Source organism: Klebsiella sp. 18074 (genome assembly GCF_902705905.1).
GTDB classification, from domain to species: Bacteria; Pseudomonadota; Gammaproteobacteria; order Enterobacterales; family Enterobacteriaceae; genus Klebsiella; species Klebsiella terrigena.
Map to the genome: position 1 here is coordinate 1 of NZ_CACSIS010000033.1, position 57,671 is coordinate 57,671.

At 55.4% G+C, this 57,671-nt stretch carries 53 protein-coding genes, 1 tRNA gene and 5 pseudogenes (1 of these 59 running past the window's edge); 22 read left to right on the forward strand and 37 right to left on the reverse strand.

Annotated elements, in window-relative coordinates:
- Positions 1-383 precede the first annotated feature (383 nt).
- Positions 384-631, reverse strand: a pseudogene (locus GVK32_RS24335) (transposase); the annotation flags it as partial.
- A 184-nt stretch (positions 632-815) separates the two neighbouring features.
- Between GVK32_RS24335 and GVK32_RS24340 the strand changes: the two are divergent.
- The 4 genes and pseudogenes from GVK32_RS24340 to GVK32_RS24355 all read left to right on the forward strand — a co-directional run bounded on the left by GVK32_RS24340 (position 816) and on the right by GVK32_RS24355 (position 5,996).
- Complete coding sequence (locus GVK32_RS24340) at positions 816-2,867, forward strand: alpha-galactosidase (RefSeq protein ID WP_159872898.1); 2,052 nt, start codon at positions 816-818, stop codon at positions 2,865-2,867.
- A gap of 9 nt (positions 2,868-2,876) precedes the next feature.
- A complete protein-coding gene (locus tag GVK32_RS24345; RefSeq protein ID WP_227697895.1) occupies positions 2,877-4,256 on the forward strand; it encodes an MFS transporter in 1,380 nt (459 codons plus the stop codon).
- A 251-nt stretch (positions 4,257-4,507) separates the two neighbouring features.
- Positions 4,508-4,852: a transposase gene (locus tag GVK32_RS24350; protein ID WP_227697896.1), complete on the forward strand. Its 345-nt coding sequence runs from the start codon at positions 4,508-4,510 to the stop codon at positions 4,850-4,852.
- Positions 4,853-4,880: 28 nt separating this feature from the next.
- Positions 4,881-5,996: pseudogene (locus tag GVK32_RS24355) on the forward strand (IS3 family transposase).
- A gap of 142 nt (positions 5,997-6,138) precedes the next feature.
- Here GVK32_RS24355 and GVK32_RS24365 read toward each other — a convergent pair.
- From GVK32_RS24365 to GVK32_RS24395, 7 genes are all read right to left on the reverse strand, one after another.
- Positions 6,139-7,203 (reverse strand): alpha/beta fold hydrolase, encoded by a 1,065-nt coding sequence (locus tag GVK32_RS24365; RefSeq protein ID WP_159873296.1) that lies wholly within the window; start codon positions 7,201-7,203, stop codon positions 6,139-6,141.
- Positions 7,204-7,227: 24 nt separating this feature from the next.
- Positions 7,228-7,812, reverse strand: a complete 585-nt coding sequence (locus tag GVK32_RS24370; protein ID WP_159873294.1) for a flavodoxin — start codon at positions 7,810-7,812, stop codon at positions 7,228-7,230.
- 11 nt (positions 7,813-7,823) lie between these two features.
- A complete protein-coding gene (locus GVK32_RS24375) occupies positions 7,824-8,585 on the reverse strand; it encodes a carboxymuconolactone decarboxylase family protein (protein ID WP_159873292.1) in 762 nt (253 codons plus the stop codon).
- Positions 8,563-9,042 (reverse strand): cupin domain-containing protein, encoded by a 480-nt coding sequence (locus tag GVK32_RS24380; RefSeq protein WP_159873290.1) that lies wholly within the window; start codon positions 9,040-9,042, stop codon positions 8,563-8,565. The genes GVK32_RS24375 and GVK32_RS24380 overlap by 23 nt, the downstream gene beginning before the upstream one ends.
- Before the next feature lie 62 nt (positions 9,043-9,104).
- A complete protein-coding gene (locus GVK32_RS24385; protein WP_159873288.1) occupies positions 9,105-10,571 on the reverse strand; it encodes a heavy metal sensor histidine kinase in 1,467 nt (488 codons plus the stop codon).
- A 15-nt stretch (positions 10,572-10,586) separates the two neighbouring features.
- Positions 10,587-11,267, reverse strand: coding sequence for a heavy metal response regulator transcription factor (locus tag GVK32_RS24390; RefSeq protein ID WP_076944585.1), 681 nt, complete (start codon positions 11,265-11,267; stop codon positions 10,587-10,589).
- Between the two features lie 14 nt (positions 11,268-11,281).
- Positions 11,282-12,448 carry an aldo/keto reductase gene (locus GVK32_RS24395; RefSeq protein ID WP_200842935.1) on the reverse strand — a complete coding sequence of 389 codons (1,167 nt, stop codon included), beginning with the start codon at positions 12,446-12,448 and terminating at the stop codon, positions 11,282-11,284.
- A 251-nt stretch (positions 12,449-12,699) separates the two neighbouring features.
- On the opposite strand from GVK32_RS24395, the gene GVK32_RS24400 reads away from it, so the two are divergent.
- Positions 12,700-13,749 carry an alpha/beta hydrolase gene (locus tag GVK32_RS24400; protein ID WP_159873286.1) on the forward strand — a complete coding sequence of 350 codons (1,050 nt, stop codon included), beginning with the start codon at positions 12,700-12,702 and terminating at the stop codon, positions 13,747-13,749.
- A gap of 166 nt (positions 13,750-13,915) precedes the next feature.
- On the opposite strand, the gene GVK32_RS24405 is transcribed toward GVK32_RS24400, so the two are convergent.
- Positions 13,916-15,118, reverse strand: a complete 1,203-nt coding sequence (locus GVK32_RS24405) for a multidrug effflux MFS transporter (RefSeq protein ID WP_159873284.1) — start codon at positions 15,116-15,118, stop codon at positions 13,916-13,918.
- Between the two features lie 114 nt (positions 15,119-15,232).
- Positions 15,233-15,568: a DUF1294 domain-containing protein gene (locus tag GVK32_RS24410; RefSeq protein WP_159873282.1), complete on the reverse strand. Its 336-nt coding sequence runs from the start codon at positions 15,566-15,568 to the stop codon at positions 15,233-15,235.
- A gap of 64 nt (positions 15,569-15,632) precedes the next feature.
- Between GVK32_RS24410 and GVK32_RS24415 the strand changes: the two are divergent.
- Positions 15,633-16,071, forward strand: a pseudogene (locus GVK32_RS24415) (Hcp family type VI secretion system effector); the annotation flags it as partial.
- 258 nt (positions 16,072-16,329) lie between these two features.
- Here GVK32_RS24415 and GVK32_RS24420 read toward each other — a convergent pair.
- On the reverse strand, positions 16,330-16,722 hold the full coding sequence (locus tag GVK32_RS24420) for a nuclear transport factor 2 family protein (RefSeq protein WP_159873280.1): 393 nt from the start codon (positions 16,720-16,722) through the stop codon (positions 16,330-16,332).
- Between the two features lie 109 nt (positions 16,723-16,831).
- On the opposite strand from GVK32_RS24420, the gene GVK32_RS24425 reads away from it, so the two are divergent.
- Positions 16,832-17,587 (forward strand): helix-turn-helix transcriptional regulator, encoded by a 756-nt coding sequence (locus tag GVK32_RS24425; protein ID WP_227697897.1) that lies wholly within the window; start codon positions 16,832-16,834, stop codon positions 17,585-17,587.
- A 174-nt stretch (positions 17,588-17,761) separates the two neighbouring features.
- Complete coding sequence (locus GVK32_RS24430) at positions 17,762-18,829, forward strand: LacI family DNA-binding transcriptional regulator (RefSeq protein WP_227697898.1); 1,068 nt, start codon at positions 17,762-17,764, stop codon at positions 18,827-18,829.
- 54 nt (positions 18,830-18,883) lie between these two features.
- Here GVK32_RS24430 and GVK32_RS24435 read toward each other — a convergent pair whose 3' ends face one another.
- From GVK32_RS24435 to GVK32_RS24450, 4 genes are all read right to left on the reverse strand, one after another.
- The gene (locus GVK32_RS24435; RefSeq protein WP_159873276.1) at positions 18,884-19,303 is read right to left on the reverse strand and encodes an RbsD/FucU family protein; all 420 of its coding nucleotides are present in this window, start codon (positions 19,301-19,303) and stop codon (positions 18,884-18,886) included.
- 46 nt (positions 19,304-19,349) lie between these two features.
- Positions 19,350-20,114 (reverse strand): SDR family NAD(P)-dependent oxidoreductase, encoded by a 765-nt coding sequence (locus tag GVK32_RS24440; protein ID WP_159873274.1) that lies wholly within the window; start codon positions 20,112-20,114, stop codon positions 19,350-19,352.
- Positions 20,115-20,283: 169 nt separating this feature from the next.
- A complete protein-coding gene (locus GVK32_RS24445; RefSeq protein WP_159873272.1) occupies positions 20,284-22,158 on the reverse strand; it encodes a TRAP transporter large permease subunit in 1,875 nt (624 codons plus the stop codon).
- Positions 22,159-22,232: 74 nt separating this feature from the next.
- Positions 22,233-23,192 (reverse strand): TRAP transporter substrate-binding protein, encoded by a 960-nt coding sequence (locus tag GVK32_RS24450; protein ID WP_227697899.1) that lies wholly within the window; start codon positions 23,190-23,192, stop codon positions 22,233-22,235.
- Positions 23,193-23,791: 599 nt separating this feature from the next.
- On the opposite strand from GVK32_RS24450, the gene gabD reads away from it, so the two are divergent.
- Complete coding sequence (gene gabD / locus GVK32_RS24455) at positions 23,792-25,240, forward strand: NADP-dependent succinate-semialdehyde dehydrogenase (protein ID WP_159873268.1); 1,449 nt, start codon at positions 23,792-23,794, stop codon at positions 25,238-25,240.
- 89 nt (positions 25,241-25,329) lie between these two features.
- Positions 25,330-26,012: pseudogene (gene csiR, locus GVK32_RS24460) on the forward strand (DNA-binding transcriptional regulator CsiR).
- A gap of 19 nt (positions 26,013-26,031) precedes the next feature.
- Here the strand turns inward: csiR and GVK32_RS24465 are convergent.
- From GVK32_RS24465 to gpt, 6 genes and pseudogenes are all read right to left on the reverse strand, one after another.
- A complete protein-coding gene (locus GVK32_RS24465) occupies positions 26,032-26,304 on the reverse strand; it encodes a hypothetical protein (protein WP_227697900.1) in 273 nt (90 codons plus the stop codon).
- Between the two features lie 285 nt (positions 26,305-26,589).
- Positions 26,590-26,985, reverse strand: a complete 396-nt coding sequence (gene cas6f, locus GVK32_RS24470; protein ID WP_159873266.1) for a type I-F CRISPR-associated endoribonuclease Cas6/Csy4 — start codon at positions 26,983-26,985, stop codon at positions 26,590-26,592.
- Between the two features lie 2 nt (positions 26,986-26,987).
- Positions 26,988-27,506 (reverse strand): annotated as a pseudogene (locus GVK32_RS24475) (CbbBc protein); the annotation flags it as partial.
- A gap of 615 nt (positions 27,507-28,121) precedes the next feature.
- A complete protein-coding gene (gene crl / locus GVK32_RS24480; protein WP_159873262.1) occupies positions 28,122-28,520 on the reverse strand; it encodes a sigma factor-binding protein Crl in 399 nt (132 codons plus the stop codon).
- 57 nt (positions 28,521-28,577) lie between these two features.
- On the reverse strand, positions 28,578-29,822 hold the full coding sequence (frsA, locus tag GVK32_RS24485; protein ID WP_132514642.1) for an esterase FrsA: 1,245 nt from the start codon (positions 29,820-29,822) through the stop codon (positions 28,578-28,580).
- Between the two features lie 106 nt (positions 29,823-29,928).
- Positions 29,929-30,387 (reverse strand): xanthine phosphoribosyltransferase, encoded by a 459-nt coding sequence (gene gpt / locus GVK32_RS24490; protein ID WP_159873260.1) that lies wholly within the window; start codon positions 30,385-30,387, stop codon positions 29,929-29,931.
- A 257-nt stretch (positions 30,388-30,644) separates the two neighbouring features.
- Here gpt and pepD point away from each other — a divergent pair, with 257 nt between their 5' ends.
- Complete coding sequence (gene pepD, locus GVK32_RS24495; RefSeq protein ID WP_159873258.1) at positions 30,645-32,102, forward strand: cytosol nonspecific dipeptidase; 1,458 nt, start codon at positions 30,645-30,647, stop codon at positions 32,100-32,102.
- A gap of 92 nt (positions 32,103-32,194) precedes the next feature.
- On the opposite strand, the gene GVK32_RS24500 is transcribed toward pepD, so the two are convergent.
- From GVK32_RS24500 to GVK32_RS24540, 9 genes are all read right to left on the reverse strand, one after another.
- A complete protein-coding gene (locus GVK32_RS24500; RefSeq protein ID WP_159873300.1) occupies positions 32,195-32,638 on the reverse strand; it encodes a GNAT family N-acetyltransferase in 444 nt (147 codons plus the stop codon).
- A 5-nt stretch (positions 32,639-32,643) separates the two neighbouring features.
- Entirely contained in the window at positions 32,644-33,699 is a 1,056-nt protein-coding gene (gene dinB, locus GVK32_RS24505; protein WP_159873256.1) for a DNA polymerase IV, read from the reverse strand.
- A gap of 137 nt (positions 33,700-33,836) precedes the next feature.
- On the reverse strand, positions 33,837-34,052 hold the full coding sequence (nqrM, locus tag GVK32_RS24510; protein ID WP_185022502.1) for a (Na+)-NQR maturation NqrM: 216 nt from the start codon (positions 34,050-34,052) through the stop codon (positions 33,837-33,839).
- Between the two features lie 2 nt (positions 34,053-34,054).
- Positions 34,055-35,278 carry an NADH:ubiquinone reductase (Na(+)-transporting) subunit F gene (gene nqrF / locus GVK32_RS24515; protein ID WP_159873254.1) on the reverse strand — a complete coding sequence of 408 codons (1,224 nt, stop codon included), beginning with the start codon at positions 35,276-35,278 and terminating at the stop codon, positions 34,055-34,057.
- Positions 35,279-35,289: 11 nt separating this feature from the next.
- Entirely contained in the window at positions 35,290-35,886 is a 597-nt protein-coding gene (gene nqrE, locus GVK32_RS24520) for an NADH:ubiquinone reductase (Na(+)-transporting) subunit E (protein ID WP_123755565.1), read from the reverse strand.
- A 6-nt stretch (positions 35,887-35,892) separates the two neighbouring features.
- Positions 35,893-36,531: an NADH:ubiquinone reductase (Na(+)-transporting) subunit D gene (locus GVK32_RS24525; RefSeq protein ID WP_159873252.1), complete on the reverse strand. Its 639-nt coding sequence runs from the start codon at positions 36,529-36,531 to the stop codon at positions 35,893-35,895.
- Positions 36,524-37,318: a Na(+)-translocating NADH-quinone reductase subunit C gene (locus GVK32_RS24530; RefSeq protein WP_159873250.1), complete on the reverse strand. Its 795-nt coding sequence runs from the start codon at positions 37,316-37,318 to the stop codon at positions 36,524-36,526. The genes GVK32_RS24525 and GVK32_RS24530 overlap by 8 nt, the downstream gene beginning before the upstream one ends.
- The gene (locus tag GVK32_RS24535) at positions 37,311-38,549 is read right to left on the reverse strand and encodes an NADH:ubiquinone reductase (Na(+)-transporting) subunit B (protein WP_159873248.1); all 1,239 of its coding nucleotides are present in this window, start codon (positions 38,547-38,549) and stop codon (positions 37,311-37,313) included. Before GVK32_RS24535 ends, GVK32_RS24530 begins: the two co-directional genes overlap by 8 nt.
- 3 nt (positions 38,550-38,552) lie before the next feature.
- The gene (locus GVK32_RS24540) at positions 38,553-39,896 is read right to left on the reverse strand and encodes a Na(+)-translocating NADH-quinone reductase subunit A (protein ID WP_159873246.1); all 1,344 of its coding nucleotides are present in this window, start codon (positions 39,894-39,896) and stop codon (positions 38,553-38,555) included.
- Between the two features lie 410 nt (positions 39,897-40,306).
- On the opposite strand from GVK32_RS24540, the gene dpaA reads away from it, so the two are divergent.
- On the forward strand, positions 40,307-41,047 hold the full coding sequence (gene dpaA, locus GVK32_RS24545) for a peptidoglycan meso-diaminopimelic acid protein amidase (RefSeq protein ID WP_159873244.1): 741 nt from the start codon (positions 40,307-40,309) through the stop codon (positions 41,045-41,047).
- Here dpaA and GVK32_RS24550 read toward each other — a convergent pair.
- Both GVK32_RS24550 and lpcA read right to left on the reverse strand, forming a co-directional pair.
- Positions 41,018-41,785 carry a class II glutamine amidotransferase gene (locus tag GVK32_RS24550; RefSeq protein ID WP_159873242.1) on the reverse strand — a complete coding sequence of 256 codons (768 nt, stop codon included), beginning with the start codon at positions 41,783-41,785 and terminating at the stop codon, positions 41,018-41,020. The two genes, dpaA and GVK32_RS24550, sit on opposite strands and share 30 nt — an antisense overlap.
- Positions 41,786-41,936: 151 nt before the next feature.
- Positions 41,937-42,518, reverse strand: coding sequence for a D-sedoheptulose 7-phosphate isomerase (gene lpcA / locus GVK32_RS24555; protein ID WP_159873240.1), 582 nt, complete (start codon positions 42,516-42,518; stop codon positions 41,937-41,939).
- A gap of 238 nt (positions 42,519-42,756) precedes the next feature.
- On the opposite strand from lpcA, the gene fadE reads away from it, so the two are divergent.
- From fadE to GVK32_RS24590, 7 genes are all read left to right on the forward strand, one after another.
- A complete protein-coding gene (gene fadE / locus GVK32_RS24560) occupies positions 42,757-45,201 on the forward strand; it encodes an acyl-CoA dehydrogenase FadE (protein WP_159873238.1) in 2,445 nt (814 codons plus the stop codon).
- 202 nt (positions 45,202-45,403) lie between these two features.
- Positions 45,404-46,174 (forward strand): amidohydrolase, encoded by a 771-nt coding sequence (locus GVK32_RS24565; RefSeq protein WP_159873236.1) that lies wholly within the window; start codon positions 45,404-45,406, stop codon positions 46,172-46,174.
- A 354-nt stretch (positions 46,175-46,528) separates the two neighbouring features.
- Positions 46,529-47,656, forward strand: coding sequence for an AI-2E family transporter (locus tag GVK32_RS24570; protein WP_159873234.1), 1,128 nt, complete (start codon positions 46,529-46,531; stop codon positions 47,654-47,656).
- A complete protein-coding gene (locus tag GVK32_RS24575) occupies positions 47,646-49,169 on the forward strand; it encodes an efflux transporter outer membrane subunit (RefSeq protein ID WP_159873232.1) in 1,524 nt (507 codons plus the stop codon). The genes GVK32_RS24570 and GVK32_RS24575 overlap by 11 nt, the downstream gene beginning before the upstream one ends.
- Positions 49,166-50,260 (forward strand): HlyD family secretion protein, encoded by a 1,095-nt coding sequence (locus tag GVK32_RS24580; protein WP_159873230.1) that lies wholly within the window; start codon positions 49,166-49,168, stop codon positions 50,258-50,260. Before GVK32_RS24575 ends, GVK32_RS24580 begins: the two co-directional genes overlap by 4 nt.
- An 8-nt stretch (positions 50,261-50,268) precedes the next feature.
- The gene (locus tag GVK32_RS24585; RefSeq protein WP_159873228.1) at positions 50,269-51,297 is read left to right on the forward strand and encodes a DUF2955 domain-containing protein; all 1,029 of its coding nucleotides are present in this window, start codon (positions 50,269-50,271) and stop codon (positions 51,295-51,297) included.
- Position 51,298: 1 nt separating this feature from the next.
- Positions 51,299-51,724 (forward strand): ion channel, encoded by a 426-nt coding sequence (locus GVK32_RS24590; RefSeq protein ID WP_159873226.1) that lies wholly within the window; start codon positions 51,299-51,301, stop codon positions 51,722-51,724.
- A 63-nt stretch (positions 51,725-51,787) separates the two neighbouring features.
- Here GVK32_RS24590 and GVK32_RS24595 read toward each other — a convergent pair.
- Together GVK32_RS24595 and dnaQ are read right to left on the reverse strand one after the other, a co-directional pair.
- Positions 51,788-51,864, reverse strand: a tRNA-Asp gene (locus tag GVK32_RS24595).
- 134 nt (positions 51,865-51,998) lie between these two features.
- Positions 51,999-52,730, reverse strand: coding sequence for a DNA polymerase III subunit epsilon (gene dnaQ / locus GVK32_RS24600; protein ID WP_200842937.1), 732 nt, complete (start codon positions 52,728-52,730; stop codon positions 51,999-52,001).
- On the opposite strand from dnaQ, the gene rnhA reads away from it, so the two are divergent.
- A complete protein-coding gene (gene rnhA, locus GVK32_RS24605) occupies positions 52,684-53,262 on the forward strand; it encodes a ribonuclease HI (protein WP_165973098.1) in 579 nt (192 codons plus the stop codon). The genes dnaQ and rnhA overlap by 47 nt on opposite strands.
- On the opposite strand, the gene GVK32_RS24610 is transcribed toward rnhA, so the two are convergent.
- Positions 53,259-53,981 (reverse strand): class I SAM-dependent methyltransferase, encoded by a 723-nt coding sequence (locus GVK32_RS24610; RefSeq protein ID WP_159873222.1) that lies wholly within the window; start codon positions 53,979-53,981, stop codon positions 53,259-53,261. The two genes, rnhA and GVK32_RS24610, sit on opposite strands and share 4 nt — an antisense overlap.
- A 33-nt stretch (positions 53,982-54,014) precedes the next feature.
- Between GVK32_RS24610 and gloB the strand changes: the two genes are divergently transcribed.
- Both gloB and mltD read left to right on the forward strand, forming a co-directional pair.
- Complete coding sequence (gloB, locus tag GVK32_RS24615) at positions 54,015-54,770, forward strand: hydroxyacylglutathione hydrolase (protein ID WP_159873220.1); 756 nt, start codon at positions 54,015-54,017, stop codon at positions 54,768-54,770.
- A gap of 71 nt (positions 54,771-54,841) precedes the next feature.
- A complete protein-coding gene (mltD, locus tag GVK32_RS24620) occupies positions 54,842-56,209 on the forward strand; it encodes a murein transglycosylase D (protein ID WP_159873218.1) in 1,368 nt (455 codons plus the stop codon).
- A gap of 44 nt (positions 56,210-56,253) precedes the next feature.
- On the opposite strand, the gene GVK32_RS24625 is transcribed toward mltD, so the two are convergent.
- Positions 56,254-57,024, reverse strand: coding sequence for a class I SAM-dependent methyltransferase (locus GVK32_RS24625; protein ID WP_159873216.1), 771 nt, complete (start codon positions 57,022-57,024; stop codon positions 56,254-56,256).
- Between the two features lie 84 nt (positions 57,025-57,108).
- Positions 57,109-57,671: the 3' portion of an endonuclease/exonuclease/phosphatase family protein gene (locus GVK32_RS24630; protein WP_115194019.1), read on the reverse strand. It continues 235 nt past the right edge of the window; only the last 563 of its 798 coding nucleotides appear in the window; its start codon lies beyond the right edge, outside the window; the stop codon is at positions 57,109-57,111.

Sequence of the window (57,671 nt, forward strand, 5' to 3'; positions counted from 1 at the left end):
GCTAAATCGATCCCGACAACTTTTATCGAGTTCATGATGTTGTTCCTCTGCGAATAGACATTCAGCATAAGTGTGGCAGAACTTAGGCTGGGAAGGGGCGTCCATCACATCACCTCTGGTTAAGAGTGTACTCACTTAGTCTCGTATCCACTATTCGCGGGTAGGATCATTCATGCAAAGAATCACCTTGCTTATACCTGTCCCAGATAATCGCTTTCTGTTCTGGCGTGTAGTAAATACGGGATCTTTGTTTCATGGTAACGCCCTCCTTGTTTAAGGATATCGTTTTCTGTTCTGGCGTGTAGTAAATACGGAATCTTTGTTTCATGGTAACGCCCTCCTTGTTTAAGGATAGCGTTGCATCGACCAATTGAACTCACAGCGGCTTTTTTTAGTGTGTCTCTCTCGTCAGTAACCCGCTTCAGTTCTTTCTGAAGTCGCCGGATCTCAGACTGGGCATCGGGCTGCGTTTTAGTGGCTGATGAATCAGGCCATACTTTTTTACCCAGGCATAGAGGCTGTGCGTGGTGATATCAAGACGGGTGGCAACGCTTGCGATGGAATGGCCGCGATCAACAGCCTGTTTGACCGCTTCAATTTTGAACTCTTCGGGATAACGTTTACCGCTCATGGGCACCTCAGAGTCATCTTAAATGACTCTGAGGTGTCTGTTAAACCTGTGGCGATTCAAGATGTAAAACTGTGATACCCGTCTCTAATTAGAGAATTTTACATATCTAAAGCAGAAAACCCCATGTTATTGAAATTCCCTGAGTGTTAAAACAAAACATTCAATCTAATGGAAAATGAAATAAATGATCCTTAAAAATGAAATTATTTGTTTATCTCTTGCACTGGATGATAAAGAGCGTGTTCATGCGTGTCTCTGTCTTACTCAGGAAACAGTTGAAAAAGATGATACTGTTTTTTTCCCCTACGTTAACCTTCATCTTTCAGGTGATGACACCTTAGAACATCATGGTCGAAGCCATCTGGGCAGTGCGGCAGGTTATGACCTTAAATACGTTTCACATCAAATAACAGAGGATTCTGTTTCTCAAACTCTCGCTGTCATATTACAAAGTGAAAAAGTTAACGTTACTGCTTTCGCAAAGCTTATTAATGACACCGCAGTCATACAATTCTGGAATCGGGTTGAAAACATATCTGAAAAACCCATCCGTTTAGAATACATATCCTCTTTATCTGCATGGAACATCAATAAAAAAACCACTTCCTGGGACAAGGATATAATCCTCCATATTCCCTCTAATAACTGGTATGGAGAGTCAAACTGGATATCCAGAAATCTGATAGAACATGGATTTCCAAAAGTAACGCCGTGCTCAATGGGACGATTAGCCATTGAATCGACGGGCACTTGGTCATCATGCGGAAATGTGCCATTTGGCGTTGTGGAAAATCGTGAATCCAACCAGTCGCTGTTCTGGCAGATTGAACACAATGGTAGTTGGAACTGGGAGATAGGCGAGCATCATGATCATCTGTATCTCTTGGCATCCGGTCCTTCTGAAAATGAAAATAACTGGTCGAAAAAACTCAATAAAGGCGAAGAGTTTACCAGTGTGATTGTGTCTGCAGGCTGGGTGGCGGGAGGTATCAATGATGCACTTTCAGCTGCAATTGATTACAGACGTAAAATTATTCGTACCTGCGCTGACAACGTTCAGTTACCCGTCATTTTTAATGATTATATGAACTGCCTCAATGGTGATCCTACCACTGAAAAGCTTATACCTCTTATTGATAAAGCCTTTGAAACGGGGTGTGAGATTTTCTGCATCGATTGCGGATGGTATGCAGATGGCTACTGGTGGGACAACGTAGGTGCATGGAAGCCTTCAAAAAAGAGATTTCCCGATGGGATCATAGAACCTATACGCTATATCCGCGATAAAGGAATGATACCGGGGATTTGGGTAGAAATTGAAGTCATGGGAGTGAATTGTGAACTGGTCGATGACTGGCCAGCAGAAGCATTTTTTACCCGCCATGCTGAGAAAGTAAAAGATCGTAAACGCTATCAGTTAGATTTCCGTCATCCGAAAGTTATTGAACATGCCAATGCCGTGTTTGATAAGTTTGTAAATGAGTACGGCGTGGGTTATGTCAAGATTGATTATAATATCAACGCAGGGTCAGGGACGGAAATTAATTCAACAAGTTTTGGAGATGGCCTGCTTCAACATAATCAAGCCTATCTGGCTTGGTTAGACAGTTTGCTGGAAAAGTATCCTAATTTAATAATTGAGAACTGCGGAAGCGGTGGATTGCGTTTGGACTATGCCTTACTCAAACGTTGCAGCATTCAATCTGTCTCAGACCAGACTGATTACACTCTAATGAGCAATATAGCCGCCTCATGTGCATCATGTTTATTACCTGAACAGGCAGCCATTTGGTCTTATCCTCTCCCTTCTGCAGATGAAGAGGAAGTGATCACCAATATGGTGAACTGCATGTTATTACGCATTCATCAAAGTGGTTATCTAAATATGCTGGATCCCTCTTTGGTTGATTTAGTCAGTGAAGGAATTTCGACCTATAAGGGTTTCAGGCACGAGATTCCTTCCATGCGCCCGATATGGCCTCTGGGATTGCCAACCACGAATTCTGATTGGCTTGCATTTGGACTTGAATCAGAAGATCGCATACTTCTGGCGGTATGGCGTAAAAAGGGAAGTCGTTCCAACTGTATAATCAACTTTTCGAATACAGAATTAACTGGGGCTAAGTGTATTTATCCTCTTAACAGGGAAGGATGCAAGCTATCACTGGAAGGGAATTCGCTTGAAGTCGTACTGGCAAGTGACAACATGTCTCGCCTGTTAGAAATTAAAAAATAAGGGTGACTCATGACGACATCTGACTCTACATCTCATAATCAAATGGCAGAAATTAGCACGACTAATTCTAAATTACCAGTTATGTCAAAGGTAAGTTATGGTCTTCTCGATTTTGCAGGCAACCTGATTTACAATTTTGGTACGACGTATATTTTATATTTCTATACGGATGTGGCCGGGATCTCCCTTGGCGTCGCGGGCATAATATTGTTTCTTGTCCGCATAGTCGATGCTATTGATGCCCCAATATGGGGAATTATTGTAGATAAAACGAAGTCCCGATACGGTAAATGTCGTCCGTGGTTTTTGTGGTTGCCTTTACCGTTTTGTATATTCTCAGCTTTGTCGTTTTTTACACCTGATAGCAGTATGACAGTGAAGGCAGTTTGGGCTGGCATTATCTATGTACTTACCAGCATTACATATACCGGTTTAAATACACCACTTAGCGCCATTCTTGCACTGCTGACACCGTCACCACAGGAGCGTTTAAAGTGCAACTCCTACCGTATGGTGGGGAGTGTATTGGGTGTTTTAGCGATGAATGCTACCGCACTACCGTTAGTGGCATTAATGGGAGGTGGGAATGAAATATATGGTTTTTTTGCTACAGCCACTATTTTTGCGACCATCAGCTGTCTGTTCCACTTTTTCGCATTCTTTAATATTAAAGAAATCGTTACAAATGCTTCTCAGGACACCTCCAATGTTACGGTTAAAGACGCCTTCAGAGCGCTGAAAACAAACAATCCATGGTGGATAATCCTTGTGGCAAACTTGCTGTTCTGGGTTGCTCACCAGGGGCGTGGATCAGCTTTCGTTTTCTACTTGTCCTATAGTGTACCGTTCAAAGAGCATATAGCATTTATCAATAGTATCGCCTCTGTATCGGTCTTTTTTGTGATGATAATTCCTCTTTATTGCAAGTTTGTAAGTAAAACGACCGTATGGATTGGTGGCCTCATTCTTTCATCCTTAGGCAATATAGCGTTATTTTATTCAGGCGATAACTATACATTGCTTTGCTTTTCATGGATTTTGGGAAACATCGGAGGCAGCGTAGCCTGTGCAATGGCGTTTGCCATGATCCCCCTTGCTGTTGATTTTGGTCGATGGAAATCGGGTAAACTGGTTGTAGGTTTACTGGTCTCGCTTGGAACAACGTTTTGCTATAAGTTTGGCAGCGGAGTTGGTGTAGCTGTTGGTGCATGGGTCATGAATTTCTATGGATATTTACCAGGACAGGTTCAGCCTGATTCAGCATTAAAAGGAATAGATATTGCTGTTATATGGTTTCCTTCAGTCATAAATATGCTAGCAGTAATTGTTTTAATGTTTCTGTATAAGTACGAATCTGAAGAGAAAAAGTATCAACAAGATATCGAGTAAAATAGTTCGCTGTGTAAAGGCTTTCCATATAGGTAAGCCTTTTTTTTTGTACAGACTATTATCCACTGAGCGTAATGCGCAGTATTTCGCTGGAGACTGTCATTAAAATTGTGTAATTGCCTGTTAATGAGATAGTCACCCCCACCCTGTGAGCTGTACGTAAGCGTACAGCGGGAACCGTCTGGTCATAATCTGATGCATACGACAAAGTGGTGTCCACCAAATAAGTAGTGGGAACCAAAGTGTCAGATATGCAGAAAAATGTGACTCCCGGCAGGCGTAAAGGCTGCCCTAATTATTCTCCCGAATTTAAGCAGCAGCTCGTTGCCACCTCCTGCGAGCCCGGTATATCCATCTCAAAACTGGCGCTTGAGAACGGCATTAACGCCAATCTGCTATTTAAATGGCGCCAGCAGTGGCGCGAGGGAAAGCTGCTATTATCTTCCTCAGAAAATCCTCAGCTACTCCCTGTGACTCTCGATGCCACCGCCGTACAGCCAGAGCCGCCCGCAGAGAACCCGGAGGCCCTTAGTATCAGCTGTGAGGTAACATTCTGTAGTGGATCGGTAATTCAGGACACCTCGAAATCCTGTTAATGTTAAAACAGTGAACATGAGGTGATGCATGATCAAAACTCGTCGGACTAAACGCACATTTTCCCCGGAGTTCAAACTCGAAGCTATCGAACAGGTTGTTAAATACCAGCGAGATGCACGGGAAGTTGCTCAGGCGCTCGAACTCAACCCTGACCATTTGCGCAAATGGATACGACTTTATAAGCAGGAACTTCTGGGTATTGAGCCCGCAGATAAAGCGTCTTGAGATGGAAAAAGAAATACTAAAGCAGGCTGCCGTGCTGATGAGCGAAGCCCCCGGAAAGTTATCGCGCTAATCACACGGCTGAAAGCAAAGTGGCCTGTGCAGGTTCTTTGTCATTTGTTCGGTATTCACCGTAGCGTTTATTACGCGCAGGTGAAGCATCCGGTTAATGTGCAAAGAATTGAATTGCGAAGCCGGGTGAGAGCATTCCATGCTCTCAGTCGTGGCGCTGCAGGGAGTCGGGCAATCAGCCAGATGTTACGCCAGAGTGGCGTTGATGCAGGCCGGTGGCTGGCGCGACGACTGATGCAGGAATGCGGGCTGACCAGTCACCAGCCTGTTAAACATTGCTACCGGGTAAATGCAGACAACAGCCCGGCATTACCAAACTTATTGAACCAGCAGTTTAACCCCGCCGCACCAAACCGTGTCTGGTGCGGTGATATCAGCTTTATTCGCCTGCAGGACAGGTGGTGCTATCTCGCGCTTGTTATTGATTTATATTCACGCCGAATTATTGGTTCAGCCCTCTCATTAACCACTGATGCTGATTTGGTGTGCAGGGCTTTGCGTAATGCCCTGGAGACACGACCGCGTAATGAACGTCTTCTGTTTCATTCAGATCAAGGGGTTCAATATAAAAGCAATAAATACAGAAAGTTACTATGGCGCTATGGGGTAATGCAAAGTCTGAGTCGCAGAGGGAATTGTCTGGATAATTCGCCGATGGAAAGAGTCTTTCGCAGCCTTAAAAGTGAATGGCTACCGAAAGGCGGCTATGGTGATTTTAGTCATGCAGTACGCGATATAAACCAGTGGATAAATGGTTATTACAACGTTTACCGTCCTCATACGAACAATGGTGGATTATCGCCTTGCGTGGATGAAGAAAAGTGGAAGCAGGCTATTCCGGTGTCCTGAATTTGTGATCCACTACAATGAGCCGTTTTATTATCGAGTTCGGTGACCGTCTGAGCGATCACCTTTAATACGGTGGCAGTTACACAGAATTATTTACAGGGTCACTGAGCCCTCAATAATGAAGGCTCAATATTATCCCGGCCTACTGCAGGTTTTTCGCCTGCAGGAACTGGCTCACTAAATCAGCGATCTGCACATTATTAAGATCCGAGAACGGAAAGTGGGTATTACCTTTAATGCCTATCTCCGGCAGATGCGTCACGGTCACATCCCCGCCATGCTTATTCACCACGTCGCGCCACTCGCGGGCCATTGCCAGACGCACGCGCCAGCTGTCCTGCGCCGGCATGGCAACCGGCTTATCCGGAATGTTATCGCCATAGATAATCAGAATCGGGATTTTGGTCAGCGCCATAAACTGCGCCATGGGCACCGCTTCGCCCTTCAGCGTATCGAACGCGCTCGGCATCGGTGCGGGCAGCTCTTTCTCCGGGAAGACAAAGCTGCTGCCCGGCTCGAAGGCAACAATGGCTTTGACCTTGTCGTTTTTCATCGCCGTGTACCAGCCCGGGCCGCCGCCCTGGGAGTGGGTGAAGAGGATAGCCGCGCCGGACTTATCCACCACCGCGGACATGGCATCAGAAATCACGTTGCTATCAAACGGCCCGGTATTCGGGGTCATCTGGCGGAAATACTGATTCAGGGCCTCTTTGTCGTGAGAGAACTGGACGCCTTTAAAATAGTCTGGCCACACGCCAACGCGGAACTGATTAAACCACATCTGCTCATCCGGTTTTGGCGTAACCGTCCCTTCTACCGTCGAGCGCCCGGCGCTGCCCCGACGCGGCTGATCGACAAGATAAGTTGAGAACCCGCGCCGCAGGAATAGGTTCTGGAACCCTTCGCGACCATCCGGGGTGCTTTCCCAGGTGCGGGAAAACTGCCCTGCGCCGTGCAGCATGATAATCGGGTATTTATGCGGATGTTCCGGGATCTGGTAGAACACGGACGCATGATCGCCATGATAGGTTTGACCGGCAGGATCCAGCGGCTTTTTCGCGTCAAACTTCCCCGGCGCGGTAATCACGGAACCCCCGGCGGAAAAGCTTCCTTGTTCCTGAATGACTAATGGCCCGGCATAGGCGGACTGGGCCAGCAGGCTACCGGCGATCGTGCAGATGGTCAGCGCTTTTAACAGTGTCTTCAACGTAGTTCCCTCATAATCAATAAATCAGCCGCGAATCGTCTCTAGCCAACTGGCTACCGTCTCGGTGGTTCTGCGCTCCTGATCGCATTCAATAACCAGCGCTTTTTCCCGACGCGCGGTCGGAGCAAGGGCCGCGAGGATATCGTCGCTGTCGCCTTTGCCGTAGCCGCCGTGGGTGATGAAGGGGATAAGTAATTTACCCGCAAGGTTATGGGTACTCAGAAAGGTTTGCACCGCGGGCGGCACGCTGGTCCCCCAGATGGGGAAGCCTAAATAAATCGTCTCATAGCGCCCGATATCCGCGACGCTATTTTTTAATGCCGGCTTCGTTCCCCGGGCACGCTCATTCTTTGCCTGCTCAACGGTCTGAAAATAGTCTTCCGGATAGGGGGTCGCCGGTTCGATTGCAAACAAATCTGTTTTCAGGCTGCGATGAATAACGCCCGCAATCACCCGCGTATTCCCGCTACGGGAAAAGTAAGCCACCAGAACCGGACTGCGGCCCTGAACGTTGGCGGCGGCGGATGCCGCTGACGCCAGAGTGACATTAGCCAGGGTGAGCCCGGCCAGCGCCGTAATTAACGCTCTACGGGTAGGATCGTGTTCCATACCTGCTCCTTCTACCTGCTTGCCAGCGCCTGCTGCAGCGCGCGTTCAGCCCGCGCGGCGGCATCGTTTTCACCCTTCTCGCGCAGGACCTGCGCCAGCTGGCGCAGCTGCCCTGCCGTCAGGCCAACCCGCATGCTGGCTCGCGTATGCGATAACAGCTGCGCTTCAACCCCGGGCGTAGCCGCTAATGCGCCCACCGTTGCCAGCTCGCGGCTCTGCCAGTCGAGATTATCGCGGGCAAAAATGTCACCGAACAGGTGCGTTTGCAGGAACTGATTAATGACCGGCGCAAAATCAAAAAGCGGCCCCTGGACCGGAGCCCCGGAGATTTTGGTCTGGTTTGCAGTGCCGGTGCGAAGAAGTTCCTCCCCGACGGGAACCGGTTTGAGCGGCTCTTTACCCTCAACGTCTTTAATGCCGCGCTGTTTGCGCGCTTCAACCACCTTCATCAGCTCGCTCAGCGCATTCAGGCTGCGGGGAAACCCCGTGTAGGCATAGAGCTGGACGAGGATTTCTTTGGCATCGTTTATCGTCAGGCCGGCGTCGAGCCCCTGATTAAGCGCAGCATTAAGCTTATCCATCTGACTGCTGGCCATTGATGCCGCAATCAAAGGGATAGCCTGCTGTCGGGCAGATAACGAGTCTGAAACGGTTTGTTCTTGATTCATTTCTGTGGCTCCTTTCGTCGCCGGCGCGGCATTTGCCGTGAGGCTAAAACCCCAGGTCAGCAGCGCCGCGGCCGTTAATGCCTTAATGGGCGTGGTATTGTTCATCCGTCACTTTCTCCATCCAGTTAACGCTTTTGCCATCGACTATTCCGGTTATCGCCAGGTGCGTCATTGCGCTTCCCGGCGCTGCGCCGTGCCAGTGCCTGACGCCCGGAGGGCAAGAGACAACGTCGCCAGGGCGAATGACCTGCACCGGCTGGCCTTCCTGCTGCGTAAGCCCTACGCCGGAGGTCACAATCAGCCTCTGACCGGCAGGGTGCGTATGCCAGGCGGAGCGAGCACCGGGCTCAAAGGTGACGTAAGCTCCTGAAACGTTGATATCGCTATCAGGCTTGAAGAGCGGATCGACCCGGACGCGTCCGGTAAAATTGTCCGCCGACCCATACGCCGCGATCTGGCTACCGGCGGCGGCAATCTGGACAGCGGCATTCTGCTCCGCGGCCGAGGATGAAAAAACACAGAGCGGCAGCAGTAGCCCGAGGTAACGTAAACGTTGAGTCATACAAAGCGTCCTTATCGTTGGAAGGGGATAGCCTGCGATGATTCTAACGAGGCGCGATGTCATCAGGCTGACGACCGCCTGACAATTGCGTCAGCCTGGCTCGCCGGCCTTTTTTCCGCCCCCGCTCCGCAGGGGCTATGGCCGGCTGGTTTATCAGGCGCCATTGCCAGGGTCAGCCCAAAGGTGTTGATCCCCTCTTCGCTGCGCGCAAAGACGTCTCCCCGATGCATAATGGCCACGGCGCGGACGATCGATAGCCCCAGCCCGTGGTGCGTATCGCTCCTGGCCCGGGAGGAGTCGACGCGATAAAAGCGTTCAAAAAGCCGGCGTAAATGTTCGGCCGCAATGGGCTCGCCTGGATTCGAAACCTCAACCCAGGCCTGATGATTCTTTTCGCTTAACCTGACGGTCACCGTGCTTTTAACGGGAGAATGCCTTGCGCTATTTTCCAGCAAATTGGCCAGCGAACGGTGGAACAACCGCCGGTCAATATGCGCGGTGACGTCGCCTTCAACCTCAAGGGAAAGCTGCTTTTCAGCAAAGGAGGGTTCGACATACTCCGCCGTTTTAAGCGTTTCTTCACGCAGGGAGACCGGCGCGAGTTGGGAGGCGTGTTCGCCGGCGTGCGCATGGGACAGAAACAGCATATCGTTAACGATCGACGCCATACGCTCCAGCTCTTCGAGATTTGAACCCAGCAGCTCCTCCAGCTCATCATGCGAACGTCGACGCGACAGCCCCAGCTGCGTCTGGCCAATCAGGTTGGTCAGCGGCGTGCGGAGCTCATGGGCCACGTCGGCGTTAAAACTTTCAAGCTGTCGCCAGGCAACCTCCTGACGCTCCAGCACCCCGTTAAATGATGCGGCCAGCTGCCGTAGCTCTGCGGGCAATGCGTTGGTATCCAGGCGCTGGCCGTGATCCCCCGGCGCCAGATGCTGGGCCTGTTTACTAAGCGCCCCCACCGGGCGCATGCCAATTCTTGAGACCATATAGCCCAGCAGCGCGACGATAAATACCCCCAATGCGGTGATAACCAGCAGCGTGTGGGTAAACGCATCGAGAGTGCCCATGTACGGCGTGGAGTCGATGGCAACCACGTAGCGCAGCTCGGGCCGTTCGCCGTTTGCGGGGATAGTTTTGACTAACAGAAACAGCGAGCATGCGCCTTCCGATGCGCCGGGCACTTTATTAAACCCCTCCCGCAGCGCGGACCACTGAACCCCAACCGGCGGCGTTCCCCCTACGCTGAAGCGTGGATGATTGCTCACTATCCAGTAGCGAACGCGCTCGCCTTCGGAGTTGGCCAGCACGGTGAATTTATTGGCCAGCGTTGACCAACCGTCGGCCGAGGTTCGCGCGGCGATCCACGGGCTCATCAATGACTCGCGGAATAACAACTCGTTGTGCATCTGCTTTTGCAGCGAGTCGTGCAACGAGCTTCGCAGCAGAATGCCGATAATCGAGACGATCAGCAGTGCGGATAGCGCAAACATCAGCGCCAGATGGACTGAGATGGAGCGTCTGGCCATGCCTGTCCCCTTCATCTATTCAGGCCTGACTTCAAGGACGTACCCCATACCGCGTACGGTATGAAGCAGTTTGACAGCGAACGGTGCATCAACTTTGGCCCGCAGGCGTTTAATCGCGACTTCAACCACGTTGGCATCGCTGTCAAAATTCATGTCCCATATCTGCTCAGCAATCATCATCTTTGACAGAATCTCTCCCTGATGGCGGGCGAGCAGGCTCAGCAGAGAGAACTCTTTGGCGGTCAGCTCCAGCCGCGTACCGGCGCGAAATACCCGGCGCGCCAGCAGGTCGAGATGCAGATCGTGAATTTGCAGCTGGGTGATATCAACCCCATCCGCTGACCGGCGGCGCACCAGCGCCTGAATACGGGCCACCAGCTCAATGAGCGAGAACGGTTTGGGGAGGTAGTCATCAGCGCCGAGGCGAAGCCCTTTGACGCGCTCGTCAACCGATCCCCGGGCGGAGAGCATCAGCACCGGGGTTTGTTTGACTGCCCGCACGCCCTCGAGCACCCGGTAGCCATCCATTCCCGGCAGCATCACGTCGAGGATTATCGCGTCGTAGTCGAACTCCAGCGCGTAGTGAAGGCCTTCGGCCCCGTCCGCGGAGACATCCACTGTGAATCCGGACTCTCCCAGCGCACGGCTGAGATAGGTTGACGTTTTTTCTTCATCTTCGACTAACAGCAGACGCATAGCGGGACTTCCTCTTAACTTTTCAACGGTGCTTCAACATCGGAATAAACCTGCACGGCATCCGGCAACCGCTGGCCCTGGATGGTGATAGCATCCAGTGAACGGGTGAGCTCGGTCATCTCGGCGGGCGTCAGCGAGACCCCGGCGGCGGCCGTGTTTTGCAGCATATGGTCTTTATTTGTAGTGCCGGGGATCGGGACAATCCAGGGTTTGCGAGCCAGCAGCCATGCCAGCGCTATCTGACCCGGCGCGGCATTTTTTCTTATCGCCCAGGCGTTGAGTAACTCAACCAGCCGTAGGTTGTGCACGAGGTTGTCGGGCGAGAAGCGGGTTTCCGTCGCGCGGAAATCACCGGCAGCAAAGCGGGTATTTTCATCAATCCAGCCGGTTAAAAACTGCACGCCGAGCGGGCTCCACGGCACAAAGCCAATTCCCAGCTCCTCGCATACCGGCAGGACGTGCTTTTCCGGCCCCCGCCAGAGCAGCGAATATTCACTCTGCACGGCGGTAACGGGTACGGCGGCATGGGCTCGCCTTAGGGTGTTAATGCCCATTTCTGACAGCCCCCAGTGCAGGACTTTTCCCTGATCCATCAAATCCTTAATCACGCCGGCAACGTCTTCGATCGGAACCTGAGGATCGACCCGGTGCTGATACAGCAAATCGATGCGATCGGTCCGCAGGCGCTTGAGCATATTTTCAACAACGACTCTGATATGCTCCGGCCGGCTATTGAGGCCCGGCAGACGCTTGCCGGTCTGCTGATCGATGTTCCAGCCAAACTTGGTGGCGATAACGATTTTGTCCCTGAAAGGGGCGACGCCCTCCCCGAGGATCTTCTCCACTTCGAAGGGACCGTAGGCTTCAGCCGCGTCAAAAAACGTCACGCCCTCATCAAAGGCGCGGCGAATAATATTCACCATCTCGGGACGCCACGGGGTGGATGTGTCGTACTTACGGCTCATGTTCTGAACGCCCAGCCCTACGGCGGAGACTTCCAGCTTCCCGAGCCTGCGTTTGCCCGGCGCGGCGGATCGCCGGTCGCCCCGGCTGGTTGAGTCCGCCAAAGAGGATTTCCCGGCAGCCGACGCGCGCGGGATCAGTGACGCCGCGGCGATACCGGCCCCAGCCGCTAAAAGCTTACGTCGTCCCGGCATCGCCGGGTTGTTTTGACTTTTCATGGTTCACTCCTTTGCTGCGCTAATTGAACGTGGCCTCGCGTAATCTGCGGACATTCTGCCGCCTGATTGCCAACATAAGGCTGACGCTTGCCTGACAGCGCTGTCAGGAACGATTGCCTGCCGGACCACGGCTTCCTGACAAAAATGTTATTGACCCGTCACGATGCTGACAGCCCTTACTCCCTAACCTGAGCCTGCATATTTGCTATTGCGGACCTGCATCGACAGGTCGTCACTCGTTGGGAGATACCATGAAATTCACGCTGCTAAGCGCCATGCTGTTTACGGCAATGGCCGGAATCACCTCAGCCCATGCGGCTGATTACAAAAAGAATCCGTTTACTCTCGTCTATGACGGCGCCATCACCGAGAACGTCAAAGGCAAGGTCAACATCCACCCGGTGAAATACGATCTGCACGGCATCCAGATTGCCGCGAACGTCTACACCCCGGCCAACTACGATCCCGCGAAAAAATACCCTGCGGTGGTGGTTGCCCACCCTAACGGCGGCGTAAAAGAGCAGGTTGCCGGGCTGTACGCTCAGCGTCTCGCCGAGCACGGCTACATTACGATTACCGCCGATGCAGCCTGGCAGGGAGGCAGCGGAGGTATGCCCCGCAGCGTGGATAAACCCGCTAACCGCATAGAGGACGTTCACGGTATGGCTGACTACATTAGCCAGTACCCGGGGGTGGATACTTCCCGCCTCGGCCTGCTTGGCATCTGCGGTGGCGGCGGGTATTCACTCGTGGCGGCAGAAACGGATAAACGATTCAAATCGATTGCCACCATCAGCATGTTTAACTCAGGGCTGGTACGCCGCAATGGCTTACTGAATTCACAGCTGGATACTATCCAGCAGCGGCTACAGCAGGCTTCTGACGCGCGTGCTCAGGAAGCCGCCGGAGGTGAAATTCTTTACTCCGGCGATGCAAATCTAACCGATGAGCAGATCGCTAAATTACCCTTCGCCTTATATCGTCAAGGCTATGAGTACTACTGGAAAACTCACGCCCACCCGAACTCAACGTTTAAATACACCACCAGCAGCCTGCTGGATTTGATGAGCTTTGACGTGACGGACCATATCAATCTCATCAATAAACCACTGCTAATGATTGCCGGTACAAAAGCGGATACGCTGTATATGACCGAAGATACATTCGCTAAAGCCACCGGTACGAAGGACAAAGAGCTGTTCCTGATCGACGGCGCGACCCATATCGAGACGTATTGGGTTCCCAAATACGTTGACCAGGCTGTGCAGAAGCTGGACGTCTTCTTCGATAAGAATATTTAATTCGCCGCCGTCATTATCCCGGCCGGCCTGACGGGCCGGCCGTTACTCATATTTATTCGCCTGACCAACCCCAGATTAGCGAAGTCACGGGGAAAGATAATTACGCCCCTTAAATAGGCGCTATGAATCAAATTCATAAACCCTAACGGGAGACGTAACCTGAAGGCTATTTTTTTATCTGAATGGTCAGCGCCATCAGGGCGCTGGCGACGGTAAACGCCGCAATAATCCAGCCCATGGTCCACGACGTGCCGTCGCTAAACAGCGCCAGCAGCAGCGAAGAGATGATGCCGCTGCCGTACTGCAGCGCCCCCATCAGCGCCGATGCGGAGCCGGCAACGTTCGGCACCGCATCCAGCGCGCACGCCGTTGACGTGGCTGCGATAATGCCGTTCATGGAGAAGAAGACGAATACGGCTCCGGCAATCGCGCTAATCCCTCCGACGCCCAGCCCGCTCGCGACGGCCAGAACGAGTGCGGCAAGAGTCGCGACGAATACCGCAATCTTAAGTAACGCTTCCAGCGGATAGCGGTGAACCAGGCGGCGGTTGACCATGCTCACCGCCATCAGCCCAACAATGTTCACCGCAAATAGCCACCCGTAATGCTGAGGGTCAACGCCGAAGTAGGTGATGTATACGAACGGGGAGCCGGTGATAAAGGCATAGGCGGCGACGTAGTAGAACGTCAGGCACAGCGTAAAACGCATGTATTGGCCGTTAGTCAGTAACGCGTAATAGTTACGAAAGGCGCTGGATACCGAGGCCTGCGAACGTTTATTTTCAGCCAGCGTTTCCGGCAGCCAGAATAACGAAATCAGCATGACGATTCCGATCGCCGCCAGCAGCCAGAAAATGGCATGCCACGAGGTGACGTTAATCATTTGCCCGCCGATCAGGGGGCCGGCAATCGGCGCGATGGCCATGATGATCATCAGGGTCGACAGCATCTGCGCCGCCCGAGTGCGGCTAAAGAGATCGCGAATCATCGCCCGCGCCAGCATCGGGCCCGTACAGGCGCCTAAAGCCTGGAAAACGCGCCAGAAGACGATTTGCACGATATCCGTTGATAGCGCACAGCCCACCGAACCGATAACAAACAGCACCATGCCGATGAACAGCGGCAGCCGCCGTCCGTAGCGATCGCTAATCGGTCCCCAAATCAGCTGAGCAATGCAAAAGCCAATGAGAAAACCGGTGATGGTCAGCTCCGCATCGCCCCGTAAATCTTGCGCCATAACGGGCATGGCGGGGAGATAGATATCGGTTGATAAGGAGGTGACCGCCATTAATGCGCTGAGAATAAGTACAAAGGTAAGAGTGGTTTTTTTAGCCGGCGCTGACTGCGTTCGTGCCTGTGGATTAAGCATGATGATCCGTCTGGATATAATGAGATAGACGCATGTTAACCGGTTTGTGCCTGCGGATAATCGCGGGCAGGAGGATAGCCACTATGAGCGGTATTCATGAATACTTCGCGGGCCTCAGTAAAGCAAGTAGCGATATACCGCCGCCGTTACCACCACATTCAACATCACGCTGATAAAGAAATAGCGCCTGAAGGGCTGCTTTTGCGTCTTATGGCGAAAGAGCTGCTGGCCCATAATCGCCCCAGGCCATCCCCCCACCAGCCCAAAAACGAGCAACGTCAATTCGGGGACTCTGCGCCAGGCCCTGCGGGCCGCCATTTTATCGACGCCATAAATCGCCAGCGTCAGCGCGTTAACAAATAAGCACCACATAGCCAAAGAATGGGGAAGAAATAAGCAGCCTAGCGCCGCTAAGCCGAGAAGAAGATAACAAAAGCGATTGAGGTTCATTGGCGAGGGGTAACATTTATAAGCTGAAACAGGAGGCTACTATACCTCTGGACGATGGCGATGTGCAGATCTCAAAGGATCTGTCGATGTTAAAGACCGTAAAGGAAGTACAGAGATCATCGGATTGAGCCACGGTATTAACTTACCAGTAGGCAGTGCCAAGGGTAAATCACTGGCACACGTCAGCATTCATCACTGATGATTGAAATGGAAGTTGATAGATCTACACCCTACCTTTACAAAGCCGCTGCAGCTGGTCAGACGCTTAAAAGTGCTGAAATCAAGTTCTATCATATCAGCCATGCAGGGCAACAAGTGGCCTATTATTCCGTGTTGATGGAGAACCAGGCGTTAACTGTGGTGCGCCTAATTGCAAACTTTCAGCAAATGACAAAATGAACCACCTTGAAAGCATCAGCTTGCAGTATGAGAAAATTAGCCGGGAGATCCACGACGGGAATATTCAGTTTACAGACGCCTGGAATCAGCGACCAACAGCATAATAAAAAGGTCAATCGCAACGATCGGCAACCTGTTTGCCCGCTTCCATTTTGCGCGGTTCAGGATAGTACCGTTCATGAGTACTTTTTTAAGCCATCGGAAATAGCTTTGAGAGGCTGTTAAACCCTGGTGATTCAACGAGCCGGAAAAGTGTGATCCCTGTTATCGGTAAAAGATCGCTATTCTGCCTGCCGTGGGGCCAGGAATGGATAAGAGCGATCTTTACTTGCCGTACAGGCTTTCTGAGCGCTGATGACGATCTACCTGCGGCTGCCTAAATCGCGATCCTCCGTCTCGCCAACGAGAAGGTGAGTCAGCTCATCGCAGCGCACGATGCGCCCGGATGCCAGGGTAAAGCGCGCCATCACCGCAATTTCGCTCTGCTGGCCGCTCTTTTTCTCCACTTTGACATGGTGATGAGTGAACACCGTATTTCCATCGCCGGCAATGGCCAAAACCGAGAGGCTCATTCTGGTCGTCAGCGTTTTAAGTAACGCCATATGCCCGACGAAGCCTTGGTAGTCGAGGCGCTTGCCATCCACCTGCTGCTGATAGTCAGGAGAGAAATAGCGGGCAATCTTATCCTCCTCATGCTGAGGGTTGGTAATGATTTCCCGCAGGGCGTCGATAACGGTCTGGGTTTCCTGGCTCATTTGATTCCTTAGTGAGTATATGTTGCGCGGCACCGGGTTGAATTAAGGTTAGAGGATCGCGGCCGTGGTACGATAGCCGTATTCGGACATGATATACGGCCAATCAGCCATGATGATGCGCATCGAAACCTTTGATTATCAGCGAGGCCACGTCACCGAGTGGCACGAGCATGACGGCGGTCAGCTCTACTGGCTTACAACCGGCATCATGGTCGTTGAGACCGAGCAGGCGCAGTGGACGGTCACGCCGGGCTCCGTGGGATGGTTTCCCGCAGACCTTCGCCACAGGGCCCAGGTGCCGGGCCGGCTCAGCGGGACAAGCCTCTACCTTCACGCATCAATCTGCGCGGAGCTGCCGCCAACTCCCGGGATCTACGGTATCGATAGCTTCATTCAGGCCCTGCTGGAACGCCTGTGCGCCGGTCCCCGGCCGGGCCTGCCCGCGGATTACGCCTCCAGCCTGCTGTCGCTGCTGGCGGCTGAAATCACCAGTGCGGTCGAGCTTCCGCTGCAGCTGCTTTTGCCGACCGATCGCCGCGCGCGTAACGTTGCCGACCAGCTGCTCGCCCATCCGGACAGCCCGCTGACCCAGGCGCAGCTGGCCCAGCGCTGGGGCCTCAGCGTTCGCTCTCTCAGCCGCCTGTTCCGCGAACAAACCGGCCTGAGCTTTTGCCAGTGGCGACAGCAGGCGAAGGTGGTCACGTCGCTCCAGTGGGTGCTGGCAGGGAAGCCGATCGCCGAGGTCGCCGCGCGCAGCGGCTACGCCAACGTCAGCGCCTTCATCGAGGTATTTCGCGAACGCTTTGGCCGCACGCCCGGCCAGCTTCAGCTCGCCAGCGCTAAATCCCCCCTCGTCGGCGGTTAGCGCCCGCTCGCCCCGGCAAAAAGAGTGCCGCGAAAAAGCCGGCTAAAGCGCCGGTTTGCCAGCCGCATTAGGCCATTGACAGCGCTAACTGTAACGTTACACTAAACCGTTGTAGTTTATGAATCCCATCAAAAAAGCAATGCTGAATGCGACGAAGACTCTGCCATTCACAAATTGCTGCAAAGGAGATGTATGGCAAACATTCGTGATGTCGCCAAGCACGCCGGCGTTTCGGTGAGTACCGTATCCAACGTGCTTAACGGGCGCACCGATCAGATGCGCGTTGAAACCCTGGCGCGTATCCAGCACAGCATGCAGGCGCTGAACTACCTGCCGAATCGCGTCGCCCAGCAGCTAAAAACGGGGCAGGCAAAAATGATCGGCCTGCTGGTGCCCTCGATCGTTAACCCCAGCTTTGCCTCGCTGGTGCGCGAAGTGGATCTGGCGGCGAAAAAGCGCTTCTATCGGGTGCTGATCGGCAATACCTATCGGCAGATTGAAGAAGAAGAGGCCTTTATTGCCGATATGTTTGCCCACGGCGTGCGCGGGATCATCGTCGCCGCCTGCGACATTGAAAAGCCGCATTTTGCCCAAGCCGCCGCGCAGGGCATGATGATGGTCAACTATGACAGCCGGATGCCCACCGGGGCTGAATCCGGCGGCCTGGCGCTCGACAGCGTCTCTATGGATAACATCGAAGCAGGCCGCATGGCCGCCGAGCATCTTATCGCCCGCGGATGTCGGCGCCTGATCTTCACCACCGTCGCCGGCATGACCTCCAGCCGGGCGCACAAAATTGAAGGTTTTCTTAGCGCGGTGCGCCGCCACGGCCTCTATTACGACGGGATGATTGTCGAAGAGCAAACCATGGCGGCCTACGGCGACACGGAGATGACCGAGTTGGGCCGCTCGCTGGCGAAAAAGATCTGCCAGCAGTCGCAACGTCCTGACGGGGTGGTCGCCATTAACGATGCGCTGGGTATTGGGCTGATGGCCGGCCTGCACGAGGCCGGGATCAGCGTCCCGGGGGAGATCTCGATTATCGGCATTGATAATATCCCACTCTCCGGGCTGGTTTATCCCGGTCTGACCTCCATTATGCCGCCGCTGGCAGAGATGGCCGAAGTCATGGTCGAGCGGTTAATTGAGCGGATAGAGAACCCGACGCTTTCGCCCGCCGAGTTTCTGTTCCCTCCCGCGCTGGTCTGTCGGCAATCGGTACGCGAGGCGCCCACGTCCTGAAGCAGCCGCGTTCCGCTGCGATAAAAAGAGAAGCGCCCGGGGCGCTTCAATTTTTCATACCAGCGTCGGCCCGACGGTGAGCAGAATATTGGCAAAGCGTCGGGTCTCGCCAGACGCGATGGCTAACAGCGTATCCGACGATTTGGCCTGCGCGTAAAAGGCGTTGCGCTCAATATATTCAAGCTCGGTCGCCTGCGTCAGAACGCGGCGATATTCGCGCGCGATAGTATTATCAAACTCGGGCGGGCTGGCCATCAGCGTCGCTTTTTCAACGCTAATATAGCCAAGAATTTTTTGCAGGATCGTCACGCTGCCTATTAAGCCGGGGGAAAAGTTCAGGTACACAATCCGCGCCTGCGCTGCGCTGTTGGTCAAAATAGAATAATTAGCATCGGCAATAAGAATATTGGCCTTATGCCCGCACAGCGCCAGCGCCTGGAGTAAATCAGGATGGATAATATCGGACTTAATCATCAATACGCTCTCTTAATACGGGCGGAGTTAACCGCCCGGTTTTCCGCTATGCCCGGTAAATACCGCCGTTAATATCGATTGTCGCCCCGGAAATAAAGCCATCGTATTCGGAGGCAAGGAAACAGATGGCTCTCGCGACATCCTCCGGCGTGCCCGCCCGTCCCAGCGGGATCTCCTGGACCGTGCGATCGGCCGATTCCTGGGTGGTGTGCTGGTTATGGAAACGCGTTCCCAGGATCAGGCCCGGGGCGACCGCGTTGACCCGAATGCCAAACTCCCCCAGCTCAGCGGCAAGCGATCGCGTCCACGTCAGCACCGCGCCTTTCGTCGTGGAGTAGACCAGCGAACCCGAGTGCCCGCCGGAGCGCCCGGCCAGCGAGGCCAGATTGACGATGCTGGCGCCGTCCGCGGCGCTCTTCAGCCACGGCAGCGCCTGCTGGGTCACGTTGAGCATGGTGGTCATATTGACGTCAATAACGGTCCGCCAGAAGTGGGCATCAATCTCGCCGAGCCACTTGCGCCCGATGATGCCGCCGACGTTGTTGATCAAAATATCGATACCGCCTAAAAACTCTGCCGCCTCCGCCACGCAGCGGGCGGCGTCCGCCTCATCGGTCAAATCGGCACGGCCGCAGGCCGCTTTGCGCCCTTTTTGTTCGGCAATCGCCATCAGCTCTTTGGGCCCCTCTTCGCCGCTGAAATAGTGAATATAAATATCGCATCCCGCCTCAATTAATTTTCTTGCGGTCTCTTTTCCAATACCCTGTTCAGCACCGGTAATAAATACTTTTTTTGCCGTTAACGATCCCATTTCAGACTCCTGTTATTCAGACTCAACGCCACCAGAAAATAATATTTATCGCCTCGGGCAATTTTGGAACGTGGACGTCCCTGCCCCCTGGCATCGTAAATTTCAGCTTCCGGACAATTATTTCGGCGGCATAGCAACGGTGCCGCCTTGTACTCGATTAACGCAACGCTTAGTAACCCGCCAGGCCCGGCAACCAGGTGGTTAACGGCGGCACCATCGCCACGATAATGATGCCGACCAGAACCACCGCCAGGTATTTCGCCATTGGCCGGATCACGTGCTTCATCTCCACGCCGCAGATTGCACAGGTGGTATATAAGCCCAGCCCAATGGGCGGTGAAAATAGCCCAAAGCCCATTGCCAGAATCATAACGATGCCGAAATGCAGCGGATTGAATCCAAGCTGCACGGCAATCGGAACGAGGATCGGGGCAAAGATAATCAGGGCCGGGGCGCCTTCGAGCACCGCGCCGAAGATAATCAAAATCACGATGGTGAGCAGCAGGAACAGCCAGGCCCCCTGCTCAACGCCAATACCGACCAGCAGCCCGGCGATTTGTTGCGGGATCATCTGTATGGTCAGCGCATAGGAGAGGCTGGTGGCGCAGGCGACGATAAACAGCAGCACCCCCGACATCGCGGCGATATCAATAAACATCTTCACCGTGGCCTTAAACGTCAGCTCGCGAAAAGCCAGCCGGCCGACCACGATGGCGTAGATCACCGCAAAGGCGGAGATCTCGGTCGAGGTGGCGATCCCCATCATCACGCCGCGGCCGATCATAAAGATCATCACCAGCCCAACGGCGGCGCCAAGATAGAGCTGAATGCGTGGGCGCAGTACGGGGTAGGCCTCGCTGACGTTAATTTTTCCGCCAAAGCGGTTGGCGGCAATCATCAGCAGCACCAGCAGACAGGCCGCGGGCACCAGGCCGGCAATAAACAGCGCCCCGATCGAGATATTGGCCACAAAGCCCATCACGATCAGGTTTACGCACGGAGGAATGGTTTCGGCCATCACCGCCGAGGCGGCGAAAACGCCGGCCGCCTCCTCTCCATCCTGCTTCGCCCGGCGTACCGCCGGCATCAGCACGCCGCCAACCGCGGCGACATCCGCCAGCTTGGAGCCTGAAATGCCCGAGAAGAAAGCCATCGACAGGACGGTGGTCATGTTTAAACCGCCGCGAAAGCGCCCCATTCCCCGCACGATGAGCTCAACGAGGCGCGTGGACATGCCGTTGATCTCCATCGCCGCGCCGGCGAGCAAAAAGAAGGGGATCGCCAGCAGGACAAAGTGATCGACCCCGGCCGCAACCTGCTGGGAGAAGAAGACAAACGGCAGCGACGGATCGCAGATAAAGAACACCATCGCCGACATGCCGAGGGTGAAGGCGATCGGCACGCCGGCGAGAATACCGAGGACGAAGCAGATAAGCATCAGCCCCGCCGCCGCGCTGGCCGGGTCGGCCATCAACGACAGCTTGACGTAGCCAAGCGCGGCGAGCGCGAGGATCCCGGCGCCGCTGAGCAGCACGACCCTGGCGCGTTCACGTAAGGCAAGCTCCAGCGCGGCGACCATCATCACCAGCGAGCCAATTAGCACCGGGATCACGTAGATGACCTGCGGTAAACCGGTTTCCGTGGTCTGCACCCGCGCGGCCTGAACCAGGTCATAGCTGGAGACTACCAGCCCGACGGAAACCAGAAATAGGATCCAGCGGCTGGCGTGCACCACGTACGGCCGGACGTGCTGCGGCAGAAAGCGCAGGAACAAATCGACGCCGATATGCCCCCCTCTTGCCGTCGACGTTGCGACGCCAAAAAAGACCAGCGCAATCATTAGCGCCCGCGCTACCTCTTCCGCCCAGTGAATCGGGGAGTGCAGCGCATAGCGCCAGATAACGGATGCGAAAACCACCAGCACGTTGATAAACAGCACCAGCGCCCCGGCCCAGGCGGTCAGGGTCGTTAAAAATCGACTTAGCCTGCCGAGTAGCGCCAGCGCGACGCACTCATCCTTTGCTTTAATAGAGATATCAGCCATCTTGAACTCTCGGTGTAAGGTCATGGATATCATCACAGGCTCGCCGCGAAGGGCGGGCGAGCCGATGCTCCCCGCTACCGCTGGCTCTCCGGCGCCGCGGCGGTAATCTCATCAACGATAGGTTTCATATCCGGGTACTGGCCAAGGAACGCCTGCCAAACCGGCTGCACCTGCTGATAGAAATAGCGGCGATCGGTTTCGCGGAAAGTTACGCCCTTCGCCTCCAGGTTCTTAATGGCCTCCTGCTCTTTTTTACCGGCCTGCAGGCGTTCGTAGTCGGTCGCCTCTTTTGCCGCGGCCAGCACCTCTCCGCGCAGCTCCGCCGGGATCTGCTCGAAGCTTTTCTTGTTCATGGCGATCATCAGCGGGTTGTAGCTATGGCGGGTCAGAGTGCCATTTTTGACAATTTCATAATATTTGCTCGAGTAGATCGTCGGGGCGTCGTGCTCTACGCCGTCAATCACCCCCATCTGCAGGCTCGAATAGACTTCTCCTCCCGGCATCGGAATCGCCACCGCCCCCATATGGTTCAGGGTGGCGATAAAGTTGGGCACCGGCAAAACGCGGATTTTGAGATTTTTTAAATCTTCAGGTTTTTCAATAACCTTTTTGGTATAAATATTGCGGGCGCCGAGGTTATAGCCGTAACCCAGCACCATCACGTTAGCCTTATTCATCATTAAAGCCGCCAGCTTTTCACCCGCTTTGCCGTCGAGGGTTTTGCCGACCTGAGCGTAATCTTTAAATAAGTAGCCGAGATCCAGAACGCCCATTTCAGGGACCAGCGTGGCCCAGATGGAGGTCCCGGAGATCATCATATTAATTGCGCCAATGCGTACCTGCTGGGTGGCGTCCGCCTCTTTCCCCAGCATACCGTTAGCAAAATAGTTGAGCTTAATTTGCCCTTTCAATTTTTCATTGTTATTCAGGTTTTCCTGAAAGCGGCTGAACCAAATGTAGTGGGCCGATGATTCATCCGCGGGCAGCGAAGAGTAAACGCGGAAGTTGAGCGCCGCGTGGGCCAGGGTACTCACCGTACTCCCGACAAGCAGGGCCGAGCTTAAACAAGCCAATGCAAAAATACGTCTGGCCGAACAAAACTGTTTCATTTTCATCATTGTTATCCTTTCACAAACCGTAGGGGTGTCTGTTGCACCTTTGGGCCTCGCTAAATCGCCAGGGTCTTCAGTCATAACCGGAATAAAAATTCCTTCTGTAACGTTTTAGTGTAACGTTACAGAACGTATCGACCCGGCCAGATAAAAGCAAGTTGCTTACCGGCTTGCGCGTGTACGACGTGTGAAATTTGTGGCGGGCATCGCGAATTTTGCTGCAGGCTTTGCAGCGCTAAAATCTGGCCGCCGCTGTTTAGTCACTGTTTAGAGCCTGTCCTAATAGGGGTCATTGTTGCAGCCAGTTTGGTCACGGACAGCGCGGAACCACCGGAGCGTACACGCCGTACATGAGGATGGTGAGCACGGCCCAGGGCCAAATAGCAAATAAAATGGCCTAATGGGACAGGCTCTTAGTCGATGCCGTCCCTTCGGCTCAGGCGTCTACACTTAACAGAGAAGTGAGTGACAGACGACCCCACTCCCTTTCCCCGTTAAACGCACTGAAACAGGACATCATCATGCAATTGAATGACCAGGATTTGTTTCGCCAACAGGCCTTTATCAATGGAGAGTGGCGAGATGCCACCAGCGGCGATGTGATTACCGTAACGAACCCCGCCAATGGCGAAGCGTTGGGTTCAGTCCCGAAAATGGCGACCGAAGAGACCCGCGACGCCATCCTTGCCGCCAGTCGCGCCCTTCCCGCCTGGCGCCAGCTCACCGCCAAAGAGCGCGCGACGATCCTGCGCCGCTGGTTCGATTTAATCATGGCGAACCAGGACGATCTGGCACGGCTGATGACGCTGGAGCAGGGTAAACCGCTGGCGGAAGCCAAAGGCGAAATTGCTTATGCCGCCTCATTTATCGAATGGTTTGCCGAAGAGGGCAAACGGATCTACGGCGATACCATTCCCGGCCATCAGGCGGATAAACGCCTGATCGTCATCAAGCAGCCGATCGGCGTGACCGCCGCGATCACCCCCTGGAATTTCCCGGCGGCGATGATCACCCGTAAAGCTGGTCCGGCGCTGGCGGCCGGCTGTACGATGGTGCTCAAACCCGCCAGCCAGACCCCTTTCTCCGCGCTGGCACTGGCTGAACTGGCGACCCGCGCCGGGATCCCGGACGGGGTGTTTAACGTGGTGACCGGCTCCGCCAGCGCCATCGGCAACGAGCTGACCGGCAACCCGCTGGTACGTAAACTGACGTTTACCGGCTCCACCGATATCGGCCGTCAGCTTATGGCGCAGTGCGCCCAGGACATTAAAAAAGTCTCGCTCGAGCTGGGCGGCAACGCGCCGTTTATCGTGTTTGATGATGCAGATCTGGATAAGGCGGTCGAAGGCGCAATGGCCTCCAAGTTCCGCAACGCCGGGCAGACCTGCGTCTGCGCCAATCGTCTGTACGTGCAGGATGGGGTGTATGAGCAATTTGCCGAGAAGCTACAGCAGGCGGTGAACAAACTTCAGCCCGGCGACGGCCTGCAGGACGGGGTGACGACCGGGCCGCTGATCGATGAGAAAGCGGTGGCCAAGGTGCAGGAACATATCGCCGATGCCGTTGCAAAAGGCGCCCGGATTATCACCGGTGGCAAAGTGCATGCGCTGGGCGGAAACTTTTTCCAGCCAACCATTCTGGCCGATGTTCCCGACAGTGCAAAAGTGGCAAAAGAGGAGACCTTCGGCCCGCTGGCGCCGCTGTTCCGCTTCAAAGACGAAGAGGAAGTGATCCATCAGGCCAACGATACCGAATTTGGCCTGGCCGCCTATTTCTATGCCCGCGATCTTAGCCGCGTCTTCCGCGTTGGCGAGGCGCTTGAGTACGGGATTGTCGGGATCAACACCGGACTCATCTCCAATGAGGTCGCGCCTTTTGGCGGCGTCAAAGCCTCAGGGCTGGGGCGCGAGGGTTCGAAGTATGGAATAGACGATTACTTAGAGATCAAATATATGTGCATTGGTCTGTAGGGTTACGCCCGATGTTGATGCTGTCAATACAACCCTAATACGCCCATCCCGGCGCGGGAAGGCCGGGATAGCCGTTCAGGAGTAAGCCCATGACCGCCACCTCCCAGCCGACAGCCATCGACGGATACCGCTGGTTCAAAAGCGACATCATTCGCGGCCTGTATCAGCCCGATGAGAAGCTGCGTATGAATCTGTTAACCACGCGCTATGCGCTTGGCGTTGGGCCGCTGCGCGAAGCGCTCTCCCGGCTGGTTGCCGAGCGCCTGGTCACCGTGGTTAATCAAAAAGGCTATCGGGTTGCATCGATGTCGCAGCAGGAGCTGCTCGATATCTTTGACGCCAGGGCCAATATGGAGGCGATGCTGGTGCGTCTCGCCATTGAGCGCGGCAGCGACGAGTGGGAGGCCGAGCTGCTCGCGAGGGCACATCTGCTCAATAAGCTGGAGTCCAGCGACGCCAGCGAGCAGCTGCTGGACGAGTGGGACAGGCGTCATCAGGCGTTCCATTCCGCCATCGTTGCCGGCTGCGGTTCACAGTATCTGCTGCAAATGCGCGAACGCCTTTTCGATCTCGCCGCACGCTACCGTTTTATCTGGCTGCGCACGACCGTGCTGTCGGTTGCCATGCTGGAAAATAAGCAGCGCCAGCATCGAAGGCTAACCGAGGCGCTTCTGCCCCGCTTGCCGGTGAGCTGATGCGCCAGCATCTGCTGACGCCTATTCCGGTCATTCAACGGGCGATGGCGGGAAAACTTCAGCAGAAAGCCTCCTGACGAGGCGCTGCCGGAGGGCTTATTTGGCCGGTTTCTTATAGAAAGGCAGCTGCGTAACCGGATAGGTGTAGGTCTCCTGAACGACGCACCGATCGGGGGTCGCCATGCCGGAGTAGAAGAAAAAGTACTCGTTACTGTCCGGGAAAAAGACCAGATCGTCGCCGTTTTGAAAGCTGGTGATGCGAAAAGGCACGTGGCTTTTAGTCTGCGCCTGCTTCATGCCGGAAGCGACCTGGAAATGATCCCCCCACTTCATGGTGGAGAGCTTGTAGTGGAAGCGGGAGATCGTCACGCTTTGCCGCAGCGAGCAGGATAATTTTACTGCGGTGCCGGCCCATGCTGGTGAGAGAAATAAGCTTATCAGGCTTGTTAGCAATATGAATTTCATGAAGATCTTATAATTTAAGGGGCTATTTTTCTAACGGTATCACGTATCGCGCCATCAGGCATTCCCGGCGGCCACATTCGCCAGGCGGACCTGGATTCCAGGAATAATCCTGGTCTTAATCGCGCGAATGCCCGAAAGGCGATGAGCGGGGCGGAAAATATCGGCGATGGCGCCCCACCGCCGGACTCTTCAAAAGAAGGGGACCGTCGCGGTGGAGCTCAGCCCGTAATGGTTAAACGAGCCCTCCGTTGGCGTATCGCTTACGTCGCCTGCGGCAATAAACATGCGGAAGCTTCGACCCAGGGCCTGATTCTTTATCCAGATATAGGGTAAATCGGAAGTCGGCGTCGTGACCTGACGCCGATGCCCGGTCGGCGCGTCGACTGAGATAGCGCCGCGGCGCTTCATAGAGCGCTTCATGCGCTGGTGCGGCGTTTTAAGCTGCACGCGCCGGTAATGACGATACTGGACGTTCTCGGGTACCGGCGTCGCCGGACCAATCCAGATATAATGTGATAAATCATTAAGTAATACCCGAAGCCTGAGATTTTCCAGCCCATACCGGTGCCCATATAGCCTAATCACATTCCCCGGCGTTTGTTTAAATGCTGATAGAGATACGCCGCTTCATTTGAGGTGCGCCCAGAGGTGTAAAACTCCATCGCATCAGGGGAGAACCCGCGCATGATTTCGCCAATTTCGGCAAACGCCTCCTCCCACACGATGGGCTGATAGCTATCGCTGATAATGTCGTATTTCAGCGGATGAGTGAGCCGGCCGCTGTTTTCCAGCTCAAAGTCGCTTTGCTGCCAAAGCTCGCTCAGCGTGTGGTGGGCAAAGAACGCCGGCGAGGATTTTTTGGCGATGGTTTCCCAGGAGACGGCCTTGACGCCGTTTTCGCACAGCTCCATCACAGAGCGGTGATCAGGATCGGGCCACGCGCAGCCAGGGCAATCAAACCCCTTCACCTGATTCATTTTAAACAGCGCGATGGTGTCGCGTACCGGCGTTTTTTGTCCCAGCACGTGCGCGGTACAGGCCTTAACTGCTCCCCATCCTCCGGCGGCGGCCTGGTATTCTTTTAATCCACGGGTAGTATCAGTCATCAGATCGTATCAGTTATATTTTCAATGCTGCTTTATTAACACAGGCGCCCCGTCGCACTGATTCCTATCAAGGGGTACGGCACTAACAGAAAATAATAAGAAAGAAGTATTTCGCTGGCGGGGGAATAAAGTTCCGCGGGTGCTTATGGCGATATGAATATCAGGCCTGCCGGGACGGTTACGCCTCTGAGAGCAGGATCAAAAGAATTTTATCCTTCCATAACAGCAGGATATCTATTTATTTTCGGCTAAGACTCCCCTTAACGGGTCAGGTTACATCGAGAATAATGAGTAAAAAACACCGCCCGCACATTCGCCAGGCAGGACCTTGTTGCCCGCTCATGATGTCGCGACAGGCTAAAAAGCAACAGCCGATATGCATCCAAAAATAAACCCGCAGAAAGAGCAGAATATTCTCTGAGGTTTAATAAACTGATTCGCGGACGGTTATTTTCCAGACGCAATAAATATCTACCCACTTTAATCCGGGTTATTAAAACAGGGTGATAAGGCGAGTCGGCAGGCGTTACAATTAGTAAAAGATTTTTTAAGCAAAGAAATGCCCACGCCGCAGGGCATGGACATTTCCGCTCGATTGGGTCTACGGACAGGGCATCAGGCTCTCAGTCTGAGGGGCTCGCTCACGTCGTCGGCGGCTTCCAGCTTCAGGCTGAATGTCACCAGTAATGCTTTAGCCCGGTCGTGGAAATCAAGCAGCGTCTTCTCAAGCTTCTCTTTAACTTCAGGATCGTCGATATCCACCGACTGCCATACCCCTTCTTTATCGAACAAACCAAACTGATAGCTGTACGTGAAGCGCGATGCCTGTGCTTCCATCTCCATCCACCAACCCCAAAACTCTCGTTTTTCCGGCGCCGGTTTAACGTTGACGCAAACTGCCAGGCAATCGAAAAAGAAGCGGTTGTCTTCACACTGCTCTTCGCGGATATAGGGGCCAAGAGCCGTGAATTTCTTAATCAGCTTACTCTTCAGGTGTCCACTCGGTAACGTCATTGCGATCTCCTTTAGTGATGCAACTGTTTTACCAAATCAATAAAATTTAGCAATATATTAACTAAATCTATGATTGATCCACCGGCTAATCTGTCGCAATGCGTGATCAAAACTGCGATAAATCGGCTTCGATGGGATCTCGATCAGCTTGCCATCGGCAGATGACGAGGTAATTAAACGCGACTCCTCTTCCGGGCTGAAAGGATCGTTTTTCCAGTAGCCGGAGAACATCGGCGTCGGGCAGCGGCGTCCCAGAAGCCCCTGGGTTTTTAACGAGTAGCGGTTCAGCTCAATGCGCAGCGCTTCGTCAGAAGCGTCGTGCATTCCCAGACGCGACGCCAGCACGTCAAGATACATTTCAGGGACTCGCCCCTGGTGCAGAGGATCGACCAGCAGGCTGTGCACCACCGGCCCCAGACAGGCAACGGCCTTCAGGCGCTGTGACTCCAGATAGCCGAGCCGGACGGCAATATTGGCGCCAAAGCGGAAGCCGAACGCCGCAACCCGGGTATGGTCGACCCACGGAACGTTCTGCAGATGCCGCAGCGCGTGCTGGTGCAGCAGGCTGGTGTCCTGGGTCAGAGTCCATTTCGATGAAGAGCCGATGGAAGGCAGATCGAGGGTCAGCATCGCTATCCCCAGCGGGGCAAAATAGTCCTCATACAGGCTGTAGTAATCGGTCTGCAGCGAGTCCAGGCCGCCGCACATCATGATCGTCGGGAACGGGCCTTCACCTTTTGGCAGATGTAAAAACCCGCTGACCGGCGCACCGCCGGGTATCGGAAACTCAATCTCGCGTAGCTCGCCGGGCAGACGCAGGGCGGCCTCTTCATAGGCCCGGTTGGCCAGGGCTTGCGCCTGATCGGCAAGCTCATCGCCTTTAATGTGCGGATAGGCGGCAATGCTGTAGAGGTTGGAGGCGTGCAGCCAGTGGCGGCCGCTGAGCTCAAGGTCCGTTTCCTGACCCGCCGTTTGCTGCCAAATCATGGCCTGCTTAGCCCATTCGAAAATCCAGTTGCCGCCGCGATACCCCACGACGGTGTCGTACAGCTCCGGGTTGGTGCGCTCCGCATCGCTCATGACGATGCGCGCCTGCACGTCGAGGATCTCCTGCGGCGTCACGCCGCGGCGGATCCACATCAGGCGATTGATCAGACGATACCAGCGATCGACGTTGCTGCCATCAAGCGCGGAGTGGATCGGCTGCTGCGAACCGGACGCAAACCGGCGCACCAGCGTAGAAGTTTCTGGGTGTTTGAATCGAGGTTTAAACAGCGTTTCGCTAAGGTTAGCCTGTGACATGTGCAGTCTCCATCGTGTTGCCACTTCTGCTATTGTAACCTGCTAACAGGCAAAAAAAACCACGCCCGGCAAAACCGGGCGTGGTAAATAGCACTTGCCTTGAAAATTAACGGCCTGAGATAGGTGGTACGAAGACCACGCCCATATCCCACGGCTGCTCAATCCAAGTTTCCTGAGGAATATCAACAACATAATCGTCAACCAGCGGACGACCGGCCGGTTTAGCGAAAATAGTGACGAAGTGTGCTTTTGGATACATTTCGCGAATGGCTACCGCGGTGCCGCCGGTATCGACCAGGTCATCAATAACGATGAACCCTTCACCATCACCTTCAGCACGCTTAAGGATGGTCAGCTCACGCTGGTTATCGTGGTCATAGCTAGAAATGCAAACGGTATCTACATGACGAATACCCAGCTCACGCGCCAGCAGTGCGCCCGGTACCAGACCACCGCGGCTAACGGCAATAATGCCTTTCCATTTTTCAGAAGGCATCAGGCGACTTGCCAGTTTGCGGGCGTGAATCTGCAACATGTCCCAGGTGACGACGTATTTTTCGCTCATGTGAAGTGTCCCAGCCTGTGTTATACGGCTTAAATGATGTTCGAGGGGGAAAATGGTTGCGCGAGATTATAGAGATCTGAAGCGCTAAAAACCAGTATTAAGCGGCCCTGTCGACGCTTTTTACGTTGTTTCCACTACCCGTGCGCGTGGAAAGTGGTATTCTCAACCCCACCGCGCAAGCCCTCGCTTGTCGTGTATTCTATTGCTAACCCTCGACCTGCAAAAGAATTTTGCAGGCGATCGTAAGGAGACTCATCGTGTCTGAACTGTCTCAATTATCCCCTCAGCCGCTGTGGGATATTTTTGCCAAAATCTGCTCCATTCCCCATCCGTCCTATCACGAAGAACAACTCGCTGAACACATCATGGGCTGGGCAAAAGAAAAAGGCTTACACGCAGAACGCGACCAGGTTGGCAACATTCTGATTCGTAAAGCCGCTACCGCCGGGATGGAAAACCGTAAACCGGTCGTGCTGCAGGCGCACCTCGATATGGTGCCGCAGAAAAACAATGACACCGTTCACGACTTTACTAAAGATCCGATTCAGCCGTACATCGACGGCGAGTGGGTCAAGGCCCGCGGCACAACCCTGGGCGCCGATAACGGCATCGGCATGGCTTCCGCTCTGGCGGTGCTGGCTGACGACGCCGTTGAACACGGCCCGCTGGAAGTGCTGCTAACCATGACCGAAGAAGCCGGCATGGACGGCGCGTTTGGCCTGCAGGCAAACTGGCTGCAGGCTGATATCCTGATTAATACCGACTCGGAAGAAGAAGGCGAAATCTACATGGGTTGCGCCGGTGGTATCGACTTCACCTCCAACCTGCCGCTGGCGCGCGAAGCGATTCCGGCCGGTTTCCAGAGCTTTAAGCTGACGTTAAAAGGGCTGAAAGGCGGCCACTCCGGCGGTGAAATCCACGTCGGTCTGGGGAATGCCAACAAGCTGCTGGCCCGCTTCCTCGCCGGTCACGCCGCCGAGCTGGGCCTGCGCCTGGTTGATTTCAACGGCGGCACCCTGCGTAACGCCATTCCGCGTGAAGCCTTCGCCACCGTTGCGGTAGCCGCTGACAAGACGGACGCCCTGGCGGCTCTGGTCAATACCTATCAGGAGATCCTTCAAAACGAGCTGGCGGCCAAAGAGAAGAATCTGGTCCTGCTGCTGGATGCCGTTACGACAGATAAAGCCGCGTTGACGGCGCAGTCTCGTGATAGCTTCGTTCGTCTGCTGAACGCCATGCCGAACGGCGTGATCCGTAACTCCGACGTGGCGAAGGGCGTAGTAGAGACCTCCCTCAACGTCGGCGTGGTCACCATGACCGATGATAACGTCGAAATTCACTGCCTGATCCGTTCCCTGATCGACAGCGGCAAAGACTACGTCGTCAGCATGCTGGATTCGTTAGGTAAACTGGCGGGCGCTAAAACCGAAGCCAAAGGCGCTTACCCAGGCTGGCAGCCGGATGCAAACTCACCGGTTATGCATCTGGTCCGCGAAACCTACCAGCGTCTGTTTAACAAAACGCCGAATATCCAGATTATTCACGCCGGTCTGGAGTGCGGTCTGTTCAAGAAACCGTACCCGGATATGGATATGGTTTCCATTGGGCCGACCATTACCGGACCGCACTCTCCGGATGAGCAGGTTCATATCGAGAGCGTTGGCCAGTACTGGACCCTACTGACTGAACTGCTGAAAGCCATTCCGGCAAAATAAGCGGCCAGCCGCAGGTTTGATCTCTCCGGATTCTCCCGGATGCGGGCGGCGGCCTCGTCGCCCGCAAATTTACACCGGTCACAAGCCGCTCCCTACCTCACCTTCTCCATGCGATAGTTAATAAACGTCTCTCCCCGCGCGGCCACCCGCTGCTCTTCAACGACCGTGAAGCCATGACGCGCAAAGCAGGCCCTGGCCGTGATGCTGGCCTCAACCGTCAGCGTCCCCTGCGGAATTTGCCTGAACAGCTCCGCGAGCAACGCCCCGGCAATCCCCCGACGGGCGCGCTCGGGAGCGACAAACAGAAGATCGATATAGCTGCCGATGGCGCTAATAAAGCCGACCGGCTGCCGGTCAATCACCGCCACCAGCACCCTTGAGTCGCTCATTTTTTGCCGCCAGCGCGCCTCATCAACCTGCGCCCAGGCGGCAATTTGCCGTGGCGAATAGTCGCGGCTGGCGGTCTGCTGAATCGCGCGCAGGAAGATGGCGCACAGCGCGGAAAAATCGTCATTCCGGTAATCTCTTATCTGCAGCATAGCTATAGTCCCAGAACCAGCTGCCGCTCCAGCTGGGGATCGAGTAACGTAACGTGCAGCCCCACCAGCCGCACCCCGCGGCCGCCGCGCCGTTCATGCCAGGCTTTGTAGGCCGTGGCGAGTAAATCATCTTTACTCAGGCGCGGCCAGACGTGCTCCTGAGTAGTAAGCTGAAAATCATTAAACTTGAGCTTTACCCCCTGGCGAGCAATCAGCAGATCCGGTTTAACCTTGATCAGCCGCCGCTCCAGCTCCTGGTAGAGGCTCTCGATAATCGCTTCACAGTCGCCCCACTGGTGAATATCCTCCACCAGCGTTCGCTCGACGCCCACCGATTTACGCTGTCGCGTGTTGTTGATTTCCCGCTCGTCGATGCCCTGGCTCCTCTCCCACAGGATCCGACCAAATTTGCCGAAGCGCTTGAGCAGCATCGCCAGATCGCTTTTCTGCACGTCTTCACAGGTGCGCAGCCCCATATTTTCCAGCTTTGCCGCGGAGACTTTCCCCACGCCGGGTATTTTCGCCAGAGGCAGGATTCTGACGAACTCGGCAACCTGGTGCGGCGCAATCACAAACTGGCCGTTGGGTTTATTGAGATCGGAGGCGATTTTGGCGAGAAACTTCACCGGAGCGATACCGGCGGAAGCGGTCAGCTGCAGCTCATGGTGAATGGTCTGACGGATCTCTTCGGCCATCAGCGTCGCCGAACCCTGACAGTGGACGCTGTCGGTGACGTCAAGATACGCCTCGTCGAGCGAGAGGGGTTCAATCAGCGAAGTGTAGCGTGAAAAGATTTCCCGGATATGGGCCGATGCCTCTTTGTAGGCGTCAAAGCGCCCCGGCAGCAGCGTCAGGTGCGGGCAAAGCTTAAGCGCCATCGCCGTTGGCATGGCGCTACGCACGCCAAACTTACGCGCCGGATAGTTGGCGGTACTGATGACGCCCCGCTGGACCCGGCTGCCGCCGATGGCGATGGGAATATCCCGCAACGCCGGGTTATCCCGCATTTCAACCGCGGCAAAGAAGCAGTCCATATCAACATGGATGATTTTGCGCATAGCTAGCCCTCACTGACCACTGGACAAGTATACAGCATAATTCTGTTCAATGAGAAGAGAGGGAAGCCAAAATGCACGGAAGCCAAACCCCGGCGTCGCTGCGCGCGGCCGGGAGTTATGAGGCTGTCAGGGAGAGGTTACAGGATCCGCTCCTGCTTACGCTGCGCTGCGCGCGCCAGGCGTTTTTTGCGCGCATCGCACGGCTCCGGGCAGTCGCAGACCTTTTCCAGACCCAGCGAGGCGATCCCGCCGCAGCTCCCCTGCAGGCTTTTGCGCTTTACCAGATACCCCAGCGACATCCCCAGAATCACCAGAGCGAAAATCACAAAGGTGGCGACAAACAGAGTCCACATCATCAGCCTCCAAAATCATCCAGCATGATATTGTCATCCTCGACGCCGAGATCCTTGAGCATTTTAATCACCGCAGCGTTCATCACCGGCGGCCCGCACATGTAAAACTCGCAGTCCTCCGGCGCCGGGTGATCGCGCAGGTAGTTTTCATACAGAACGTTGTGAATAAAGCCGGTGTAGCCGTCCCAGCTATCTTCCGGCAGCGGATCGGACAGCGCGACGTGGAAGGTAAAGTTGGGATTTTCCCGCGCCAGCTGTTCAAATTCATCGTCGTAGAACATTTCGCGCAGCGAGCGCGCGCCGTACCAGAAGCTGATTTTACGCTTGCTGTGCAGCCGCTTGAGCTGATCGAAAATATGCGAACGCATCGGCGCCATGCCGGCGCCGCCGCCGATAAAGACCATTTCAGCCTCGGTATCTTTCGCAAAGAATTCGCCAAACGGCCCGGAGATCGTCACCTTGTCGCCGGCTTTCAGCGACCAGATATACGAAGACATAATGCCTGGCGGGGCGTCCGGGACTTTCGGCGGCGGTGTGGCAATACGCACGTTGAGCATGATGATGCCCTTCTCGTCCGGGTAGTTAGCCATCGAGTATGCGCGCAGAGTCGGCTCTTTCACCTCAGAGACGTAGCGGAACAGGTTAAATTTATCCCAGTCAGAGCGATACTCGTCCGGCACGTCAAAATCGGCATAAGCGACCTTATGCGACGGGCACTCGATCTGGATATACCCGCCGGCGCGGAACGGCACAGCGTCGCCGTCCGGCACGCGCAGCTTCAGCTCTTTGATAAAGGTCGCTTTGTTATCATTGGAGATAACTTCGCATTGCCATTTTTTGACGCCGAAGATCTCTTCCGGTAGCTCGATCTTCATATTCTGTTTTACCGCTACCTGACAGGCCAGACGGCAGCCCTCTTTCGCTTCACGCCGGGAGATATGAGAGAGTTCAGTCGGCAGAATATCGCCTCCCCCCTCTTTTATCGTAACCCGACACTGGCCGCACGAGCCGCCGCCGCCGCAGGCGGAAGAGACGAAAATGCCGTTACTGGAGAGGGTGTTCAGCAGCTTATCGCCGGCCGGGGTGCGGATTTGCTTATCCGCCTCGTTGTTAATTTCAATGACGACGTCACCGGCATTGACCAACTTTGAACGCGCGATCAGTATCAACCCCGAAAGCACCAACACGATCAGGGTGAACATCACGACACCAAGAATAATTTCCATACTTTCCGCCCTTATAGCTGCACACCGGAGAATGACATAAAGCCCAGCGCCATCAGACCAGTGGTAATAAAGGTGATCCCTAACCCACGCAGACCCGCGGGCACATTTGCATACTTCATCTTTTCACGAATACCCGCCATCGCCACAATCGCCAGCATCCAGCCGATGCCGGAGCCGAAGCCGTAAACAATGGATTCCGGGAAGTTGTAATCTCGCTGGACCATGAAGGAGACGCCGCCAAAAATAGCGCAGTTAACGGCAATCAGCGGCAGGAAGATCCCCAGCGCGTTGTATAACGCCGGAAAATACTTATCGAGGATCATCTCCAGAATCTGCACCAGCGCGGCGATAACGCCGATGAAGGTGATAAAGTTCAGGAAGCTGAGATCGACACCGTCCGCCAGCGCGCCGTCGCGCAGCACCAGGTTGTAGACCAGATTGTTGATCGGCACCGCCAGCCCCAGCACCACCGTGACGGCAACGCCCAGGCCAAACGCCGTAGAGACCTTTTTCGAGACCGCAAGGAAGGTACACATCCCAAGGAAGAAGGCCAACGCCATATTCTCAACAAACACGGCGCGAACAAACAGGCTAATGTAATGAGCCATAATCGGTTACTCCTTTTCCTGCTGTTCCGGCTTCCAGCTACGTAGCGCCCAGATCAGCAGACCGATAATGAAAAACGCGCTCGGCGCCAGCAAAAACAGCCCGTTTGGCTGATACCAGCCGCCGTTCTGTACCGTTTCCAGCACGGTGATACCAAACAGCTTGCCGCTGCCGATAAGCTCACGCAGGAAGCCAACAATCATCAGGATCGCGCCATAACCGAGGCCGTTGCCGATACCGTCCATAAAGCTGGCCATCGGCGGCGACTTCATGGCATAGGCTTCCGCACGCCCCATCACGATACAGTTGGTGATGATAAGCCCGACAAACACCGACAGCTGTTTGGAGATCTCATAGGCAAAAGCGCGCAGCAGCTGATCGACCACAATCACCAGCGAGGCAATAATGGCCATCTGTACAATGATGCGCACGCTGTTGGGAATATGATGGCGGATAGTGGAGATAAACATGCTGGAGAACGCCGTTACCAGCGTCACCGCGATGGTCATTACAAATGCGGTCTCAAGCTTAGTGGTCACCGCCAGTGCGGAACAGACGCCCAGCACCTGCAATGCAATCGGGTTATTCGCGACGAGCGGCCCGACCAGCACCCGCTTCATCTCTTTCATTTCGCTCTGTTCAGCCATTATTCAGCACCCCCTCACGAACCTTTTTCAGGAACGGGCCAAAACCCATTTCGCCCATCCAGAAATCAAAGCTATGCTGCACGCCATTTGAGGTCAGCGTCGCACCGGACAGCCCGTCAACGGCGTGAATATCACCCGCTCGTGCTCCACCTTTCACCACTTTCAGCGCAGGGTGACCATTGTCATCCAGCGCCTGCTTGCCGACGAACTGCTGGCGCCAGTTCGGGTTTTCGACTTCGCCCCCGAGCCCCGGCGTTTCGCCCTGATCGTAATAAGTGATGCCTTTAACCGTGCGGCCATCGGTGTCCATCGCTACGAAAGCGTACATCATCGACCACAGACCGTTGCCGTAGACCGGAAGCACCACTTCCTGAACCTGCTGCTTTTCATCGCGCACCAGGTAAATTTCCGCCAGATTGCTGCGGCGCTTAATCCCAGCCGGATCCTGGCTGGCATCAAGTGTGATACTTTGCTCCGGGTCTTTCAGCGCCTGCGACTGATTGAATTTACCCGGGTCCTGATCCAGCAGCTCGCCGGTGGTTAAATTCACCAACCGCGGGGAGATTCGGGCGGCAAAGACGGCGGCCACTTCATCTGTAATCATGTCCGGTTTCATCAACCCGGAGACCGCCAGAATGTTGCGTTGTTTATCCAGCGCGCGCTGCTCCTGCTGACGCGACTTCAGGCCAACCGCAGAGCCGGCAACCACGATAGAGCAGACCAGGCACAGCACCAGTACCACCAGCAGCGTTTTGCCGATGCTATCGTTACCTTTATTCTCAGCCACGCGACTTCCTCCGCTTAATATTGGCCCGCACCACCAGGTAATCGAACAGCGGTGCAAAGAGGTTGGCAAAAAGGACTGCCAGCATCATCCCTTCCGGATAGGCCGGGTTGACCACGCGGATCAGCACGCACATTACGCCGATAAGCAGGCCATAGCTCCATTTGCCTTTATCGGTAAACGACGCCGAGACCGGGTCCGTCGCCATAAACATCATGCCGAACGCAAAACCGCCGAGCACCAGATGCCAGTACCACGGCATAGAGAACATCGGGTTGGTGGTCGAACCGATTAAATTAAACAGCGTCGCCGTCGCTATCATGCCGATCAGTACGCCGGCGACGATACGCCAGGAAGCCACGCGGCCAAAGATAACGATCGCCCCGCCGATCAGGATCATCAGCGTTGAGACTTCACCAATGGAACCAGGAATATTGCCGAGGAAGGCGTCCATCCAGCTAACCGGCTGGCCGCTGGCCACGTTTACCAGCGCTTCACCGCCGCCGCTCGCCCACTGTGAGAGCGGCGTCGCGCCGGAAAAGCCGTCGGCGGCAGTCCATACCAGGTCGCCAGAAATCTGCGCCGGGTAAGCAAAGAACAGGAACGCGCGCCCTGCCAGCGCCGGGTTAAGAAAGTTACGCCCGGTGCCGCCAAAAATCTCTTTGGCGATAACCACGCCGAAGGAGATGCCCAGCGCGGCCTGCCACAGCGGCAGCGTAGGCGGGACGATCAGCGCGAAAAGAATCGAGGTGACGAAAAAGCCCTCGTTTATTTCGTGCTTGCGCACGATGGCAAAGAGAACCTCCCAGAACCCCCCGACGATAAATACGGTCATATAGATTGGCAGGAAGTACACCGCGCCGAGGGTCATCATACTTATCCAGCCCGCGTCCGCGGCGAAGCTTACCCCCAGCGACTGCGCAAGGCCGTAGTGCCAGTCGCTGGCGATAACCTGCTGCAGCTGCTCCGCACCGTACAGTTTATGGAGCGCCGGAATGGTTTGCAGGCCGACGTTATACATCCCCCAGAACATCGCCGGGAACACGGCGAGCCAGACCAGAATCATCATTCGCTTCAGGTCAATGGCATCACGCACGTGCGCGGCCCCGCGCGTCACCTGACCGGGCGTGTAGAATATCGTCGCCGTCGCTTCGAACAGCGGGTAATATTTTTCCAGCTTGCCGCCGTGGGTAAAGTGCGGCTCAATTTTGTCAAACAGTTGCTTTAAGCCCATGACCTATCCTTCCTGCTCAATCTGGGTTAACACGCTGCGCAGCGCCGGACCATATTCATACTTGCCTGGGCACACGTAGGTGCAAAGTGCGAGATCTTCTTCATCCAGCTCCAGGCAGCCCAGCGCCTGCGCGCTTTCGGTATCACCCGCCAGCAGATCGCGCAGCAGTACGGTAGGCAGAATGTCCAGCGGCATCACCCTTTCATAGTTGCCAATCGGCACCATCGAGCGCTCACCGCCGTGGGTATCGGTCGAAAAGTTGAATAATTTACGCGTCAGGAAATGCCCTAAGGTAGTACGCGTGATGGAGAATTTATCTTTCCCCGGCATCACCCAGCCAAACAGCTCTTTGTCGCGCCCTTCTTTTACCACGCTGACCTGCAGATGGAAGCGGCCGAGGAAAGCATAGGGTCCAAAGGCTCGGGTCCCGCTAAGGACGGAGCCGGAAATCACGCGATTTTCGCCGGCCATCAGCCCATCTGCCAGCAGCTCATCAAGGCTGGCACCGCAGCAGGTTTGCACCAACCGCGGCTCTTTAACCTGCGGGCCGCCAAGCGCGATCACGCGATCGCTGTAAAGCTCTCCGTCAAGGAACAGCCGCCCGATGGCGATAACATCTTGATAATTCAGGTGCCAGACCTGTTTTGTCAGGCTTACCGGTTCGAGGAAGTGGATGTGGGTTCCCGCCAACCCCGCCGGATGCGGGCCGGAGAACTGGTTGAAAGTGACCTGCCCTGAACGATGGCCGCCGAGCTTACCGCCGCTGGCCTGGCACACGTGAACCTTGCCGTCAGTTAAGATGGTCAGTAGCGTCAGGCCGGCGTCAAAGGCCTCGCGCTGGGCGAGAATAATGGGCTGCGGCTCGGCGGCCAGCGGGTTGGTATCCATTGCGGTGACGAAAATCGCCGCCGGCACGCTGCCCGGCACCGGCGTTTTGCTGAATGGACGGGTGCGCAGCGCCGTCCACTGGCCGGAGGCCAGCAGCTGACGCTGTACAACCTCACGCGACAATTCGGCAAGGTCGTCCGGCGCATAGCGGGGAAACTGCACCGCGTCGTTGCCGTCGACATCAATCACCACCGACTGCAGTACCCGGCGTTCGCCGCGGTGAATCGCGCCGATCACGCCGCTCGCAGGCGCGGTAAAATGGACGCCAGGGTTCTTTTTATCTTCGAACAGCGGCTGGCCTTTCTGCACCCGGTCGCCTTCCTGAACCGCCATTGAGGGGCGCATACCGACGTACTCCTCGCCCAACAGCGCAACGCGTTTGACTGCAATCTGAGAAGTCATCTGCTGCATTGGTATGCCAGCTATGGGCAAATCCAGCCCTTTTTTTATTTTAATCATATCGTTAGTAGGTGTCCGTTATCTAAACCCCGGCATCAGGCCGCGGCCAGCAACATTAATGGAAAGTCAGAGAAAGAAAGGAAAGGCGAAGGTCCTGCTCATTCACAAGACGGGAGAGAAGCATCCTTTCTTACCCTGATTACTAAGCTCCACAAGTGTAACATTTTGTGAGCAGTTACTGTAGGTAAACCCCGTTACGCGGCTCTAAAATGCGAGCTATTGCGCAAAGTTCTGACTGCACTTTGCCGCCAGATTCGTTATAAAGGACAACTAAATTGTAAACGCGATACGCCGCGCTTGCGAAAAATTGCCGTGATGCTAATGTGAGCGCTCTAAATCCAGAAAACTCTGATTTTGGGTCTCTTGCCGTCCTGGCAATGTGGTTTTTGTTTTATCAAGGAACAAGCAGTATGCGCAAAATCGCATTATTTATTGCGATGCTTCTGTTGCCGTGCGTTTCATTTGCTGGGCTTCTCAGCAATAACAGCTCGACGACGCCGGTTAGCAAAGAATACAAACAGCAATTGATGGGTTCCCCGGTCTATATTGAGATCTTTAAAGAGGAGCGAACGCTCGATCTTTACGTCAAAATGGGCGAAACCTGGCAACTTCTCGACAGCTACCGGATCTGTAACTACTCCGGCGGGCTAGGACCCAAGCAGCGTCAGGGCGACTTCAAGAGTCCGGAAGGATTTTACAACGTGGCGCGTAGCCAGCTAAAACCGGACAGCCGCTTCTATAAAGCCATTAATATCGGCTTCCCCAACGCCTACGATCGCGCGCATGGCTATGAAGGTAAGTACCTGATGATCCACGGCGCCTGCGTCTCTGTCGGCTGCTATGCCATGACCGATACCGGCATTGATGAGATTTTCCAGTTCGTGACCGGCGCGCTGGTGTTTGGTCAGTCAAACGTGCAGGTCAGCATTTATCCTTTCCGCATGACCAACGCCAACATGGAGCGTCACAAATACTCCTACTACGCGGACTTCTGGAAACAGCTGAAGCCAGGCTACGACTATTTCCAGCAAACCCACAAGCCACCGGTTATCTCGGTAATGGACGGCCGCTACGTGGTCAGCAAGCCGCTTAGCCATGAAGTTATTCAGCCGCAGCTGGCGTCAAACTACACGGTCCCCCAGGCAAAATAGCGCCCACTCGCCCGGCATGATTTTATTCCAGGTCTCATTGCCGGTTAGCGGCTGAGTGGCGATAACGGAGACCACATCGTTCGGTGTGGTCTCGCGTTGAAAGTCGATTTCCACATCCTGATCCAGCAGCGTCGCAACGCCAAACGGCGCCCGCCGCGTAATCCAGTACAGGTTCGTCGAGCAGTACGCCATCACGTAACGCCCGTCGGAGAGCAGCATGTTAAAGACCCCTTTCTCCCGCAACTCGCCCGCCAGCTCAGCAATATAGCTGAAGACTTCAGGCATCGAGTCAGGGGTGCCAGGATAGCGTTCGGTCAGGCGATGCAGCAGCCAGCAGAAAGCCTTTTCGCTGTCGGTTTCGCCGACCGGATGAAGATTTCCCGTATCGAGAGACTCATATCCCTCCAGCTGGCCGTTATGCGCGTAGGTCCAGTTGCGTCCCCACAGTTCTCGGGTAAAGGGATGCGTATTTTCCAGCGCCACGATGCCGCGATTAGCCTGGCGAATATGGGCGATGACCGAGCAGGATTTGATGGGATAGTCCTGCACCAGCTTAGCGATGGGCGACTGAAAGCTGGGCTGCGGATCTTTAAATGTGCGACAGCCTTTGCCTTCATAGAAGGTGATGCCCCAACCGTCTTTATGCGGCCCGGTGCCGCCCCCGCGCTGAACCAGCCCGGTAAAGCTAAAGCAAATATCTGTTGGCACATTCGCGCTCATCCCGAGCAGTTCGCACATATCTCACCTCATACCACGCGGCTTAAATACCAAAGGCGTTACTACGTCAGCCAGCCTGAACGCGGTCAGCGCGCAAAAACCGGATCGTACCTGAGGTACGCAAGGAGATTGAGCGCTGCCCGGGGTTCAACACCGCCAGCAATACGGCCTGTTAAGCTTTAACCATCTCTTTTTCGATCAGCATAATCAGAATATGAATCACTTTAATGTGAATTTCCTGAATACGGTCGGCATAGCCAAAATGCGGCACGCGAATTTCAACATCGGCGGAGCCGGCCATTTTACCGCCGTCTTTACCAGTCAGGGTGATCACCTTCATCCCCTGCGCGCGGGCGGCCTCGATCGCTTTGATAACGTTACCAGAGTTACCGGAGGTGGAGATCCCCAGCAGCACGTCACCGGCGCGGCCAACCGACTCAACGTAGCGGGAGAAAACGTACTCATAGCCAAAATCATTGCTGACGCAGGAAAGGTGGCTGACGTCTGAAATCGCAATGGCCGGGTAGCCCGGACGGTTTTCACGATAGCGCCCGGTCAGTTCTTCGGCGAAATGCATCGCATCGCAGTGGGAACCGCCGTTACCGCAGGAAAGGACTTTACCGCCCGTCTTAAAGCTATCTGCCAGCAGCACCGCGGCACGCTGGATAGCGTGAATATTAGCTTCGTCCTGCAGAAAGTTAGCCAGCGTTTCCGCTGCTTCGTTCAGTTCGTTACGAATAAGATCCTGGTACATGAGGATAATCCTTCAGTATTGGTGGAATAACCCTGGCAGTGTACCGGATAGCCGCTAAAGCGAGAAGCAGCAGGCGCTGTTATCCCCTGAGGTTTTGCTTTTACGTGCCGCATTTACGTACAACAATGTGAGCAAGGTTGTAATTATTTTGTAAACACATTGCTAAAACAAATTACATCCACTACAACCATATCATCACAAGTGGTCAGACCTCCTACAAGACAGGGAGCATTTCGTTATGATGATTTTGAGTATTGTTGCAACCGTTGTTCTACTCGGTGCGCTCTTCTATCACCGAATCAATCTCCTGCTCAGCAGCGCGATTTTGCTCGCCTGGACCGCCGCGCTTAGCGTGGCCGGGCTGTGGAATATCTGGCTGCTGCTGCCGTTAGCGATCGTCCTGCTGCCGTTTAACTTAGCGCCGATGCGTAAATCTATTTTTTCAGCGCCCGCATTCCGCGCATTCCGCAAGGTGATGCCGCCGATGTCGCGGACGGAAAAAGAAGCTATCGATGCGGGAACCACCTGGTGGGAAGGCGATCTGTTTCGCGGTAACCCGGACTGGCAGAAGCTGCATAACTATCCGCAGCCGCGCCTGACTGCCGAAGAGCAGGCGTTTATCGACGGCCCGGTGGAAGAAGCCTGCCGCATGGCGAACGATTTTGAAATTACCCACGAAATGGCCGACCTGCCTCCGCAGCTGTGGGCCTTTCTGAAAGAGCATCGCTTCTTTGCGATGATCATTAAGAAAGAGTACGGCGGTCTGGAGTTCTCCGCCTACGCTCAGTCCCGCGTGCTGCAAAAAATGTCCGGCGTTTCCGGTATCCTGGCGATTACCGTGGGCGTGCCTAACTCTTTAGGCCCGGGCGAGCTGCTGCAGCATTACGGCACCGATGAACAGAAAAATCACTATCTGCCGCGCCTCGCGCGTGGTCAGGAGATCCCCTGCTTTGCGCTGACCAGCCCGGAAGCGGGCTCCGACGCCGGCGCCATTCCGGATACCGGCGTGGTGTGCATGGGCGAATGGCAGGGCGAACAGGTTCTGGGCATGCGCCTGACCTGGAACAAGCGCTACATTACCCTGGCGCCAATCGCCACCGTACTGGGGCTGGCGTTTAAACTCTCCGACCCCGATCGCCTGCTGGGGGGAGAAGAGGAGCTGGGCATCACCTGCGCGCTGATCCCAACCTCGACCCCTGGGGTTGAAATTGGCCGCCGCCACTTCCCGCTTAACGTACCGTTCCAGAACGGGCCGACCCAGGGTAAAGATATCTTTGTCCCAATCGACTACATCATCGGCGGCCCAACGATGGCCGGCCAGGGCTGGCGGATGCTGGTGGAGTGCCTGTCCGTAGGTCGCGGGATCACCTTGCCGTCAAACGCTACCGGCGGCCTGAAGTCCGTGGCGATGGCCACCGGCGCCTATGCCCATATTCGCCGCCAGTTCAAGATCTCCATCGGTAAAATGGAAGGTATCGAAGAGCCGCTGGCGCGTATTGCGGGTAACGCCTACGTGATGGACGCCGCCGCGTCGCTGATTACCTATGGCATCATGCTGGGTGAGAAGCCGGCGGTTCTGTCAGCTATCGTGAAGTATCACTGCACGCACCGCGGCCAGCGTTCAATCATCGACGCAATGGATATCACCGGCGGAAAAGGCATCATGCTGGGTGAAGGCAACTTCCTCGCCCGCGCCTATCAAGGGGCGCCGATCGCCATCACCGTCGAAGGCGCCAACATACTGACCCGCAGCATGATGATCTTCGGTCAGGGCGCAATCCGCTGCCATCCTTACGTGCTGGACGAAATGGCCGCCGCGCAGAACAACGACGTTGACGCTTTCGACAAGCTGCTGTTCAAACACATCGGTCACGTCGGCAGCAATAAGGTCCGCAGCTTCTGGCTGGGCCTGACCCGCGGGCTAACCAGCAGCACGCCAACCCGCGACGCGACCCGCCGTTACTACCAGCATATGAACCGCCTGAGCGCGAACCTGGCGCTGCTGTCCGACGTCTCAATGGCGGTACTGGGCGGCAGCCTGAAGCGTCGCGAGCGTATTTCCGCACGACTGGGCGACGTTTTAAGCCAGCTGTACCTCGCCTCTGCGGTGCTGAAACGCTATGACGATGAGGGACGTAACGAAGCCGATCTGCCGCTGGTTCACTGGGGCGTTCAGGATGCGCTGTATCAGGCGGAGCAGGCCATTGACGACCTGCTGAAAAACTTCCCGAACCGCTTTGTCGCAGGCGTCATGCGCGTTGCCATCTTCCCGACCGGCCGCCACTACGACGCGCCGTCCGATAAGCTGGACCATAAGGTCGCCAAAATTCTGCAGATCCCGAGCGCAACGCGTTCGCGCATTGGCCGCGGCCAGTACCTGACCCCGAGCGAGCACAACCCGGTCGGTCTGCTGGAAGAAGCGCTGCTGGACGTCATGGCCGCCGACCCAATTCATCAGCGTATCTGTAAGGAGCTGGGCAAAAACCTGCCGTTTACGCGCCTTGATGAACTGGCCCGCAACGCGCTGGCGAAAGGGTTAATCAATCAGGAAGAAGCCACCGTTCTTACCCGAGCGGAGGCCAGCCGCCTGCGCAGCATCAACGTTGACGACTTCGCCCCGGATGAGCTGGCCACCCGGCCGGTAAAGCTGCCGGAGAAAGTCCGCAAGATTGAAGCGGCCTGAATAATAAATTAATCACATCACGATCGGGGCGGGGGATTTCCTCCGCCTCTTTTTTGCCCCGCTTTACTCCCTCTGCCCTCTGGCAGCGCACAAATCGTTTCCAGCATTAGCATTTTTTTAACAAAATATTCCGCTGACTATCCAGAGACTGATATGGTGTTAAAGTGACTATAACAGCCTAATGATAATGGAGTTCACCACTGTGCCTGGCTTGAAAATTACGCTACTGCAACAACCGCTGGTGTGGATGGACGGTCCCGCCAACCTGCGCCATTTCGATCGCCAGCTGGAAGGCGTCAGCGGGCGCGATCTGATTGTTTTGCCTGAAATGTTCACCACCGGCTTCGCGATGGAAGCCGCTCAGCAGTCGCTGCCGCAGGAAGAGGTCATTGAATGGATGCGGGCGAAAGCGCTGCAGACCAATGCCCTCATCGCGGGTAGCGCTGCGCTACAAACCGAACGCGGCCCGGTTAACCGCTTCCTGCTGGTGGATCCCGGCGGTAAAACCCATTTTTATGATAAGCGGCACCTGTTCCGGATGGCCGAAGAGCACCATCATTATACGGCCGGCAGCGAGCGGGTCGTCTTCGAGTGGCGCGGCTGGCGGATCCTGCCGCTGGTTTGCTACGACCTGCGCTTCCCGGTGTGGTCACGCAACCATAACGACTACGATTTAGCGCTGTACGTGGCCAACTGGCCGGCGCCGCGCTCGCTGCACTGGCAGTCGCTGCTGGTCGCCCGGGCCATTGAAAACCAGGCCTACGTCGCCGGCTGCAATCGGGTCGGTACCGACGGTAATGGCCACCACTATCGGGGCGATAGCCGCATTATCAGCCCGCAGGGAGAAATTCTGGCAACGGCAGAGCCTCATCTGGCTACACGCCTCGATGCAGAGCTTTCGCTCACCGCCCTCAACGAGTATCGCGAAAAATTCCCCGCCTGGCAGGATGCCGATCCGTTTAGCCTGAATTAATTCCCCTCCCCCTCGTTATCGAGGGGGACACTCTTCCGCCCCGTTAACACGACGCTGCTGAATACGCGGGCAATAAATGTATGCCCCCACCAGCATCTTGTTTTCCTTTATTATTTATTTCGCCCCAGGCCCCCGGACATTCTCGTTCAGAGGCCTTCTCTGAGGATAAAGAATATTTTTCTGGCAGGATTATTTTCTGTTCTACACTAATAAAATGGATAAAATTCAACAATAACAAGAGCGATTTTCAAATAACTTTCAGCAACTTTTAAACGATTCCATCTCAAATACTGGCCTGGTTTGTAAAACTGGCCGGAGCGGTTGTATGCGCATTCTCAGCGAGAACAAACCATCATGGAAAATGATAATCTGCTTATTGTTGAAAAAAGACTGGTTGCCCGTTTTTTGGATATGTTCATTCGGTTTGGGCTTATCCTGGCATTAGCCTCCTTCTGCTATACCGTATTTTCTCCGTTTCTGAATATGATGCTCTGGGCCGTCATTCTGGCGGTCACGCTCTATCCGCTGCACCAGTATTTTGCCGCGAAGTTGGGCGGGAAACAGGGCTGGGCCTCGACGCTGATTGTGCTGCTCGGCATAGTGCTGATCGTCGCGCCAACGGTGCTGATGATTAGCTCCCTCGTCGAGAGCGCCAGCGCGATGATCGATAAACTTAGCGGTCAATCCTTCGCCGTTCCGCCACCGCCTGAAAAAGTCGCCACCATACCTATCGTCGGGGAAAAAATAAGTGCGCTGTGGTTGAAAGCTTCCAGCGATCTACCGGGGCTGATTAGCAACTACCGCACCCAAATCGGCGACGTCGCCAAAGGCATCCTCAGCGTGCTTGCCAGCATGGGCGGAGGTATCCTGGGCTTTATTCTCTCGTTTATCGTGGCCGGTATCATCATGGCGTGGGGCGCTGCCGGTGCGAACAGTGCCAGGCGCATTGCCATCCGCCTGACGGATGAGAGAAAGGGCCAGTCATTAGTGAAATTGTGCTCCAGCACCATTCGCGCGGTGGCCCAGGGCGTCATCGGCGTCGCGCTGATCCAGGCGCTGCTGGTGGGCGTGCTGATGATCGTGGCGGGCATTCCGGCGGTGGGGATCTTCTTTGTGCTGGCGCTGATCCTTGGGATCGCCCAGATTCCGGTGATTCTGGTGACGGCACCGGCCATCGCTCTGATGTGGAGCTTCGGCGATCACGGCACCGTCATGGATATCGTCTATACCGTTTTGCTGATTATTGCCGGGATGGCCGATAACGTTCTGAAACCGCTGATGCTCGGCCGCGGCGTTGATGCTCCTATGCCGGTGGTACTGTTAGGCGCCTTAGGGGGAATGGCCGCCAGCGGTATTCTCGGGATGTTTATTGGCGCGACCTTGCTCTCTCTTGGCTACCGTATCTTCATGTCCTGGGTCGACGACGGGCAGATTGCCGATAGCCAGACCGTCGTCATACCGGACGACAAAGATGCCCCGTGACGGCCATGCCAGGCGCCTCCTGTTCACCGGAGGCGCCTGCCTTCTCATCAGCGCATGCACGACGCTGGGGCCTGACTATCATCCGCCGAAAACGCCGGAGCTGACGCAATGGCAACCGGCGACGCAGCGGGTCACCTCCCGCTCAACCTACGCCGATTACGCCCAGTGGTGGACTCAGCTCAACGATCCAACCCTGACGGCGCTGATCAACGAGGCCTTGCGCAAAAACCCGGATGTGAAAATCGCCGGTTTGCGCCTGCTTGAATCCCGGGCGCAGCTGGGTATCGCGGAGAGTTTACTGGGGCCGCAGGCGACGATCGCCAGCGGCGATCTGCTTCGCACCGGGCAGCAACGCTCAGGCGATTACCGCTCGGGAAGTCGCTACAGCGCCGGCGTTAACCTCGGGTGGGAAATTGACTTCTGGGGCAAGTTTCAGCGCGGCGTCGAGTCCGCTGACGCCAGCTATTTTGCCACCCTCGCACAATACGACGATATTCAGGTGCTGATGGCCGCCCAGGTGGCACAGTGGTACGTCAATATCCGCATGCTGGAAGCCCGGCTGCAAATTACCCGCAGCAACGCGAAGATCCAGCAGCGCAGTCTGCAGATCACCGAACGGTTATTCCTCAGCGGCAACAGCGCTGAGCTGGACGTCCAGCAGGCAAAAACGCAATACCTCTCGACGCTCTCCACCCTTCCCCAGTTGGAAACCGCCCTGGCGCAAAGTCAGAATGCCCTGGGCGCGCTACTGGCACGTAAACCGGGCCCGCTGCCTGAGATGGCAACCCGGACCGGCGAGATCCCGCTGGGAGAACTCGCTTTAGTCTCCGAAATTCCGGCCGATCTGCTGCGTCGTCGCCCCGATGTCAGGGCCGCGGAACGTCAGCTGGCTGCCCAGTCGGCGCTGATCGGCGTCGCGGAAAGCGAGCTTTACCCGTCGATTTCGCTAATCGGCAGCGTCGGGATCGGCGGGCAAACGCAGACCAATAGCACGCTGAGCTGGGCGGTCGGGCCGACCTTCAGCTGGAACCTGCTGGATCGCGGCAGGCTCGGCAATCAGGTGCTGGTGCAGGATGCCCGCTTTCTTCAGCTTCACGAACGCTATCGCGATACCGTCTTTCAGGCCGCCCGCGAGGTCGATGATGCGGCCATTGCCTACGCCAATGATAAAGATGAGATCGCCTTGCTGATCCAGACGGGGAGCGCCGCCAGCCGCTCTCTGGCGATTGCCAACACGCAATACCGTGAGGGAATGGCCGATTTTCAGCGCGTGCTCGATTCGCAGCGCGCGCTGTTCAACCAACAAGAACGCCTGGTCAGCAGCCGCGGCGCGGCGATGCGCGACCTGATAGCCCTGTATAAAGCGCTGGGCGGCGGATGGGAAAAAGGGCGAGAGCGCCCGCTCGTCGATGCCGAAACTGAATCGCACCTGCGCCAACGTGATAACTGGCTGCCGCTGCTGAATACCCCGCTTCCTTCCGCCACCGCCCCTACAGAAGGTTTTTCGCCATGAATGCCTCATCCTCTTCAGCGGGCCGGGCCAGCCGCCGCACGGCTATCGGCCTGGTTATCCTGATCGTGTTGCTCTTGTGCGGATATTTAGTCACCGACAGGCTGACGCCCTATACCTCTCAGGCCAGGGTCCAGGCCTTCGTGATCCCGGTGGCGGCAGAAGTCACTGGGCAGATCAAGAAGGTCTATGTTCGGGACAATCAGCGGGTTAACGAAGGTGAGCCGTTATTTGAAATTGACCCAGAGCCCTATGATATCGCCCTGGCGCGGGCGCGCTCGGACTACACCACGGTGCTCAGTTCGGTGAAAGCCGGTAACCAAAGCGTCGTGGCGGCAGAGGCCGGTCTGCAGGCCGCCACCACCGCTTACCAGAATGCCGCCAAAGATGCCGAGCGCCAGGAGCGACTCTACCGTGAAGACCCCGGCACCATTTCCGTACGTCGCCTCGAAATTGCCCAGGCCACCCGGGAGACCGCACGCAGCCAGATGGCCGCCGCGAGCGCCGACGTGCGCCGGGCCATCGAAGCCGCTGGCGCTGCCGGAGATGACAACTCGCAGCTGTTAAGCGCCATCGCAACGGTGCGTAAAGCCGAGCTGGACCGCAAAAAAAGCACCGTGCTCGCCGGCAGCGGCGGGCTGATTACCGATTTACGCAGCGAAGTCGGCCAGTTTGTGGGAGCTGGCGCCCCGGTCATGACGCTGATCGCCATCAATGATGTCTGGATCAATGCCGACATGACCGAAAATAATCTCGGACATATCCGGCCCGGCAACGAGGTGGCTATTCTGCTCGACAGCATGCCAGGGCAGCTTTTCAAAGGGGAGATCGTCAGCATCGGCTATGGCGTCAATGCCTCACAAACCCAACCGCCTGGCGTGCTCCCCACGGTGGAGAACAACCGCGACTGGCTCCGCCAGGCGCAACGCTTTCCGGTCAAGATTGCTTTTGTCAGCAATGATATGCCCCCGTCCACCAGCCTGCGGGTTGGTGGGCAGGCCGATATCGTGGTGTACACCAGCACCAGCTGGTTGCTCAACGCTCTGGGCTCGCTCTATATCCGCCTAATGAGCCTGTTCTCCTGGCTCTATTAAGGTGAATCATGCATAACGCAGACCGCGCAGTACTGAGGATTGGCGGAGGTACCGCAGTGGCGGTGCTGGTCTGCTTCGCCAGCGCGCTGCCCATGCCGCACCTCGGCTGTATCATGGCCTGGATTGTGCTGTGCCAGGGGAAACCATTGCCGCTGAAAAAGGGCATCGTCATCGGCTGTGCGCTGATCGTCACCATGGTGGGCGGCGTTCTGATGGTGCCACTGCTCACCTATTATGCCTTGCCCGCCGTCCTGCTCACGGCGCTGTTGCTGTATCAGCTTATGATCATGGGGTTGAGCGGCAAGACTACGCTGTCGATGCTGCTGGTGGTGGCGGTCGCAATCATTCCTGTCGCCGGGCTGGTCGATCAGGCACTGGCGATCGGTCTGGCGCAGATGCTGGGGATCGGCTTTATCACCGGGACGCTGGTTAATGGCCTGGCGGTGGCACTATTCCCTCCGCTGCCACAGCCTGATTCGGCTCCACCCGCCCCGGCATCCCCGGCGGTCAGTGCAGTACACACCAGAGCATTACGCGCGGTGATAATTGTGCTGCCGGTGTGGCTGCTGGCATTGAGTCACCCGACGTTTTATATCCCGGCGGTGATGAAAACCGTCATGCTGGCACAGCAGGCGACGACGCTTGAGACAAAGGCATCGGGAAAAGAACTGGTGCTGTCAACGCTACTGGGGGCGCTACTGGCGCTGGGGTTATGGTTCGGCCTTAGCCTCTGGCCATCGCTGCTGATGCTGGTCCTCTGGCTGGGGCTGGCAAGTCTGTGGGTCGCCCGCCGTCTGGTACGCCTGGCCGTGAGCCGCTTTCCCTCCTCTTTCTGGAGTAACGTCTGGATAACCGCGCTGATCCTCTTCGGCCCGGCGATCCAGGATAGCGCCTCCGGCAAGGATGTCTGGACCGCCGCCGCCATGCGTTGTGCACTGTATATCATCATCGCGCTGTATGGTTGGGCCTGTATCGCCCTCCTGGAACGCAGGCGTCCTCTGCCCTCCCCTTCAACAGCACCGCATCCTGGAGAGTAATATGTTGCTTCCGCTGCTGACGGGCATGCCCGTCATTCTGTGTAATATGCTGCTGCAATCGCTGGTTTCCGTGTGGTGTATCCGCTTTTATCTCAAGCGGTTTCAGCGCAAAGAGGGGTTATTTGCCGGGGTACTGGCGCTCTTTGGGACAATCATCATTATTTTGATGGGCAATCTGCTGCAAATTTTGCTGTGGGGAGTCTTGTTTGTCTGGCTGGGCGAGTTTCCGACGCTGCTGGAGGCGGTGTATCACTCCGGCGTTAATTTTGCGACGCTGGGGTACGGCGATGTGGTCATGAGTGTCAGATGGAAACTGCTGGGCCCGCTGGAGGCGGTCAACGGCGCGCTGATGATTGGCCTGTCCGGGGCATGCATGCTGGCTGTTTTGCAGCATCATGTCCGCAAGCAATTGAAATATATGAAATAAATAAGATGGCGTCGCTAAAACGACGAAAGCCTGAATCATTGCTGATTCAGGCTTTCTGAATAGTGGCGGAACGGACGGGACTCGAACCCGCGACCCCCTGCGTGACAGGCAGGTATTCTAACCGACTGAACTACCGCTCCACTTTCACTGTTCCCTTGGGAACGAGGCGAATATTACGGATTACCGCTAACTCCGTCAACGCTTTTTCTTCACTTTTGAACCATTTGCTGTAAAAATCACCCATCCGCCTATTTTTACAGCGTATTGCGGCGTATCAGCTCCGCCACAGGCAGCTTCCGCCTTTCTTTTGAACCAAATCGAGCCGCGATTCATGGTTTAACAGCTCGTCATCAGAGGCGTAAACGACGCGCAGCCTGCTGGCCGCCCGAACAACGCGCTGTATTCCGATCTCTCCTGCCTGCATCTGTCCTTCGCCTTCCGTCGAAAATGCCAGCGTCGTCTGGCCGCCGGTCATCATCAGATAGACATCGGCCAGAATTTGGGCATCGAGCAACGCCCCGTGCAGCGTTCGCTTGCTGTTATCTATTTCATAACGTGAGCACAGCGCATCGAGGCTGTTACGCTTGCCGGGGAACATTTTCCGCGCCAGCGCCAGGCTATCGGTGACCTTGCAGAAGGTATTGGTTTTGGGAATATCGCGCCTGAGCTTGGCGAACTCATAGTCCATAAAGCCGATATCGAACGAGGCGTTATGGATGACCAGCTCCGCCCCGCGGATATAGTCCATAAACTCATCGGCGACCTCAGCAAACACCGGCTTATCCATCAGAAACTCATCGGCAATCCCGTGAACGCCAAAGGCTTCAGGGTCCACCAGCCGGTCCGGCTTGAGATAAACGTGGAAGTTATTCCCTGTGAGGCGGCGGTTGATCACCTCCACCGCACCAATCTCGATGATTTTATGTCCTTCGTAATGCGCACCAAGCTGGTTCATACCAGTGGTTTCAGTATCGAGAACAATCTGTCGCGTAATTGCAGTGCTCATATCAGTCATTTATGTCAGACTTGCCGTTTACATATCGATGTCAATTACAGGAAGTCTACCAGAGATGCTTAAACAGGTAGAAATTTTCACCGACGGTTCATGCCTGGGAAATCCAGGACCCGGCGGCTACGGCGCTATTTTACGCTATCGCGGGAAGGAAAAAATCTTTAGCGAAGGCTATAACCTCACGACCAACAACCGCATGGAGATGATGGCGGCCATCGTTGCGCTGGAAGCGCTGAAAGAGCAGTGCGAAGTCGTTCTTAGCACCGACAGCCAGTACGTGCGTCAGGGGATCACCCAGTGGATCCACAACTGGAAAAAGCGCGGCTGGAAAACGGCGGATAAAAAGCCGGTCAAAAATGTTGATCTGTGGCAGCGCCTGGACATCGCGCTTGGCCAGCACCAGATTAAGTGGGAGTGGGTCAAAGGGCACGCCGGTCATCCGGAAAACGAACGCTGCGACGAGCTGGCGCGCGCTGCCGCCTCCAGCCCTACCCAGGACGATGTCGGTTACCAGCCGGAACGTTAGTTCTGCCCGTTTCGCGACTGTCGGGTGGCCCCTACCGTCTGACGCAGCCGGGTCTTCGCTTTTCCCGACTTCAGCGGATTGAGCGTGAGCGGGATCGTGCGCTTGCGGGCAACAATCAGCTGCAGGCAGCCCAGCGCCGGCAGGTGAGTGCTGAGCATCTTGCCGCCGTGTCGGGACCAGGGCAGCACCTGATAACGGCCGTAGTGCAGCACCTCAAAATTGAGCAGCGCCAGCCAGTCCAGCTGGCGCGTTAGCGTAAACATCCGGCTGCTGTACGGTACCGTTTTACGCAATACCGGCATCACCTTGCGCAGGCCCATCAGGCTCACGGGGTTAAACCCGGTCATAATTATCCAGCCGTCATCAATCAGCACCCTGTCGGCTTCGCGCAGCAGGCGGTGGGGATCGCTACACCAGGGCAAGGTATGCGCCAGCAGGCAGGCGTCAACCGACTTTTCGGCAAAAGGCAGATGGAGGGGATCGGCCTGAACCTGAATCGGCGTGCCCTGAAGCGAAACGTTCACCTGATGCGAGATAGCGCAGGATTCGGTGTTGATTTCCGCGCTCAGATTGCCAATCTTAAGTAAATGAAAGCCATATAGCTTGGCCAGCCACGGTTTCATCTGCCGCTCCAGCGATTCGCGATAGTATTCGCCCCAGGGCATACTGGACCAATGCTCTGGCGCTGTGACTATCTGAGATATCCTTGCCGGCTTCATCGCAACCTTCCGCTACGCTTTTAGGGGTAATAAATGAATCTTATCAGCATTCCTGCATTTCAGGACAACTACATCTGGGTTCTTAGCGCGGATAACGGCCGCTGTCTGATCGTCGATCCTGGCGAAGCGGCGCCCGTGCTGGCCGCTATCGCGGAGCGCGGCTGGCAGCCGGAGGCCATTTTTCTCACCCACCACCACCACGATCACGTTGGCGGCGTGAAACAACTGCGCGAAAAATTCCCCGACATCGTGGTTTACGGACCGGCAGAAACCCAGGATAAGGGAACGACGCGTCTCGTTGCCGACGGCGATCGGGTCGTTGTTTTAGGCCACGAATTTTCTATTTTCTCCACGCCAGGTCACACTTTAGGACACATCTGTTTCTACAGTGAACCTTATCTATTTTGTGGCGATACAATGTTTTCCGGCGGCTGCGGCAGACTCTTCGAAGGGACGTCGGAGCAGATGTATCAATCACTTAAGAAAATAGCGGCGCTCCCAGACGATACGCTGGTATGTTCCGCACATGAGTATACTTTAGCAAACATGAAGTTTGCTCTGAGTATCCTGCCACAAGATATGGCTATAAATGATTACTACCATAAAGTTAATGAGTTACGTGCGAAAAATCAAATGACACTACCGGTAACTCTCAAAAATGAGCGCCGTATAAATTTATTCTTACGCACGGACGATGATGATTTAATTAAAGAAATATCCAAAGAAACAAATTTGCAACACTCTGCGCAGCGATTCGCGTGGTTAAGGTCAAAGAAAGATGACTTCTGACATTTAACTCTTGTCATTCGCGAACTTCACCGTTATTCTTGCTCGTCTTTTAAGCAACTATTGACACACACATGAAGGCACGAGCGATTTTACTCGTCTCTGTCCTGCTGGCGGGGTGCCAATCGTCTAAGCACGATGGCAACGTTCAACAGCACGCACAGAGCCTTTCTGCAGCTGGTCAAGGGGAAGCAGGTAAGTTCACAAGTCAAGCGCGCTGGTTAGATGATGGAACCTTCTACGCGCAAGACCAGGATCTGTGGACTTCCATAGGCGACGAGCTAAAGATGGGAATTCCGGAAAATACCCGGATTCGCGAACAGAAACAGAAGTACTTACGTAATAAGAGCTATCTCCACGATGTAACTTTACGGGCAGAGCCGTATATGTACTGGATAGCCGGGCAAGTTAAGAAACGTAACATGCCAATGGAACTGGTATTACTACCCATAGTGGAGAGCGCTTTTAACCCGCATGCAACGTCTGGCGCCAATGCCGCAGGCATCTGGCAGATCATTCCGAGCACCGGGCGCAATTATGGTTTGAAACAGACCCGCAGCTACGATGCGCGTCGTGACGTTGTCGCCTCTACTACGGCGGCACTGAACATGATGCAGCGTCTGAATAAGATGTTTGACGGCGACTGGCTGTTGACCGTCGCAGCTTATAATAGCGGTGAAGGCCGGGTAATGAAGGCAATGAAAGCGAATAAATCACGCGGCAAGCCCACTGATTTTTGGTCTCTTTCATTACCACGGGAAACCAGGATTTACGTACCTAAGATGCTGGCTTTGAGCGATATTCTCAAAAACAGCAAGCGCTATGGCGTGAAGCTGCCGACGGCAGACGAAAGCCGTGCGCTGGCGCGAGTTCGCCTCGATAGTCCGGTTGATATTAGCCAGCTGGCCGATATGGCAGGAATGCCCGTCGGCAAGCTGAAAACATTCAACGCCGGAGTAAAGGGATCGACCTTGGGTGCGAACGGGCCGAAGTACGTGATGGTGCCACAGAAACATGCCGCTCAGCTGCGTGAGTCTCTGGCCTCTGGCGATATTGCCGCCGTACAGCCAACGCAGCTCGCGGCCAACGCGCCGTTGACCAGCCGCAGCTATAAGGTTCGTTCAGGCGATACGATTTCCGGGATCGCCTCACGTCTCGGCGTATCGACGAAAGATTTGCAGCAGTGGAATAATCTGCGCGGATCCGGGCTGAAAGCGGGCCAGGAGCTGGTAGTTGGCGCCGGCAGCAGCGCGACGCGTCTTGCGAACAACAGCGATAGCATCACCTATCGCGTACGCAAAGGCGACTCGCTGTCGAGCATCGCAAAACGACATGGCGTGAATATTCGTGATGTGATGCGCTGGAATAGCGGCACTGGTGACCTGAAGCCGGGCGATCAGCTCACGCTGTTTGTGAAAAATAGCGACCGGCCGGATTCCTGATATACCTGATAAAAAAAGGCACCGTCTCCCGGTGCCTTTTCTTTTTATACCGCTTTATGCGCTTCAAACATGATGGTATCGCTGGTAAAGGATCCGTCGTCCTGTAAGGCAAAGTAGGCTTTTACCTCTGCCGATGCGCTATCCTGATAGAGGCGAATCGCTGCTACCAGCGCCTCTGGCGTACGCATACGCGCCACCCATGAGCTGAACTCCAGCGGCAGGCGATCGGTCGATAAACGATTCGTGACCAGCCCGGCATCGTTCGCCAGCGCCAGCCACTCTCCGCTGGAATAGTTGCGAACGTGAGAGGTATCGCGCAGCGCTTCAACCGTTTGCAGCCACACGTCACGAACCGGATGTCCCGGTGACATTACGTCCATAATAATCAGCACCCCACCCGGCTTGAGAACGCGTTTGACCTCGCGCAGCGCCTGGCCGACATCATGCCAGTGATGGGCAGAATAGCGGCTAATCACTACGTCAAAGCTGTCCGCCGCAAAGGGCAGAGTTTCCGCATAGCCCTGCTGGGTCCTTATATTTGAAAAACCCTTTTCCTGAGCGGCCTGCGCCACAACGTCCAGCATCTGGCTGGATAAATCATATGCCGTTACCCCTGCCACCTGCCCGGCCGCAGCAAAGCTGGCATGCCCGGCGCCGCAGCCCATATCGAGAACCTGCGCAGCAGGGAAATCAGCCAACCGCTCGGCCAGCCGCTGTAGATCGCGTCCCGATGCGTGTACGGCGCTGGTCAGGTAAGCACCAGCCTGTGAGCCAAACTGCTTTTCGACGTTGTCATGGTGGGAGCGTGTTGTCATTGTGTTGTCCTTCGGTTGTTTGAATAATAAAGGCAGCACCTTGCTTGCGCAGGCCCGCCCCATGGCAGGCCTGAGGTACCTTAATTAATCAGGCTTGCCGGGACTGAATTCGACGAGTAGCGGGTTGTGATCGGAGGCGCGGGTGACCAGCACGGAGGCATCGTGCACGCTTAATCCCCGGTAGAACACAAAATCGAGCGGGCGACCAAAAGTGCGGCGGCGCTGATCGTCGGAAAAACGAACCTCGCGCAGCGACATTTCGCGGGCAAAGCGATAGAGCGCATTCATGCGCGGTCGGCTCCAGGCATTAAAATCACCGGCCATAATAACCGGGCCGCTGTGGTGCGCTATCTGGTCGCCGATAGGTAACAGTTGTTTGCTGTAGACATCAACCCCAAGGCTGAAGTTAACCGCATGGATGTTCACCACCATCAGCAAACGCATATCCGGCAGCGGGTAGACGGTCACAAGCGCCGATTTAGCCAGACGCAAAATGGGTTCGCGTTCGCGCAGAGGGCAGCAGTAGACCGGATGAGTCGAAGCCAGCGTCATGACGCCAGAGGGGTGCTGAGGCAGAACGAGTGCGGGAACCTGATCGGCGGCCAGATAGTTGGTCGTGGCGAATCTGACCAGCTCGGGCGTCGTTT

Excerpts from the sequence above, each read along its gene's own strand:
- GVK32_RS24340 (WP_159872898.1), top strand. The coding sequence starts at position 816 with ATGATCCTTAAAAATGAAATTATTTGTTTATCTCTTGCACTGGATGAT.
- GVK32_RS24345 (WP_227697895.1), top strand. The coding sequence starts at position 2,877 with ATGACGACATCTGACTCTACATCTCATAATCAAATGGCAGAAATTAGC.
- GVK32_RS24350 (WP_227697896.1), top strand. The coding sequence starts at position 4,508 with ATGCAGAAAAATGTGACTCCCGGCAGGCGTAAAGGCTGCCCTAATTAT.
- GVK32_RS24370 (WP_159873294.1), bottom strand. The coding sequence starts at position 7,812 with ATGGAACACGATCCTACCCGTAGAGCGTTAATTACGGCGCTGGCCGGG.
- GVK32_RS24375 (WP_159873292.1), bottom strand. The coding sequence starts at position 8,585 with ATGAACAATACCACGCCCATTAAGGCATTAACGGCCGCGGCGCTGCTG.
- GVK32_RS24380 (WP_159873290.1), bottom strand. The coding sequence starts at position 9,042 with ATGACTCAACGTTTACGTTACCTCGGGCTACTGCTGCCGCTCTGTGTT.
- GVK32_RS24385 (WP_159873288.1), bottom strand. The coding sequence starts at position 10,571 with ATGGCCAGACGCTCCATCTCAGTCCATCTGGCGCTGATGTTTGCGCTA.
- GVK32_RS24390 (WP_076944585.1), bottom strand. The coding sequence starts at position 11,267 with ATGCGTCTGCTGTTAGTCGAAGATGAAGAAAAAACGTCAACCTATCTC.
- GVK32_RS24395 (WP_200842935.1), bottom strand. The coding sequence starts at position 12,448 with ATGAAAAGTCAAAACAACCCGGCGATGCCGGGACGACGTAAGCTTTTA.
- GVK32_RS24400 (WP_159873286.1), top strand. The coding sequence starts at position 12,700 with ATGAAATTCACGCTGCTAAGCGCCATGCTGTTTACGGCAATGGCCGGA.
- GVK32_RS24405 (WP_159873284.1), bottom strand. The coding sequence starts at position 15,118 with ATGCTTAATCCACAGGCACGAACGCAGTCAGCGCCGGCTAAAAAAACC.
- GVK32_RS24410 (WP_159873282.1), bottom strand. The coding sequence starts at position 15,568 with ATGAACCTCAATCGCTTTTGTTATCTTCTTCTCGGCTTAGCGGCGCTA.
- GVK32_RS24420 (WP_159873280.1), bottom strand. The coding sequence starts at position 16,722 with ATGAGCCAGGAAACCCAGACCGTTATCGACGCCCTGCGGGAAATCATT.
- GVK32_RS24425 (WP_227697897.1), top strand. The coding sequence starts at position 16,832 with ATGATGATGCGCATCGAAACCTTTGATTATCAGCGAGGCCACGTCACC.
- GVK32_RS24435 (WP_159873276.1), bottom strand. The coding sequence starts at position 19,303 with ATGATTAAGTCCGATATTATCCATCCTGATTTACTCCAGGCGCTGGCG.
- GVK32_RS24440 (WP_159873274.1), bottom strand. The coding sequence starts at position 20,114 with ATGGGATCGTTAACGGCAAAAAAAGTATTTATTACCGGTGCTGAACAG.
- GVK32_RS24445 (WP_159873272.1), bottom strand. The coding sequence starts at position 22,158 with ATGGCTGATATCTCTATTAAAGCAAAGGATGAGTGCGTCGCGCTGGCG.
- gabD (WP_159873268.1), top strand. The coding sequence starts at position 23,792 with ATGCAATTGAATGACCAGGATTTGTTTCGCCAACAGGCCTTTATCAAT.
- crl (WP_159873262.1), bottom strand. The coding sequence starts at position 28,520 with ATGACGTTACCGAGTGGACACCTGAAGAGTAAGCTGATTAAGAAATTC.
- frsA (WP_132514642.1), bottom strand. The coding sequence starts at position 29,822 with ATGTCACAGGCTAACCTTAGCGAAACGCTGTTTAAACCTCGATTCAAA.
- gpt (WP_159873260.1), bottom strand. The coding sequence starts at position 30,387 with ATGAGCGAAAAATACGTCGTCACCTGGGACATGTTGCAGATTCACGCC.
- dinB (WP_159873256.1), bottom strand. The coding sequence starts at position 33,699 with ATGCGCAAAATCATCCATGTTGATATGGACTGCTTCTTTGCCGCGGTT.
- nqrM (WP_185022502.1), bottom strand. The coding sequence starts at position 34,052 with ATGTGGACTCTGTTTGTCGCCACCTTTGTGATTTTCGCTCTGGTGATT.
- nqrF (WP_159873254.1), bottom strand. The coding sequence starts at position 35,278 with ATGGAAATTATTCTTGGTGTCGTGATGTTCACCCTGATCGTGTTGGTG.
- nqrE (WP_123755565.1), bottom strand. The coding sequence starts at position 35,886 with ATGGCTCATTACATTAGCCTGTTTGTTCGCGCCGTGTTTGTTGAGAAT.
- GVK32_RS24525 (WP_159873252.1), bottom strand. The coding sequence starts at position 36,531 with ATGGCTGAACAGAGCGAAATGAAAGAGATGAAGCGGGTGCTGGTCGGG.
- GVK32_RS24535 (WP_159873248.1), bottom strand. The coding sequence starts at position 38,549 with ATGGGCTTAAAGCAACTGTTTGACAAAATTGAGCCGCACTTTACCCAC.
- GVK32_RS24540 (WP_159873246.1), bottom strand. The coding sequence starts at position 39,896 with ATGATTAAAATAAAAAAAGGGCTGGATTTGCCCATAGCTGGCATACCA.
- dpaA (WP_159873244.1), top strand. The coding sequence starts at position 40,307 with ATGCGCAAAATCGCATTATTTATTGCGATGCTTCTGTTGCCGTGCGTT.
- GVK32_RS24550 (WP_159873242.1), bottom strand. The coding sequence starts at position 41,785 with ATGTGCGAACTGCTCGGGATGAGCGCGAATGTGCCAACAGATATTTGC.
- lpcA (WP_159873240.1), bottom strand. The coding sequence starts at position 42,518 with ATGTACCAGGATCTTATTCGTAACGAACTGAACGAAGCAGCGGAAACG.
- fadE (WP_159873238.1), top strand. The coding sequence starts at position 42,757 with ATGATGATTTTGAGTATTGTTGCAACCGTTGTTCTACTCGGTGCGCTC.
- GVK32_RS24570 (WP_159873234.1), top strand. The coding sequence starts at position 46,529 with ATGGAAAATGATAATCTGCTTATTGTTGAAAAAAGACTGGTTGCCCGT.
- GVK32_RS24575 (WP_159873232.1), top strand. The coding sequence starts at position 47,646 with ATGCCCCGTGACGGCCATGCCAGGCGCCTCCTGTTCACCGGAGGCGCC.
- GVK32_RS24580 (WP_159873230.1), top strand. The coding sequence starts at position 49,166 with ATGAATGCCTCATCCTCTTCAGCGGGCCGGGCCAGCCGCCGCACGGCT.
- GVK32_RS24585 (WP_159873228.1), top strand. The coding sequence starts at position 50,269 with ATGCATAACGCAGACCGCGCAGTACTGAGGATTGGCGGAGGTACCGCA.
- GVK32_RS24590 (WP_159873226.1), top strand. The coding sequence starts at position 51,299 with ATGTTGCTTCCGCTGCTGACGGGCATGCCCGTCATTCTGTGTAATATG.
- dnaQ (WP_200842937.1), bottom strand. The coding sequence starts at position 52,730 with ATGAGCACTGCAATTACGCGACAGATTGTTCTCGATACTGAAACCACT.
- GVK32_RS24610 (WP_159873222.1), bottom strand. The coding sequence starts at position 53,981 with ATGAAGCCGGCAAGGATATCTCAGATAGTCACAGCGCCAGAGCATTGG.
- gloB (WP_159873220.1), top strand. The coding sequence starts at position 54,015 with ATGAATCTTATCAGCATTCCTGCATTTCAGGACAACTACATCTGGGTT.
- mltD (WP_159873218.1), top strand. The coding sequence starts at position 54,842 with ATGAAGGCACGAGCGATTTTACTCGTCTCTGTCCTGCTGGCGGGGTGC.
- GVK32_RS24625 (WP_159873216.1), bottom strand. The coding sequence starts at position 57,024 with ATGACAACACGCTCCCACCATGACAACGTCGAAAAGCAGTTTGGCTCA.